The 56,271-nt window shown below is 66.2% G+C and carries 55 protein-coding genes (2 of these 55 cut by a window edge); 14 read left to right on the top strand and 41 right to left on the bottom strand.

Annotated elements, in window-relative coordinates; all coding sequences use genetic code 11:
- The 3 genes from ACH0BU_RS11200 to ACH0BU_RS11190 all read right to left on the bottom strand — a co-directional run.
- On the bottom strand, positions 1-1,141 hold the 5' portion of the coding sequence (locus tag ACH0BU_RS11200; RefSeq protein ID WP_125944065.1) for a cytochrome P450. It extends 140 nt beyond the left edge of the window; the window shows 1,141 of its 1,281 coding nt (coding positions 1-1,141); the start codon lies at positions 1,139-1,141; its stop codon lies off the left edge, out of view.
- Positions 1,142-1,169: 28 nt separating this feature from the next.
- Positions 1,170-1,490, bottom strand: coding sequence for a 2Fe-2S iron-sulfur cluster-binding protein (locus ACH0BU_RS11195; RefSeq protein WP_046411193.1), 321 nt, complete (start codon positions 1,488-1,490; stop codon positions 1,170-1,172).
- Positions 1,491-1,702: 212 nt separating this feature from the next.
- Positions 1,703-2,134 carry a glycoside hydrolase family 15 protein gene (locus ACH0BU_RS11190; protein WP_500264030.1) on the bottom strand — a complete coding sequence of 144 codons (432 nt, stop codon included), beginning with the start codon at positions 2,132-2,134 and terminating at the stop codon, positions 1,703-1,705.
- Positions 2,135-2,353: 219 nt separating this feature from the next.
- On the opposite strand from ACH0BU_RS11190, the gene ACH0BU_RS11185 reads away from it, so the two are divergent.
- A complete protein-coding gene (locus tag ACH0BU_RS11185; protein WP_500264029.1) occupies positions 2,354-2,704 on the top strand; it encodes a hypothetical protein in 351 nt (116 codons plus the stop codon).
- Here the strand turns inward: ACH0BU_RS11185 and ACH0BU_RS11180 are convergent.
- The 7 genes from ACH0BU_RS11180 to ACH0BU_RS11150 all read right to left on the bottom strand — a co-directional run bounded on the left by ACH0BU_RS11180 (position 2,641) and on the right by ACH0BU_RS11150 (position 9,218).
- Positions 2,641-3,270 (bottom strand): TetR/AcrR family transcriptional regulator, encoded by a 630-nt coding sequence (locus ACH0BU_RS11180; RefSeq protein WP_125944064.1) that lies wholly within the window; start codon positions 3,268-3,270, stop codon positions 2,641-2,643. The genes ACH0BU_RS11185 and ACH0BU_RS11180 overlap by 64 nt on opposite strands.
- A 191-nt stretch (positions 3,271-3,461) precedes the next feature.
- Positions 3,462-3,899, bottom strand: coding sequence for an acyl-CoA thioesterase (locus ACH0BU_RS11175; protein WP_296222299.1), 438 nt, complete (start codon positions 3,897-3,899; stop codon positions 3,462-3,464).
- A complete protein-coding gene (locus ACH0BU_RS11170) occupies positions 3,880-5,250 on the bottom strand; it encodes a Dyp-type peroxidase (RefSeq protein ID WP_125944063.1) in 1,371 nt (456 codons plus the stop codon). Before ACH0BU_RS11170 ends, ACH0BU_RS11175 begins: the two co-directional genes overlap by 20 nt.
- Position 5,251: 1 nt before the next feature.
- Positions 5,252-5,950 carry a hypothetical protein gene (locus tag ACH0BU_RS11165; RefSeq protein ID WP_125944062.1) on the bottom strand — a complete coding sequence of 233 codons (699 nt, stop codon included), beginning with the start codon at positions 5,948-5,950 and terminating at the stop codon, positions 5,252-5,254.
- Positions 5,951-5,967: 17 nt separating this feature from the next.
- Positions 5,968-7,056 (bottom strand): catalase family protein, encoded by a 1,089-nt coding sequence (locus tag ACH0BU_RS11160; RefSeq protein WP_239436748.1) that lies wholly within the window; start codon positions 7,054-7,056, stop codon positions 5,968-5,970.
- Between the two features lie 300 nt (positions 7,057-7,356).
- Positions 7,357-8,481, bottom strand: coding sequence for an ABC transporter permease (locus ACH0BU_RS11155; protein ID WP_314472481.1), 1,125 nt, complete (start codon positions 8,479-8,481; stop codon positions 7,357-7,359).
- On the bottom strand, positions 8,478-9,218 hold the full coding sequence (locus ACH0BU_RS11150; protein ID WP_296219602.1) for an ABC transporter permease: 741 nt from the start codon (positions 9,216-9,218) through the stop codon (positions 8,478-8,480). Before ACH0BU_RS11150 ends, ACH0BU_RS11155 begins: the two co-directional genes overlap by 4 nt.
- 39 nt (positions 9,219-9,257) lie before the next feature.
- Here ACH0BU_RS11150 and ACH0BU_RS11145 point away from each other — a divergent pair, with 39 nt between their 5' ends.
- Together ACH0BU_RS11145 and ACH0BU_RS11140 are read left to right on the top strand one after the other, a co-directional pair.
- A complete protein-coding gene (locus ACH0BU_RS11145; protein WP_296219599.1) occupies positions 9,258-9,995 on the top strand; it encodes a hypothetical protein in 738 nt (245 codons plus the stop codon).
- A gap of 95 nt (positions 9,996-10,090) precedes the next feature.
- Entirely contained in the window at positions 10,091-10,852 is a 762-nt protein-coding gene (locus tag ACH0BU_RS11140; RefSeq protein WP_296219597.1) for a hypothetical protein, read from the top strand.
- Positions 10,853-10,891: 39 nt separating this feature from the next.
- Here ACH0BU_RS11140 and ACH0BU_RS11135 read toward each other — a convergent pair whose 3' ends face one another.
- The 3 genes from ACH0BU_RS11135 to ACH0BU_RS11125 all read right to left on the bottom strand — a co-directional run bounded on the left by ACH0BU_RS11135 (position 10,892) and on the right by ACH0BU_RS11125 (position 12,780).
- Complete coding sequence (locus ACH0BU_RS11135) at positions 10,892-11,626, bottom strand: abortive infection family protein (protein WP_296219595.1); 735 nt, start codon at positions 11,624-11,626, stop codon at positions 10,892-10,894.
- A gap of 60 nt (positions 11,627-11,686) precedes the next feature.
- The gene (locus ACH0BU_RS11130) at positions 11,687-12,373 is read right to left on the bottom strand and encodes a hypothetical protein (RefSeq protein ID WP_314471163.1); all 687 of its coding nucleotides are present in this window, start codon (positions 12,371-12,373) and stop codon (positions 11,687-11,689) included.
- 113 nt (positions 12,374-12,486) lie between these two features.
- Positions 12,487-12,780 (bottom strand): ArsR/SmtB family transcription factor, encoded by a 294-nt coding sequence (locus tag ACH0BU_RS11125; protein WP_206430624.1) that lies wholly within the window; start codon positions 12,778-12,780, stop codon positions 12,487-12,489.
- Positions 12,781-12,970: 190 nt separating this feature from the next.
- Between ACH0BU_RS11125 and ACH0BU_RS11120 the strand changes: the two genes are divergently transcribed.
- The 7 genes from ACH0BU_RS11120 (at position 12,971) to ACH0BU_RS11090 (ending at position 22,415) form a co-directional block, all read left to right on the top strand.
- Positions 12,971-13,759: a hypothetical protein gene (locus ACH0BU_RS11120; protein ID WP_125946673.1), complete on the top strand. Its 789-nt coding sequence runs from the start codon at positions 12,971-12,973 to the stop codon at positions 13,757-13,759.
- Between the two features lie 106 nt (positions 13,760-13,865).
- The gene (locus tag ACH0BU_RS11115; RefSeq protein ID WP_296219590.1) at positions 13,866-14,753 is read left to right on the top strand and encodes a 3'-5' exonuclease; all 888 of its coding nucleotides are present in this window, start codon (positions 13,866-13,868) and stop codon (positions 14,751-14,753) included.
- Between the two features lie 42 nt (positions 14,754-14,795).
- Positions 14,796-15,611, top strand: a complete 816-nt coding sequence (locus ACH0BU_RS11110) for a hypothetical protein (RefSeq protein ID WP_241212747.1) — start codon at positions 14,796-14,798, stop codon at positions 15,609-15,611.
- A gap of 2 nt (positions 15,612-15,613) precedes the next feature.
- Positions 15,614-16,417 (top strand): hypothetical protein, encoded by an 804-nt coding sequence (locus tag ACH0BU_RS11105; RefSeq protein ID WP_241212748.1) that lies wholly within the window; start codon positions 15,614-15,616, stop codon positions 16,415-16,417.
- The gene (locus ACH0BU_RS11100; RefSeq protein ID WP_125946675.1) at positions 16,414-17,064 is read left to right on the top strand and encodes a hypothetical protein; all 651 of its coding nucleotides are present in this window, start codon (positions 16,414-16,416) and stop codon (positions 17,062-17,064) included. The genes ACH0BU_RS11105 and ACH0BU_RS11100 overlap by 4 nt, the downstream gene beginning before the upstream one ends.
- 716 nt (positions 17,065-17,780) lie before the next feature.
- Positions 17,781-20,291: a TonB-dependent receptor gene (locus ACH0BU_RS11095; RefSeq protein ID WP_314471170.1), complete on the top strand. Its 2,511-nt coding sequence runs from the start codon at positions 17,781-17,783 to the stop codon at positions 20,289-20,291.
- Positions 20,292-20,477: 186 nt separating this feature from the next.
- Positions 20,478-22,415 carry an FUSC family protein gene (locus ACH0BU_RS11090; RefSeq protein WP_500264028.1) on the top strand — a complete coding sequence of 646 codons (1,938 nt, stop codon included), beginning with the start codon at positions 20,478-20,480 and terminating at the stop codon, positions 22,413-22,415.
- Between the two features lie 42 nt (positions 22,416-22,457).
- Here ACH0BU_RS11090 and ACH0BU_RS11085 read toward each other — a convergent pair whose 3' ends face one another.
- The 12 genes from ACH0BU_RS11085 to ACH0BU_RS11030 all read right to left on the bottom strand — a co-directional run bounded on the left by ACH0BU_RS11085 (position 22,458) and on the right by ACH0BU_RS11030 (position 32,648).
- Positions 22,458-23,729 carry an ArsB/NhaD family transporter gene (locus ACH0BU_RS11085; protein ID WP_296219580.1) on the bottom strand — a complete coding sequence of 424 codons (1,272 nt, stop codon included), beginning with the start codon at positions 23,727-23,729 and terminating at the stop codon, positions 22,458-22,460.
- Between the two features lie 86 nt (positions 23,730-23,815).
- Complete coding sequence (locus tag ACH0BU_RS11080) at positions 23,816-25,051, bottom strand: ammonium transporter (RefSeq protein ID WP_296219578.1); 1,236 nt, start codon at positions 25,049-25,051, stop codon at positions 23,816-23,818.
- 26 nt (positions 25,052-25,077) lie between these two features.
- Positions 25,078-26,118: an urea transporter gene (gene yut, locus ACH0BU_RS11075; RefSeq protein ID WP_296219576.1), complete on the bottom strand. Its 1,041-nt coding sequence runs from the start codon at positions 26,116-26,118 to the stop codon at positions 25,078-25,080.
- An 18-nt stretch (positions 26,119-26,136) separates the two neighbouring features.
- Positions 26,137-27,072: an urease accessory protein UreD gene (locus ACH0BU_RS11070; protein WP_046409885.1), complete on the bottom strand. Its 936-nt coding sequence runs from the start codon at positions 27,070-27,072 to the stop codon at positions 26,137-26,139.
- 3 nt (positions 27,073-27,075) lie between these two features.
- Positions 27,076-27,747 carry an urease accessory protein UreG gene (gene ureG, locus ACH0BU_RS11065; protein WP_296219573.1) on the bottom strand — a complete coding sequence of 224 codons (672 nt, stop codon included), beginning with the start codon at positions 27,745-27,747 and terminating at the stop codon, positions 27,076-27,078.
- Positions 27,748-27,769: 22 nt separating this feature from the next.
- The gene (locus ACH0BU_RS11060; protein WP_296219571.1) at positions 27,770-28,483 is read right to left on the bottom strand and encodes an urease accessory protein UreF; all 714 of its coding nucleotides are present in this window, start codon (positions 28,481-28,483) and stop codon (positions 27,770-27,772) included.
- Positions 28,480-29,067 (bottom strand): urease accessory protein UreE, encoded by a 588-nt coding sequence (locus ACH0BU_RS11055; RefSeq protein ID WP_500264027.1) that lies wholly within the window; start codon positions 29,065-29,067, stop codon positions 28,480-28,482. Before ACH0BU_RS11055 ends, ACH0BU_RS11060 begins: the two co-directional genes overlap by 4 nt.
- Before the next feature lie 37 nt (positions 29,068-29,104).
- Positions 29,105-30,823 carry an urease subunit alpha gene (locus ACH0BU_RS11050; RefSeq protein WP_314471175.1) on the bottom strand — a complete coding sequence of 573 codons (1,719 nt, stop codon included), beginning with the start codon at positions 30,821-30,823 and terminating at the stop codon, positions 29,105-29,107.
- Positions 30,824-30,867: 44 nt separating this feature from the next.
- Positions 30,868-31,290 carry an urease subunit beta gene (locus tag ACH0BU_RS11045; protein ID WP_136450815.1) on the bottom strand — a complete coding sequence of 141 codons (423 nt, stop codon included), beginning with the start codon at positions 31,288-31,290 and terminating at the stop codon, positions 30,868-30,870.
- Between the two features lie 28 nt (positions 31,291-31,318).
- Positions 31,319-31,621 (bottom strand): urease subunit gamma, encoded by a 303-nt coding sequence (locus ACH0BU_RS11040; RefSeq protein WP_046409877.1) that lies wholly within the window; start codon positions 31,619-31,621, stop codon positions 31,319-31,321.
- Positions 31,622-31,806: 185 nt separating this feature from the next.
- Complete coding sequence (locus ACH0BU_RS11035) at positions 31,807-32,199, bottom strand: CrcB family protein (protein ID WP_136450816.1); 393 nt, start codon at positions 32,197-32,199, stop codon at positions 31,807-31,809.
- A gap of 47 nt (positions 32,200-32,246) precedes the next feature.
- Positions 32,247-32,648, bottom strand: coding sequence for a fluoride efflux transporter FluC (locus tag ACH0BU_RS11030; protein ID WP_046409875.1), 402 nt, complete (start codon positions 32,646-32,648; stop codon positions 32,247-32,249).
- A 261-nt stretch (positions 32,649-32,909) separates the two neighbouring features.
- Between ACH0BU_RS11030 and ACH0BU_RS11025 the strand changes: the two genes are divergently transcribed.
- A complete protein-coding gene (locus ACH0BU_RS11025) occupies positions 32,910-33,533 on the top strand; it encodes a HupE/UreJ family protein (protein ID WP_296220633.1) in 624 nt (207 codons plus the stop codon).
- Between the two features lie 34 nt (positions 33,534-33,567).
- On the opposite strand, the gene ACH0BU_RS11020 is transcribed toward ACH0BU_RS11025, so the two are convergent.
- The 7 genes from ACH0BU_RS11020 to ACH0BU_RS10990 form a co-directional block, all read right to left on the bottom strand.
- Positions 33,568-34,266: a hypothetical protein gene (locus tag ACH0BU_RS11020; RefSeq protein ID WP_443024664.1), complete on the bottom strand. Its 699-nt coding sequence runs from the start codon at positions 34,264-34,266 to the stop codon at positions 33,568-33,570.
- Positions 34,267-34,407: 141 nt separating this feature from the next.
- Positions 34,408-34,704 carry a hypothetical protein gene (locus ACH0BU_RS11015; protein ID WP_164518990.1) on the bottom strand — a complete coding sequence of 99 codons (297 nt, stop codon included), beginning with the start codon at positions 34,702-34,704 and terminating at the stop codon, positions 34,408-34,410.
- Between the two features lie 217 nt (positions 34,705-34,921).
- On the bottom strand, positions 34,922-35,749 hold the full coding sequence (locus ACH0BU_RS11010; RefSeq protein ID WP_241212742.1) for a hypothetical protein: 828 nt from the start codon (positions 35,747-35,749) through the stop codon (positions 34,922-34,924).
- Positions 35,750-35,763: 14 nt separating this feature from the next.
- Entirely contained in the window at positions 35,764-36,150 is a 387-nt protein-coding gene (locus ACH0BU_RS11005; RefSeq protein ID WP_367269728.1) for a glycine zipper 2TM domain-containing protein, read from the bottom strand.
- A 342-nt stretch (positions 36,151-36,492) separates the two neighbouring features.
- Positions 36,493-38,460: a S9 family peptidase gene (locus ACH0BU_RS11000; RefSeq protein ID WP_296220629.1), complete on the bottom strand. Its 1,968-nt coding sequence runs from the start codon at positions 38,458-38,460 to the stop codon at positions 36,493-36,495.
- A 32-nt stretch (positions 38,461-38,492) separates the two neighbouring features.
- Entirely contained in the window at positions 38,493-39,662 is a 1,170-nt protein-coding gene (gene nagA / locus ACH0BU_RS10995; protein WP_296220627.1) for an N-acetylglucosamine-6-phosphate deacetylase, read from the bottom strand.
- Positions 39,659-41,443 carry a copper homeostasis protein CutC gene (locus tag ACH0BU_RS10990; protein ID WP_314471188.1) on the bottom strand — a complete coding sequence of 595 codons (1,785 nt, stop codon included), beginning with the start codon at positions 41,441-41,443 and terminating at the stop codon, positions 39,659-39,661. Before ACH0BU_RS10990 ends, nagA begins: the two co-directional genes overlap by 4 nt.
- Before the next feature lie 266 nt (positions 41,444-41,709).
- Between ACH0BU_RS10990 and ACH0BU_RS10985 the strand changes: the two genes are divergently transcribed.
- Positions 41,710-42,255, top strand: a complete 546-nt coding sequence (locus ACH0BU_RS10985) for a TetR/AcrR family transcriptional regulator (RefSeq protein WP_125946632.1) — start codon at positions 41,710-41,712, stop codon at positions 42,253-42,255.
- Positions 42,256-42,398: 143 nt separating this feature from the next.
- On the opposite strand, the gene ACH0BU_RS10980 is transcribed toward ACH0BU_RS10985, so the two are convergent.
- The 3 genes from ACH0BU_RS10980 to ACH0BU_RS10970 are packed head-to-tail and all read right to left on the bottom strand — an operon-like array spanning position 42,399 to position 46,467.
- On the bottom strand, positions 42,399-43,727 hold the full coding sequence (locus tag ACH0BU_RS10980; RefSeq protein ID WP_367269727.1) for an efflux transporter outer membrane subunit: 1,329 nt from the start codon (positions 43,725-43,727) through the stop codon (positions 42,399-42,401).
- Positions 43,727-45,286: a DHA2 family efflux MFS transporter permease subunit gene (locus ACH0BU_RS10975; protein WP_314471193.1), complete on the bottom strand. Its 1,560-nt coding sequence runs from the start codon at positions 45,284-45,286 to the stop codon at positions 43,727-43,729. Before ACH0BU_RS10975 ends, ACH0BU_RS10980 begins: the two co-directional genes overlap by 1 nt.
- 2 nt (positions 45,287-45,288) lie before the next feature.
- Positions 45,289-46,467: an HlyD family secretion protein gene (locus tag ACH0BU_RS10970; protein WP_296218640.1), complete on the bottom strand. Its 1,179-nt coding sequence runs from the start codon at positions 46,465-46,467 to the stop codon at positions 45,289-45,291.
- A 192-nt stretch (positions 46,468-46,659) separates the two neighbouring features.
- Here ACH0BU_RS10970 and ACH0BU_RS10965 point away from each other — a divergent pair, with 192 nt between their 5' ends.
- On the top strand, positions 46,660-48,330 hold the full coding sequence (locus ACH0BU_RS10965) for a mechanosensitive ion channel family protein (protein ID WP_168770670.1): 1,671 nt from the start codon (positions 46,660-46,662) through the stop codon (positions 48,328-48,330).
- Positions 48,330-49,616, top strand: a complete 1,287-nt coding sequence (locus tag ACH0BU_RS10960; protein WP_125946629.1) for a glycoside hydrolase family 130 protein — start codon at positions 48,330-48,332, stop codon at positions 49,614-49,616. Before ACH0BU_RS10965 ends, ACH0BU_RS10960 begins: the two co-directional genes overlap by 1 nt.
- Before the next feature lie 7 nt (positions 49,617-49,623).
- Here the strand turns inward: ACH0BU_RS10960 and ACH0BU_RS10955 are convergent, their stop codons facing one another.
- From ACH0BU_RS10955 to ACH0BU_RS10930, 6 genes are all read right to left on the bottom strand, one after another.
- Positions 49,624-50,673 carry a LacI family DNA-binding transcriptional regulator gene (locus ACH0BU_RS10955; RefSeq protein WP_296218639.1) on the bottom strand — a complete coding sequence of 350 codons (1,050 nt, stop codon included), beginning with the start codon at positions 50,671-50,673 and terminating at the stop codon, positions 49,624-49,626.
- 8 nt (positions 50,674-50,681) lie between these two features.
- Positions 50,682-52,175 carry a tryptophan halogenase family protein gene (locus ACH0BU_RS10950; protein ID WP_296218638.1) on the bottom strand — a complete coding sequence of 498 codons (1,494 nt, stop codon included), beginning with the start codon at positions 52,173-52,175 and terminating at the stop codon, positions 50,682-50,684.
- Positions 52,172-53,209, bottom strand: coding sequence for a cupin-like domain-containing protein (locus ACH0BU_RS10945; protein ID WP_296218637.1), 1,038 nt, complete (start codon positions 53,207-53,209; stop codon positions 52,172-52,174). Before ACH0BU_RS10945 ends, ACH0BU_RS10950 begins: the two co-directional genes overlap by 4 nt.
- Positions 53,202-53,918 carry a SapC family protein gene (locus ACH0BU_RS10940; RefSeq protein WP_314471200.1) on the bottom strand — a complete coding sequence of 239 codons (717 nt, stop codon included), beginning with the start codon at positions 53,916-53,918 and terminating at the stop codon, positions 53,202-53,204. The genes ACH0BU_RS10945 and ACH0BU_RS10940 overlap by 8 nt, the downstream gene beginning before the upstream one ends.
- Complete coding sequence (locus tag ACH0BU_RS10935; protein ID WP_296218635.1) at positions 53,915-55,468, bottom strand: tryptophan halogenase family protein; 1,554 nt, start codon at positions 55,466-55,468, stop codon at positions 53,915-53,917. The genes ACH0BU_RS10940 and ACH0BU_RS10935 overlap by 4 nt, the downstream gene beginning before the upstream one ends.
- A 92-nt stretch (positions 55,469-55,560) precedes the next feature.
- A protein-coding gene (locus ACH0BU_RS10930; protein ID WP_296218634.1) for a TonB-dependent receptor crosses the window boundary here: on the bottom strand, positions 55,561-56,271 show its end. It continues 2,334 nt past the right edge of the window; 711 of the gene's 3,045 nt are visible here — the last part of the coding sequence; the start codon falls outside the window, past its right edge; it ends in the stop codon at positions 55,561-55,563.

Genomic DNA, 56,271 nt, shown 5'->3' with positions numbered 1-56,271 from the left:
CGGCAAGGCGATTGCCAACGCAGCGGTGGACGCCGAAGCCGAACGAGATGTGCTGGCGCGGACGGGGACGATCGATGATATAGTCGTTCGGGCGCTCGATCACTTCATCGTCGCGATTGCCCGAGACGTACCACATGACAACCGTGTCATCTTTCTTGATCTGCTGGCCGCGGAATTCGACATCGCGGGTGGCGCGACGCTTCATGTGCGACAGTGGCGTCTGCCAGCGGATCGTTTCCGACACCATCGACGGCAGCAGTGACGGATCGGCCATCAGCTTGGCGAACTGATCGGGGTTCTTGGACAAGGCATAGACCGAGCCGGTCATCGTGTTGCGTGTGGTATCGTTGCCGCCCACCGTCAGCAGCATGACGTTCCCAAAATATTCCATCGGCGACATACCGCGTGTCGCGGGATCATGCGCGAGCATCGAGATGAGGTCGCCGGTCGGCTCTGCATTGACGCGCTCGTTCCACAGCTGCGTAAAATAGGCATGATAGTCGCGAAAGATGCCCATCTTCTGCTCGCGCGTCTCGACCACGCCATGCCCCGGCTCCGCAGTGACCACATCGGACCAATAGGTCAGCTTGCGGCGATCCTCCTGCGGCATGCCGAACAGCGTCGCAAGCGTCATCGCGGTGAGCTCCATCGACACCTTGTCGACCCAGTCGAACTCTTCGCCGATCGGCAACCCATCGAGGATCGCGGCGGCACGCTCGCGGATCAACGGACCCAGGATCTGAAGGTTGGTGGGCGACACGGCGGGGCTGACCGCCTTGCGCTGCACGTCGTGCTTGGGCGGGTCCATCGCGATGAACATCGCCAGCCCTTCGAGTTGCGGCGTTTCGCCGGGCGCTAGCGGCGGGACCATCATGATCCCCGGCTCCGACGAGAAGGTCTGGTGATCGATGTCGACCGCCATGATGTCGTTATATTTCGTCACCGACCAGAACGGCCCATAAGCGCTTTCGGCGGTGTAATGGACCGGCGCCTCGGCACGCAGCCGCTCGAAATTCCACCACATCTCGTCGGCAGCGAACAGCTCGGGGCGCGACGGATCCAGCTTGTCGAGCGGGGTCGCATAGGCGGCGTCGCGGGCGGGATTGGTGGCGGCGAAGGCGGCAGTGGCGGCGGTGCTCATGCGACGGATCCTTCCGGGATGATGGGGCTCAGTGCTGGCTTTCGGGCATGGTGACGATCAGCCCGTCGAGCGCGGGCGTAACCTCGATCTGGCACGACAGCCTGCTGTTGCTTTCCACGTTTTCAGCGAAGTTCAGCATCTCGGCTTCCTGCTCGGTGCGCTCACCGGTCGCCGTCAGCCAGTCTGGATCGACATAAACGTGGCACGTTGCACAGGCGGCCGCGCCGCCGCAATCGGCATCAATACCGGGCACGCCGTTCTTTACCGCGCCCTCCATCACGCTCCAGCCGTCGGTGACCTGCTGTTCATGACGCGTGCCGTCGTGCTCGACGTAGATGATCGTTGCCATCGGTTCCTCTCGGTGCCGTTCGTCCACGAAGTGGAAGGTCTGTTGATACAGGCGTAATCCTTACTGACAGCCGTGACAATAGGAGAGTGTCGGGTCGTGAGGTCGCATCCGCGCATCGTGAAGATGGCGGCTTACCTGACTCGGCCCATCGAACAGCGCGTCCCAGCGTTGCAAGGTGAGTAACAGTTGCCGGCGCATCGAGCGGGGTTTCCTTACGGTTGCCAGCTTGGCCGGTACGCTGGGTCCAAACGCCGACCCAGGAAGTGCGCGGCGCTGATGAAGGCCAGATGGGTGAGCGCCTGGGGAAAGTTTCCCAACGACAAGCCGCGCACGTCTACCTCCTCGGCGAACAGGCCGAGATGGTTGGCATAAGCCGCACCCTTGGCAAGCTGCATCCGCGCCTCATCCAAGCGGCCGGCGCGCGCCAGGCACTCCGCAAACCAGAATGTGCATGTCGTAAAGGCGACTTCATCGCCTTCGAGCGCGTCGTCGATACGGCAGCGGTAGACCAGCCCGTCATCGGACAATTGCTCGCCGATCGCATCGAGCGTCTGAAGCCACACGGGATCGGTCGATGATACGAAGCGGACGAGGGGCATCATCAGCAACGCCGCGTCCAGCTCGCGCCCGCCCCGCTCCTGCACTGTCCGCCGTCAGCACCAATGGCACAGATTTGAGGTTGTGATTTAAGGAGGATCTAGGCTTTGTCGTAGTGACGAAGGAACGAAGATGAAGCCCAGATCCTCCAATGTAAAATCGCCCGCCATCGGGAAGGCGTCGCAGCGGAAATCACTAATTCGGCATAACGACTGGTGTTTGGCGATCAGAACGTGCCACTGGTCGCGGGGCACAGGGGGCTACAGATGCGCGCACTTATAATGGGATTGGTCTGCCTTTCGCTGGGAAGTGCAGCTATCGCGCGAGACCCGGCATTTGATCCGCGTGCCTGGAAGTCCAAGGTGGCCGGGGAGAAGACGCAGGTTTTGGTGCTGGGTTCGGTTCACCTCAAGAATCTGGGTGCGTTCAAGCCTGATGACCTGCTCCCCGGAAATCATGCCATTGGTAGCTTAGCTCGTCAGATGGAGACGAGCGATGCGGCGAGGCCGTTCTACCCTGCCAAGGCTATTGGCTATGGCAGTCACCACCGCGGTTACGAATCATGCCGTATGAAGAGCTTTGCCAAGGCCTTCATCCAATCCTCGCTCATAGGCTGATCTGACTCAGGAGCACGCAGCATGTTCTCCGCCCGACCGATCAGACATTGCAACAAAGCATGACGGAACGTCGCAAGATCGAGATCCGCTAGCGCGATCGCGGCTCCCGGATGTGCTAGCAAGGCATCAATTGCGCGTAGACCGACAGCATAGGTAGAGGTCCAGGCATCATGCCGCGCGTCCGGTAGTTCCGCCAGCACCGCTGCGATCGCCTGACGCTCCGCGCTGATCAAGAAGGCCAGGATACGCCTCCCGACGCTGCAGAATGCATCGCGAAAGTCTTCCGCATCCACGTCCTCATGAAGTCCGCTTTCTTCCAGTTCCAGCTTGCGCCGCAGGAGGCGCATCAAGAGATCACTGCGGCCATGAAAGCGAGTGTAGATCGTCTTCTTGCTGACAGCAGCCGCACGTGCGATCCGTTCGACCGAGAGTTCGCGGGCACCCTTTGCGAGCAGCAAGTCCCAAGTGGCGGCCAGGATCCGGTCTTCCAGACTGGCCGCCTGTTCGGCACTCGGCCGGCCTATCCGACCGCGTTGGCTTTTCGGCATTCTCTTTTCACCGACCATCGCGGCTCTTCCTTACATCGCTCCGAGCTTTGATCGGTCCCGGTCAGCGTCGGCGACGACCGCTCGAGCCGTTCCGACGCTGCCCAGAGGCTGAGCATGATCGGCCGTGGCGCAGCTTGCTCGCGGGCTGCGCCGCACCATCCGACCCAAGCTGCTCGCCAGGGTTAACCGCCCCTCATAGGCCCGGCGTGTTACAGGCAGAACGGCTGCGCAAGGTCCGGAGTTAGGCGGACGAGTTGACCCGAACTCGCATCGAGACAGCATAGCGTCGAGCGCACCTCGGCGACCGTCTCGCCGTCCCTGCTGATACTCGTCGAGAACCATGCTCGCGACGCTGTGTGCTTGGTAAGCTGCACCGTCGCGACGAGACTATCGCGGAGAAAGGCCGGTTTTCGATAGAAGATCTCGTGACTAGCGACGATCCAGCGAAGCCGGTCGACATCTTCCTTCCTCGCCACCGCGCGCCAGTACGCGGTTATCGCCTGCTGCACCCACTGCAGGTACACAGCATTGTTGACGTGGCCCAGTTCGTCGATCGCGTCCGCCGAAACGGTGATGGCATGCCGATGCGAACGGTATTGCGAGCGCCCCCCGGGCCCGCCGGACGGTTCAGCGCCAGCCTGCTTCACCGATCCACCGGAGCGCCGTCAGCGACGGCATGAAGAGATATTCGCCGCCCATCAGACGGTTGAAGGTGGTCACGCCGTTGACGCGCCTTCGCGCCTGCTCCTGCGGAATGGTGAAGGTCCCGGGCTCCTCGTGCAGCGCGACGATCGGGTCCCTCTCGGTGCCAAGATCGATGAAGTTACCCCGGTTGATCCATTCCTGCTGGAGGAACTCGATCGTATCGTACGCCCGCGCGCTGATGAAGATGAAGAAGATGCCGCGATCGCCATTCGCATCGTCGGCCGCCGTCACGTCCGGAGTCCACTTGGGGCCGAAGGTGGAAGAGCGCCGGATAATGCGGTGGATGTTGACGTCGGTCAGGATCGTCAACTGGCTGTCGCGCGGGTTCAGACGGCGCATGTGCGCTGAATGCGGACAGACCAGTCCCTTGGGATCTTCCGCGAAATTGAAATCGTTGTTGCGTGATCGATCCGCCCCCAGCGCCTCGTCGTCACGATCCGGTGCCAGGATCAGCGGCGCGCCGCTGCGCCAGCGGCCGAACATCTTGGCCGCCAGCTTTTCCTGGTCGGCTTCGCTATCGGCGTTGGCACGGATGAAATCGTTGAAGGCGCCAACCGCGCTCTGATATTTGCGCAGGACCACGAACGATCCGTTGTGGCCGAGCGGGGCCGGTTCGGGCATTGCGACTGGCGCGCCGGTCTCGCTGTTTTCGCCCAGGATGAACTCGCCCGCCGCGATCGCGCGCTCGTCGCCCCGCGGGTCCACCCCGCCGCCCGCCACTGTCGGCTGCGAGATGGAGTCGCGAAATCCGAAAGGATTCTTGGCATCGGCATCCGCCCCGAAGCTGTGCGTGCCGACGAGCGTGACACCATGCGAGGCTTCCAACTCGGTCATGGCAACTTCGATCGCCTTTTCAAGCGCGGCTTCGTCGCGGGCATAAATCGTCAGCGCGATATGGCAGGTGCCGGGCCGAAAGGCATCTTCCCACCGGTCGGGTGCGTTCTCGCCGAAGTCGCGCAATTGCTCGGCTCGGGCGGCCATGCCCTGTTGAAACGGCAGGGGAAAGCTCTTCAGCGATGCCTCTGGCACGCCCAGCGCCTTCAGGCCGGCATGGCTGATCGCGACGCCGGTCCAAGCGTCCATGTCGTCCGTCCAATCGTGGGCCGAGGGGATGTGCGGCGCGAGCCGGCGGACGAGATCGCGACCGCCTTCCGCCTCATCGACGTGCAGCATCGCGTGCAGGCCGACATAGGGCTCGGGCCGGGATCGCAGGATCAGGGCCTGGATGTCGTCGAGCTGCAGCTTGACCCGCTCCCGGCTGAAGCGCGCCTTCAGGTTCGCCAGAACGCTCATGTCAGTAATCCACCCCTTCCGGCTTGGAGATGGCGTCTGTAAGTTGGTCGAGCGCCGCCTTGGTCGTCGGGTCGATGCCCATGTTGGCGGCCTCTGCATCGAGGAACACGTTGAGCGCCTTCTCCATTCGCTGGAAGCGGCGTACGTCGACCACCGTCACCTGCGGATTGGCAACGAACCAGCCGGCAGCGTCGATCTGGTGGTCGGCGATGAAATCCTTCACCTTGGGGCTGTCGATCCCCGGCCAGCCTTCGACGTTGGCGAACAGAAGGTCCATGAGCTCGGGGATCTTGGTCGCAAAGTCATTGATGTAGGCGTCCCAGTCGCCGTCGTAAGCGGTCGCGAACAGGATGCGCGTATCATCGTCGAAAAAGACGAAGCGCATGTCGTGCAGGGTGGAGACGCGCTGGGCGCCGTCCATGTTGCCGGCGGTGAGATCGAAGATCCGTCGCAGGCGCTCCGCGCCGCCCGGCTTGAGCGTCGCGATGGCGGTGAGTTCGGACACGTTGCCGGATTGCTTGCCGGCGCGGCCGGCCGACCGGGCGCTGCCCTTCAGGTCCGGATTATGTTTGCGGATCATCGCCTCGAGCGCGATCTTGGCGAGGTGGGGTGCATCGGCGGCGACTTCCTCCACCCGGCGACGGATTTCCTGAAGCTTGCTCTCATCCGCGAGGCGCGGGTCCTTGTTGTCTGTGGTCATCACGACCTCCTGCTTGTTCAATCGGGAATGTCATCGAGCCGGTCAGGCTCGATCCGGGGGCGCGCGTTCATCCGATGGCGGTAGCTGGTGGAGCGTTCGTAAGCCGCCCGGCGGATGCGCATGATCTGGCCGAGTGGGCGGTGCGCCTCTACGCCGTTCCATGGATTGAAAGACAGGACGTCGTCGCCATACACCTGGCGTGCCGGGGCGTAAGCGTCCTGCGCTGCGAACCGCAGCGTCGCGATTGGGCGATGCGGCGACACCTTCTCGTCCCAGCGTACCGCCGCATCCTCGACCGGCATCTCCGCCAGATCGGTGCAGAGCTGCGCCGACAGGGCATATTCCGCGCCCTGGCCGGCGAAATGCTCCACCATAACATCCCGCATCGTGGAGAAATCCGTCTTGCCCACCGGCTGTCCCGTCAAGGCCCGGACGTTATCGGAAGCTGGGGACAGCGCCAGCTTGGCGACATGGTCACCGAAGCGGATAGCACCTTGCGTATGGTAGCTCTCGCCGAGCGGATGATGGTTGTCGCGCGCCAAACCTTCGAGTGTCGCCCCCGGCGTCATCCTGAACGCCTCCACTGTCTTCTTGGCACCCCGCGCAGTGCCCGCGATCAGCCGCTGGAAGGTGTCGGGCGCATGCGCATTCGCCTCGAGAAGGCTCAGCATCAGCTTGTATTTGGCGATGGTGCCAAAGGCGAGGACGGGAAAGTTCACCATCAGGAAATCCTGGTTGGCGCCCCCGATATCGGGCGACAACCGCTCTCCTTCGACGCCGATCACCTTGATCGCGAAGCCTCGCGGCGCAGGGATCGCGTCCGAATGAATGTCGCTGGGTGCCGAGGACAGCCGTGCGACCACACCATACGTGGCTGGGCGCACGAAGATACCCTGCCGCAGTTCCGGCGCCAGATCGTCGTGAACCGTCAATGTGCCCTTCAGGACGGCATGTGACTTGGCATGCGCGTCGCGGATCGCGTGACGGTGATGCTCGAAAGCGCAGCGGTTGCCGGCCGCCATCTGCTCGACGATCTCGGCCGTCAGGCGCTCTTCATCCTCGGCGATCGTCTCGATGTCGGACGAATAGAGAAGCGGTGCTTTCAAAGCCTGACCTCGTCTGTTGCCCATGTCCCGACGCCGGTCGCGGCGCCGCTTGGCCCAGCCATTTCCCGGCAATTACCCACCAACAACACTAGGGGAACCGAATGGTTCCCTTTCTTGCTGACTCGACCAGGTCTCTACGTGAGGCAACTATCGATGTAGGTGGCAGCGATCAGCGACACGAAGTCTCGTGGCCATGCGAAGCGAGGTCGCAGCCACTACGAGCGGCTAGAAGGAGTGCGCGATACACTACAGCCGCGGAAACGGTGGAGCTTGCGCTCCTTGGCGAGGATTGCCCTCCATTCAGGCCTCGGTGGCGGACGTCCCGACCATCGCGCCGAAGCCGACGAGGCGCGAATACGCCAGCATGGCATAGCCGATGGCAAGGCTTGCAAGGGTCAGGGCCGGGATCGTGACCTCGCCCAGGCTCGCATGCATCTGGTTCAACGGGACGAACGTGTGGACGCCGGCGGTGGCCGGGATCAAGTGAGAGAGAGCGGCGATGAAACGCGGCATCTGATCGAGCGGATAGGCGGTCCCGGTGAGGAAGAAGAACGGCACCGAGGTCGGTGCCAGGATGTAGGTTGCCCGCTCGGCGCAATCGAACACGCTGCCGATGAGCAGCCCTAGGGCAGCAACCGCCGTGGCGAAGACAGGGACCATCACCATCATGCCGGTAATGTCGCCATCGACGGGCACAGCCTGGAGCCAGAAGATGAACCCGAAGAGGAAATAACACCCCAGGATGCCCACCGACGCGAACGCCGCCAGCGTACCCCAGAACTCCGCGACACCCATCCGCCATGCGCCGGAGCGGCGTCGTCCGCCCATGAAGGTAGCGGCGCCGAAGAGCAGCGTCTGCTGAACGATGATCACCGCTACGGCCGGAAAGACATAGCCCTTGTAACCACCCGTCCGATTGAACAACGGTTCGGTGGTGACCGCGACGGGCAGCCCGCCGCGACTGAGTTGGGTTCCGGGGATCAGCCGTGACGTGGCGATGTTCTGGATGACAGCCGTCACAGCTTCGCCGATGGTGCTGGCGCGCAGGAGGTAGGTTGCATTGACCCACACGGCGACGCCGGCGCCGGGCGTTCCGGTGCGAAGCTGACGCTCCAGATTATCGGAAATGAGGATGATCCCGTCAGCCTTGCCGATTCGCATGATCTGCCTGGCCGTGGCCACGTTCGGGACGACCTCGGCAACCCGGCTGGCGCGCGTCGCGTCCAGGTCGACGATCATCGCTCTACTGAGGGCGCTGCCATCCTGGTCAACCACGACGACGGGCAGCTTCTGGGCAGCTTCGTGCGCGTAGGGCGCAGGATAGTAGAATGCGTAGAGGACGACGGCGAGCAGCGTCGTGCTGAGCAGCGTGCGCGATGTCAGGATGGTGCGCCACGTCGTGAGGAAGGCGGAATCGAAGCTCATGCTCGGCGCGACCTCGCCATGATCAGAGCTACGGATCCGCCCCAGGCGATGACGACGTAGGCTGCCAATGTCATGGCCGGAGCGACCATTGCCGCAACTGACTGGCCACTGACCTCACCCATCTGGAGAGCGATGTAGTGGGTCAGCGGCAGCACGTTGCTCCAGATGTGGGCAAAGGCGTTGGCGCCGTTCAGCGGTAACGTCGCGCCTGAATAGGCAAGCGCCGAACCGGCATAGACGGCGCTCGCCGACAGAGCGGTCGCGGTTTCGCGTGTCACCGCGACGAGCAGGGCCGCAATTGCTGCGGTCGCCGCGTAGAACAGCGTCTGCCCTAATGCGATCAGCGGCAGGCTCCCCTCGATGCGCCATCCGCGCGCCAGAGTGAGATAAAGAAGCCAGACGATGCCCCACAGGCTGATGGCGGCGACATAGGGCAGCATCTTGCCCGCCAGAGCCGGCGCAACCCTGCCGCTGGCCGATGCCCAGTCGGACAGTGACCCTTCCCGCAACTCGCGGCCGATTGCCATCGCACAGACGCAGGCGGCCACGAGGTGAAGAACCGCCGGAAAGATCAGCAGGCCCAGGAACCATTCGAAGCTGGCCGGCGTGTTGCCGAGCGGCGTCGCCTCAACGGCGAGCCGACGGACACGGCTGGCCGGCACGGCATGGTTCATGAGCTGGTTCGCGGCAATCTCAGGGATGGCTTCGCGGATTGCTTCGGCGGCTGCACGGGACACCTGTAGGACCACTCGTGATCAGTTGATGAGGGAGACGAGATGGCGACGGTAATTCCGGAAGAGATCCTCGCGTCCATGCGCGCTGCCGCGAAGCTGGAGTGGCCAGGCGATCGGGACATGCAGGAGTGGATGCTGGAGAACGAGCTCTCCGCCTATCGCGCGATCCACGACCTTGACTTCGGCGCCGCGAACTCCGTCCGTGAAGCGATCATGCGCGAGGCGGACGAGTTCAGCGAGACGTGGGAGGACCGCAGCACGATCGTCCTAGCGGAGGTCGAGGCGTTCAACGCGCTGCAGGCGCTCCAGCCCGAGGACGTGCCGGCCGAACTCGTCGCGGACCTGAAGAGGCGCGCCGCGGCTGAGGAAGACCGTTACGAGCATCAGCTCGAAGAGGTGAACGGCGGCATCGAGCACTATCGATACGTTCAGCGGACCCGAGCGGCCGTGGCCCCCCGGCGCGACCTCATGGTGCGGATGGAGCGGATCCTCGGCTCGGAGTGCTACAACGACAACATCCAGAACTACAGCTCATGGGGCGCTTGGGAGGGCGAGGGAAGATCGTTCCGCTACCCCGTGACGTTCGTGCGCGACGGAAGGACCGAGAAGCGCAGGCAGAGGACCGACGACCTGGCGGCCGAGGAGCTGATCACGGGGCACTACAAGTTCGGCGCCAACGACCTGAGCGTCTATCGAGCCCTCATGAAGATCATCGACATGCTAGAGACGGACTATCGACTGGATCTCGCCGCCGGCGCGCCACGAGGTTCGGACCGTTGACCGGCGCGCTGTCGGAGGTCAGTGCGCAGCGGTCAGGCGTTCCGCACCTGCTTGCGAGATACGCCGCCAGCATACGAGGCGCTTCCGGACCTTCGTTGGACGACCCGCGCACGCTCGACGACCTGCTGATGGAGCGCGTGGTGGTGGGCGGGAAGTCGGTGGAGATGTTCTACGCGCCCTTCGACCATGTGAACCCGCATGCGCGGCTGGTGATCGTCGGAATGACGCCCGGTCGCTTCCAGGCTGCGGCGGCGCTGAAGGTCGCGCGCCTGGAGCTGGATGCCGGCCGGTCCATCGCCGGGGCCGCCGAGGCAGCTAAGGTGTCGGCCAGCTTCTCGGGCGAACCGATGCGGGGCAACCTGGTGCGGATGCTGGATCTCATCGGGATCCCGCGACTGCTCGACATTCCCACCGCGGCGCTGCTCTGGGCAGGACGGAGCGAACTGGTCCACTTCACCTCGGCCCTGCGCTATCCCGTCTTCGTCGACGGCGGGAATTGGTCCGGTCAGCCGGACATGGTCCGGACCCCGAGACTGCGGGCGTTGCTGGAGATGTACACCGGCGTCGAACTCGACGCTCTCCGCGGGGCCGTGGTCGTGCCGCTCGGACCGAAGGTCTCGGCGGCGATGCGTCATCTGGCCGGAATCGGCATGCTCGACCTGGGCTATGTCCTCGATGGACTGCCACATCCAAGTGGTGCGAACGCCGAGCGCATCGCCTGCTTCCTCGGCACCAAGCCAGCGCACCTCTGCTCGGCGAAGACCAACGCCGCGGCCATCTCGAAGACCCGCGATGACCTCACGCGCCAGGTCGACCGCCTCTCTAACGATGACGGACAGTACCGTCTGGACCGCTGAGGACGGGTGGATCGATCGGACCAGCGTCGGCTCGGAACACTAGCCGTTGCTTTCGGTCCGTGCTTCCCAGGTCGCGATCAGGAACGTGGCCATCGTGCCGGCCAGGTTGACCGCGAGTTCGGCGTGCCGGCCGTGCGGCTTCGCTCGCAACGGGCCAGAGCTGTGCGCGTCGCTGAGCTTGTTGCGCAAGGTGCCCAGGGACTCGACGACGGACTGGCAGCTGCCGAGGATCCGCCTAAACACATCCTCGGTGTAGGCGTCCGGCGCGAGCTTCAGATCGGCCGCGATCAGTCGGTAGAGCGCAGGCAGGTCGGCCTTGTCGTCGTAGGCGGTGCCCTGCCTCGTCAGGAGCCACTTGATGACGTCCTCCAGCAGCGTGCGCGCGAGCGTGATCGCGCCCTCGGCGTCCGTGCTCCGCCGCTCGAGCGCGTCAGTCCAGCGACGATGGACGACCTCACGATCGAAGCGGTCAAGCGTCCTTGAGATAGCCGCATCCGCCGGGCTGCTCTCCGAGACGAGCCTGTCCAGCTCCTCGTTCTCGATGTCGCGCGAGAGTTCGCGCGCGATGCGTCGGACCTCCTGATCTGGCAGCGCCTGCAGGCGCTTGCTCATGTAGAGCCGCTTGCTGCTCATCGCCTCGGCGTCGGTGCCGGGTGCCAGTCCCAGCCGTTCGCCGAGCATCGGGAGGTCGTAGGCCTTGTAGTTGTCCGCAACCACCTGGGTCAGGAGCAGCCGCAGGCGGGCCGTCCCGCGGGAGTTCGAGATCGTGCTCATGGGCTATCTGGTCCTCATATCCGAATCCGGCCGGTCAGGAGAACCGTGTAGGCGACCCGCTTACGTGATGGCGAAGGGCAGCGTCACACCGGAGAGGTGCGCACGGCACCGCTCCAGCACGCCAGCGCGCACGCCTCGGCTCGGATGCGAGACGGTCATCGTCCTGAACCGGCCGAGTCCCTCGATCGCAATCTCGACGGCGCTGAACAGGCGTGCCTGATGCCTGCCCCAGTTGCCCCTCAGCACATCTACGTCCCCGACCACGCCTGCCTGATGCACGTCGATGAACAAGTCGAAGGCGCGTGCGCCACCGAAGACGAGGTGGCTGGGGCCGACATGTCGGATGTAGCGCGCGAGGAAGGGCGCAGCTCGAGCGGCTGACGCCCTCAGGTCGATGTCGCCGCCCTTGCGGCTTCTCTCCCAAGCGACGTTCGTGCCTTGCACTGATCGCAACCTGTCTAGCGGTGCTTCGAAGATCCGCTGCAGGAAGGCTCCGGTGGCCTGCGACGTCCGCCCGTGGCCATGCCAGAACTCGTGCCTGCCGGTGGCGAGCTGATCATCGGACAGCACCTTGTGATCGTCCGGGGTCCCGCCGGGATTCAGGTTGATCCAAACAACCGGCGAACGCTGCGGGATCGAGTAGATGGCGGAGTAGTGCGCGCGCCCGGCTAGCCCGGTGGCCGCCTCGAATTCCTGCTCCAGTTCGTGCTTGAACTGCAAGCCACTCAGAACCTGCTGCTCGGGCATGCCGTTGGTTCACTCCTCAAGGTGCACATTTCGATCCCGCTGTCGCTGGATGACGCCGTCGAGCGCGGTGCGCTGCCCCTTCAGCATTTGAACTACCGTGCGCTACGACCTAATCAGCTCACACGCGCCTTCCTGCCGCGCTGGCACGCGTGTGCGAGAAAGTCGCTCAGCCCCTCAACTGGATCCGTTTCCGCTCGGTAGATCACGCTGCGACCGATCTTCTCGGAGCTGACGAGCCCCGCGCGCTCCAGGATCGCCAGGTGCGCGCTCATGGTGTTCGGGGTCGTCCCGATAGCGGCGGCGATGTCGCTCGACGCCATGCCCCCGGGCAGCGCCTCGACGAGGGCGACGAACGCCGAGAACCGGCTCGCCTGCGCCAGGGCGCTCATGATCGTCAGGGCGTGCATCTTTTCCACTCCTACTGTTCTATGCTGGCTCCGCCCCACTGCAAAGCGGGTAGTCCATCATCGTTGATGCGGCATCGACACTACAATAATTCGCGAAGTGTTGTATTATTACGGATACACTCCATGTTGGGGGTGTCGGCGGCCGTCGCCACCTCCGACAGGAACGTCATCGGCGACTATGGAGTGACCCATGGAAGCGATTACCGCCGAGCGCATCGACGCCGGCAGTGAAGCCGGTCTCGACCCGGACATTACCTACGCCGGCACGTCGGCACGCGTCGGCGCGATGTTCCCCGATCCGCTGAGCGAGGACGATGTCACCGACGAGATCGTCATCACGACCCGCCGGGCGATTGGCCGTGTGGCGCTGGTCGCGACGGAAACCGCCAGCCGTTTCCAGCGCGAGGCTGTCGAGCACGACCCGATGGCGTGGATGTTCGCGCCGCGTGCCATGTTCGACGGCGCGGCCGCGGTGGACGCGTGCCTCGATCGCGACGCCTGCATGCGCGGCGTCCTGCTGCACGGACTCGCGCTGGGCATGGATGCCGAGCGCGAGGCGATGGACGTGCTGCTGGCCAGCGACGAAGACGAGGAGTTCGAGCGGCACGAATTCCGCTACCTCCATGGCGAACGCCTTTTTGGAAGGGGCAAGCCGCTGCGCGGCCGGTCGACGCGCGCAACGAGGGTGCGCCTCTACACCGCGACCATCGTCGACACGCGGGACAACCTCATGCGGCAGGTGTTCCACGCGAGCCTGGCGCGTGACGCGACGGAGGTCCGCACGCGCCTCGCCGGCCGGTTCGGCCCGGACGTCGCGGACCTCGCCGACATTCGCCTCGGCATCCACATCGCATCGCCCCCGGTTGTGGCGCTGGTGCCGGAGCCGGTGCTCGAACTCATCAGGCGCATGGAGCGCGACTGCGCGAAGCCGCACGCGAGGTCCTTCGCCGTGGACATCGAGATGGGCATCCAGGCCTGACCGGACGGCGGTGACGGCGTGAGCTGATCGGCGGCACCACCTGCCGTCCAAGGCCTGATCGCACCGTCACCCCCTTCCGACCCGGTTCTGCTCGGAGAACACGAACATGAACATTCATGCCGAGGTCGGTCGCTCGTCCGCGACCGGCGCGGGGGACGTGCGCGTCCTCCATCCGCTCCGCCTGCACGAGGGCTCCACCGGCGATGGTGCCGGCCGCGGTCCGCACGTTGGTGTGGCTATCGACGTCGAGATCACGGGACTCGATGTGAACGCGGGCAAGGTGATCGAGCTCGCCGTCCGCCGGTTCCGCTACGACGCCGAAGGCTTCATCACCGATGTCGACGAGGCTTTCGAGTGGCGCGAGGACCCGGGCGAGCCGCTCCACCCGGACATCACCGCGCTGACGGGCCTGGCCGACGCGGATCTGGCCGGGCGCGAGATCGACGAGGACGACGCATCCCGGCTGCTGAGGTCGGCGAGTTTCGTCGTGGCGCACAACTCGTCCTTCGACCGGGCCTGGGTGGAGCGGCGCCTCCCGGATGCCGCGGGTCTGAACTGGTGCTGCTCGATGCGGCAGGTGGACTGGCGCGCGCGGGGGTTCGACGGACGCGTCCTGGGATACCTTCTGCTCCAGAACGGCTTCTACCATTGCGGTCATCGCGCATCCGCGGATGTCGACGCCCTGATCCAGATGCTCCGCCACAAGGACGCAGACGGCCGGACCGCGCTTTCCGAGATGATCGAGACCGGTGCGAAGCCGAGCTGGATCGTCCGCGCGCGGGGCGCGCACTTCGACCTGAAGGGCAGCTTGCGCGCCCGCGGCTATCGCTGGGACGCTGCGGAGGAGCGGAAGGTCTGGTGGCGCGAGGTCGCCGACGAGGACCTCGTCCAGGAGCAGTTCTGGCTCGCCGCCAACGTCTATGCCGTCGACGCACGTCCGCAGAAGATTTGCCCCGAGATCGTGCGCGTCACGCCGCGCACCCGCTTCCTCTGACCGGCGCGCCGATCGCCACCACGACATGAAGGAGAAGACATCATGCCCAGGAAGAAGGCGGCCGCACCGCGCGGCTCCACCTCGCTCGCCACGATCAAGCCGCAGGCGCTGACCGCGGACAGCGAGGTCGCGCTGGCGACCGCGGTCGGCTCGGATCGCGCCCTGGCGAAGATGCCGGGCGCGGGCGGCGAGGTCGCCCGGCAGGAAGGCGTCACCCGGGTGACCGGCCGCGACTACGCGACCAGCGGTGGCACTGTCCCGGCGTCCGAGATCTACTTCGTCCGTGGCGCGAAGCCAGACGGCGACGGAGTTTGGCTCGGCGAGGCGGACAAGGTCGCCTGGATCGACCCCGCGACCGGTTACGAGTGCATCATGATGCGCGACAATCCGGAGGGCTTCCTCAGCGGCTATGTCGGCGTGCCGGGATCCCACCCCTTGTTCGGCTGGGATCATGACGCGATCCCGCCCGATCTCGGCATCGAGGTCCACGGTGGCCTGACCTATTCTCGCGTCTGCCAGGAGGGGCCGAGTCCGCAGCGCACCATCCTCTACGAGGCGCGCCGGATCTGCCATGTGCTGCCGCTGAAGCATGCGACTGACCACCGCCCGCACCCCGATCAGTGGTGGTTCGGATTCAGCTGCGATCACGTCTACGATGTCGTGCCGGGCAGGCGCCGCGAGCGCCAGCGCTTCATGGGTGCGGAGACCAGCGCCGAGTACCGCGACGACGGCTATGTCGTGCGCGAGGTTCTGAACCTCGCGAGGCAGCTGAGAGCGATTGCCGACGGTCGCTCCGTTCCGGCGCGGGAGGGGCCACCGCTTCCCGCGGTCGGACTGGACCCGCAGAGGGGAGGCTGACGATGGCGCGAGACGGGCACAGGCCGGGGGAGCTGCCCTGGGGATGGTGGCTGCGCGCCCGCTTGGGCGTGCTGGAGGACGAGCACGGCCGAACCTGGCGATCGGTGCGGGACGCCTTCTGGCAGGGCGAGCTCGGCTTCGGGGACGTTCACTTCGCCCCGGAGCAGCACGAGCTGATGCTCCGCACGCTGTCATCCCTTGATCGCCATGGGTCCCATCCGCAGGAGAACCGGCATGACCTGTTCGCCGGGGACTGGTTCTTCTGGCGCTTTTACATGTGCTGGCTCGGATCGATCGGCATGATCGAGACGACGAGTTCCATTGGCTTCAAGGTCAGCCCATTGGAGGGCGGACTGAGCCCGGAGGGACGGTCCGTGCTGATGATGCTCCGTGCGACCCGCGAACCCGAGTGGGAGAGCATGCCGATGGCCGAGATCATGGACATCGTCGTGTCGTCGATGCACACCGCGGCGGACGACGCACGCGAGGAGGCGCTGCAGGCATTCGAGCGCGCCATCGGCCTGCGTCGGCACGTCTTCGCCCGCGAGCGGGTCGGTCGTTCGCACCTCGTGACGCTCACCGGGATGTCGGGTGGAGCCGGCGCGCGCATGCCCGTGAGGCGCGTGAATTGGTCGGCCTCGTTCGCTGACTCGGCTGCCCGCGACGACTTGTTCGCGTGGTTCGCCGCACGTGTCGATCGTTGGGATGATTGGGGTGAGATGGCCTACAGCAAGGGTGCCGATGCGTTCGGCCGGCACCTCCTCGAGCTTCTCGTGGTGTCGCGCACGACGGGTGCGCAGTCGTGACCGCCGCGGATGCAGCGCTGCAGGTCCGCGAGGCGGCCGGGCGGCGCGCGCGGGACGAGGCGCAGATGCTCGACCGGCTTGTCGAGAGCCTGCGGCTTGCGTCCTTTCGGACCTATCTCTCCGCCACCATCGTCTCGATGTCGTCGCTCGTCCCGGACGTTCTGGCGATGGGGGACACCGATGTGCCGTCAGCTCTCCAGCGATTACGTCCCGGCCACATCTGGCCATCGATCACGTCGCGCGAGCATGAGTATGGTCAGACCGGGCCAAAGTCCAATCGAATGGTCAGAGTTGGCCCGGGACGCGCTCGACGCCCGGCTATGTTGGTTGGAGACGCGATCATAGCGGAGGGGGTGCTCGGACCCTGGATCGAAGCGAGGGTCTGCGGCGGTTCGTTCGACGTCGTGCTCCGGGTCGACGGCTTCCAGCTGTCGACGCAGGACGGGTTCGGTTACGTCAGATGCCCTGCCGAACTGCCCAGCATCGTGATCGAGGCCTGCGCGGGTAGACCGCTCGCCGACGTTGTGGATCACCCACTGCTTCGTGCGCACGACTTCGTCATCAAAGACGCGGCCAACCTTGGCGGCGGGTCTTCTTTCTCCTTCGACGTCGGCCGACTGCCTGTGGAGCTGCCATGGCGCGAGTAGTTGAGCGCTCCCGGCGGGACGATACGGATTGAACCTTGGAAGCCGGCGGTCATTCCGCCGGCTCTTTTTTTCGTCCTTCTGATCGCCGCGTGCTGCGGCGCCATGCCACCGTGTGCCGAGTTGCCACGGAAGAGCGAACTTGATAAGTAGCAAGGGTCCGACATGGTCGGTTCGCCAAAGTAGCACAAAATCACGTAAGCGGTTGATTTTGTGCCTGCCACTTGCGAACTTCCTAAGTGACAGTGTCATTCTTTATGGCACTTCTGCGAACGCGCACGGCGACCGGGTGATTGAAGCATAAGTTGCTTTGGCGCCGTCGCCTAAAGCAGTCCTGGGCGCACAAGAGCTTCCTGCCGCTGGTCGCGCCTAGCCGCTATCAGGCCGCGTCCGCCTTCTCGGCAAGAGAACACCGCCACCACGCTGTAATGCAGGTGCTGCCATCATCGATGTCGCCGTCGCAGACCCAGTTTTATCGCCAGCATGATCCAAGTCAACCACCTGACGTCGTAACAAGCATAAGAAAAACCCGCCTTATTTTCACCAACAACGACCGCTCATCATGGCGCGCTTCCAAGACGGAACCGCATTAATGATGACGGGGGTCAGTGAAACAAGATCGTCCCAGCCGCAGGCTCTCCTCCACGGTTACGTGGCATCTTAGAACCGCTTTCCTCACCAATTGTCTGCTTGTTGCGAATGCCGCCCCCGCTCAGGAGGTGGAGATCGGGCACAGCGCCACGCCAGCGGACGCATCGGCGGAACAAGGCACAGAACCGGACCGCGACATCGTTATCCTTGGCCGACGCGTCGCCGGAACTGCGATCGCCGACGTTGCGCCGATTGCGGTACTTGACCAGGACGCCATCCGCTCGATCGGCGCGACCAGCCTGAAGGAACTGATCGAGCGGCTGAAGCCATTGACGTCGTCGGTGGATGGTAGCGAGCCGGTCTATTTGTTGAATGGCCGCCGCATCTCCGGCCTTGCCGAGCTGGACACGCTGCCGCCGGAGGCGATCGAGCGTACCGAGGTGCTTCCGGAAAGCGAGGCGGCAAGGTTCGGTTTCCCGCCGACCGTGCGCGTCTCCAACTTCATCACCAAGAAGCACTTCCGCGGACTGCTGATCCAGCAGCTTGCCGGCTCTACGACGGACGGTGGCGGGGAGACCAATTATGTCGAGGCGAACGCAACGCGGATCGACGGCCCGCGCAGGCTGTCGCTCAGCGCGGCGATGTTCCGTCACAATCCGGTGCTGCAATCGGAGCGGGACATCGTCCCCGATCCCGATGCGCCGTTCGCGATCGGCGGCATCGTCACCGGCCTGGACGGGGGAAGCATCGATCCCGCGCTCGACGCACTCGCGCGGACGCCGGTCATGCGGGCACCGGTCCCATTCGATGCCGACGCCCGACAGCGGTTGAGCGGCTACCTTCCGGGCGCACATACGTTGCCCGGCACCGATATCGGCACATTTCGAACGCTCGCGCAGCGTCAGGACATGGTCAACGCCAGCGCCACCCTCGCATCCCCCATCGGCAAGGCGATCGACGGGTCGCTTAACCTGTCGATGGAGGCGCAGATACATCGCGGGCTCAACGGCCTCGCGCCCGCAATCGTGCCGGTGCCGGGTGACAGCGGCTTCCTGCCCTTCACGCAGGATGTGTTGCTCTATCGCTACCTGCCCGGCATCCCGCTGCGACAGCGCAACAGGAACCTCAACCTGCATGCTGGCGGCACGGTGCAGGGCGGGATCAGCCGGTGGAGCTGGAACGTCACCGGCAGCTATGATCGCTTCCGCAGCAAGGCGCGCTCCGACCAGGGAATTGTCCTTGATCCATTCATTGCTGCCGTGGCCGCCGGCGCAGATCCGCTCGCTCCGATCCCCGTGGACGGCAGCAATCACGTGCTGGTCGATCGCCGCGACACCGTAACGGACACGTTGGTCACCAAGGCCGTCGCGAACGGCCCATTGCTGCGCCTGCCCGCCGGGGATGCTCAACTAACGGTGTCGGCGGACCTCGCCCGCTCCAGCAGCAGCGGCGACCGGTTCGTCACCCCGGGCCAACGCGTCGATTTCGCCAGAACCGTCAAGACCGGCAGCCTGAGCGCCGCCCTGCCGATCGCGTCGCCCGACCGTGACGTGCTGCCATTCCTCGGGCGGTTTGCGCTCAGCGGCATGATCGGCATCACGGACGTCTCGCAATTCGGACAGCTGGTAAATTACAGCTACGGCGCGACCTGGTCGCCGGAGCGGCGGGTCCAGCTTAGCGCGACGATCAGCGATGCGCTGACACCCCCGGCGATCGCGCTGTTGACCAACCCGCTGGTGACCAGCCCGAATACCCCCTTCTTCGATTTCACCAATGGCAGCAGCACGTTCGTGACCACGCTGACCGGTGGGCGCGCCGAGCTGTTGCCAGAACGGCGGCGCAGGTCACAGTTCGGCATCGCGCTGTCGCCGATCAGGAACAAGGAACTGCGGCTCAGCCTCGATTATATCGACACGAGCTTCTCCAACCAGACCGCCAGCCTCGGCAGTGCGACACCGGCGTTCCAGGCCGCCTTCCCGGACGCGTTCATCCGCGATCCCGCCGGCCGCCTGGTCAGCGTCGACCTGCGCCCGGTGAACCTCGCCAGTGAGCGGGACCGTCAGCTGCGGCTCGCGTTCAACCTGTCGACCCCGATCGGCAAGGCGCCGCCACCGCCGCCTGCGGCCAACGATGCTCCTGCCGGGTCGCCGCCACCGCCGCCCCCCAAGCCGCGGCCGACGATCAGCGCCTTCGTGACGACGACGCTGCGGCTGGAGAACCGGCTGGTCCTGCGGCCCGGCGCCACCCCGCTCGATCTGCTCGACGGCGCGACCCGGGACGGCACCGGTGGGCGCCCCAGATGGGAGACCGAGATCGACCTGCGGGGAACGGCCGGGCCGCTGAGCCTTGGCCTCTACGGCCGCCTCAGGGGCGCGACGCGCATCCGCAGCGACCTTGCCTCCGCGGACCTGCTCTTCTCGGGCCGGACGTGGCTTGTCGCCTATGGATCGCTCGACGCAAGCAAGGTCGTCAGCGAGCCCTGGGCCAGGAACGTGTCGCTGATGTTCACGATCGAGAACCTGCTCAACGACCGGATCAACGTCACCGACCGAACCGGCGCCACCCCCAACCGCTTCCAACCCGCCTATATCGATCCGCTCGGCCGCTCGACCCGGCTGGGTGTCAGGAAGAAATTCTAGGCGCCGACGGTCACGCCACCGGGTGTCTCGCGCGGGCCCGCGCCGGCGGGGACGCCGCGGCACATTGTGGGACAAACACGTAACGCTCGCTCCATGTCCTGCGGGTTACACTCGCCCGCAGCACCCTCTTGTTGCCGTCCACCTGGCCCGATCGGCGCCCCAGCGCCCAACATGAAGTCGCCCGTGATGACACGCATTCAACGGCTCCGACTGCGGATCCTGGAAGTCGATCCCTCGTTCCTTGCCCTGCGCATGTCGGGGTGCATCGTCGTGTCGATGATCGTCGTTGCCGGCGTCATGACGCTGATCGGCAAGGCCTATCCCCTGCCCCGCCCCGCCTGTGTGCTGGCGTTGATCGCGACCATGCAGGGGACGCTGCAGGTCAACGACCGGACCGAATCTGCGCGCGCGACGACCCGCATCTATGCCGTCATCGCCTCGTTCGTGGCCATCGCAGCGATCGCGGCGGCGCACGATTCGCTGCGGATCATCAACATCCTGCTGGTGATCATCGTCTTTGCCGCCAGCTATGCTGCACGCTTCGGCACGCGCTGGCGCGCGGTCGGCGTGTTCGCCTTCATGTGCGCGACGGTCGCGGCCTTCCTGCAAGAGGATGAGCGGGACCTGTGGTCGGCGGCAGCGGCCTTGGTGATCTCCGCCGCGGTGGTTCATCTCCTGCGCCATTTCATCATGCCGGATGATCCGGCGCGCGAGTTCAGGCACCTTGTCGCAGCGGTCCTGTCCGTATCGAAGCAGCTGCGCCGGGTCGCCGGCAGCGCCATGCCGCCCAAGGCGGCGAGCCCACGCGCCGGCAAGAGGCAGATGGCGGACCTTCACCTCGTCACGCGCACGCTCGGTGCGGACATCAGGGCGTGCCAGGCGTCGCTCCCGCTGGAGGTCCCCGACCAGCATTCCGCCGTGACCGCGATCACCCTGCGGCTGCTTGACCTGCATTTCGGGGCCGAAACGCTGGTCGAGCGGATCACCCGACAAGAACGACAGGCCGCGCACTACCACGAGGGCAGCATCGCAAAGGCGCTGCAGGACGTGCAGGATGCGGAGGACGAGCTGAACGCTGCCGTCACCACGCTGCCGCCTACATTTCCCGCCGCCAGTGGCGCCAAGGCGCCGCCCGCCCCCACCGGCATCCTGCCGCGACGCGGAGAATGGCTGCGCGACCAGACGCTGCGGCAATCGCTGCAAGTGACGCTCGCCTGCGCGCTCGCCGCGGTGGTTGGGGAGGCGGTTTCCAGCCAGCGCTGGTTCTGGGCCGTGATCGCCGCGTTCATGATCTTCAACAACACAAAATCGGGCACGGCGGTGGCGATCAAAGGGCTGGACCGCGCCTGGGGTACCGCGATCGGCATCGTCATCGGCATCGCGCTCGCGACACTGACCCACAATCACCTGTTCTGGCTCAGCGCCGCGCTGGCGATCTCGATCTTCGCCACCTTCTTCATCGCGCGCGTCTCCTATGTCGCGATGAGCCTGTTCCTCACCATCGCGCTGTCACTAATCTACGGCCTGATCGGCATCTTCACCCCGGAACTGCTGGTCCTGCGGCTGGAGGAAACCGCGGTCGGCGTTGCGTCGGGAATGCTCGCCGCGCTGCTGCTGCTGCCGATCAGCATCCAGCAGCAGGCAACCACGGCGATGAATGCGCTTCTCTCCGCGCTTGGCGACCTGCTGCTCTCCGCTGCCGAGACGCCGGAAGGGAGCGAGGGTCACCCGCTGGCGCTGAAGGCAACCGCGCTCGATCACGCACTGGAGGGCGTGCTGACCGCCTTCGCGCCGCTACGCACCGCATGGTCGTTCGGCACGATGCTCACTTCCGGCCGCGACGTGCTGAGGCAGGCGCAACTCATGACCTACACCGCGCGTCGGCTGGAACGCAGCATCCGCCATCATCCACCAACCCCGGACGAGATCCAGGCAATGCGCGCGCTGGGGGAGCGCCTGAAGGCGGCGGCCGGTGCCCCTGCGAGTGCCGAAGCGCGCGGGACGTCAGCACCCACCGGTGCGGCGGCCAACATGTCGGGACCGGATGACATGACCGCATCGTCGCTCGCCATCCTGACGCGAACCCTCGATAAGATCGAGACCGAGCGCCACGCCGCTCCCTGAGCGCCGCCCCCTTCTCGGTGCCCCCTGCACGGTGCCCCGCGCTCAGATCCACAGCCAGAGGCCGGCGATCACCATCGTCGCCAGCGTCACCAGGCCGCCCGCCTTGGAAAACTCGCCGCCCGATATCCGCACCCCGCGATCCTTCGCCTGCTCGACGATGATGATCCCCGCAAGGCTGCCGAACACGACCAGGTTGCTGGAGAAATGCGTCCCCAGCGACAGCGCCGCGCCCAGAGCATTGGGATCGGCATCGGCATGAAGATACGGCACCAGCATCATCACCGCGGGATTGTTGCCGACCAGGTCGCTGATGACGCTGCTGATCAGGAACAGGACCGGCGGGTCGGCAAGGTTGATGCCCTGCGACGCAAGGTCGGTCACCAGTTTCTGCGGCAGTCCGGTGGCGGAAAGCCCGGCGTTGACCACGAACAGTCCCATCACCAGCAGCAGGAGATCGCCGTCCACCTCATGCAGCAGCGACCGGGACGACACCTTGCGGCTGAGCAGCAGGAAGCCCGCCGCGGTCAGCGCGATGGTCTCGCGCGGCCAGTCACTGAAGATGAAGGCCAGAATAACCGCGACCGCCGTGACCGCCGCCTTCAGCGTCTCGCCAAGCGAGAAGGGCGGCGGCTCGGACGTCTCCACCGTCTTGGCCGACGCTGCTTCCGCCCCGGCGCCCCGACCTGCGCCCGCCTCCTGATTTGCCGCCGGCAGGGCCCAGCGATTGCGGTAGAGCATCGAAATGACGCCCCAGATCACCGGCAGCGACAGCAGGGCGGGCCCGACGGTGATCTCGGACAGGCCGGCGAAGGACAAATGCAGCTTCTGCGCGGCGATGATGTTCTGCGGGCTGCCGATGATCGTGCCCGCCGCGCCGGTGTTGACGGCAAAGCAGAAGCCGAGGAGGAACGGCACCGGGTTCAACCCGCGCGCCATGGTGATCGACAGCAGCAGCGGGCACATCGATACCGCGACGACATCGTTGGTCAGGAATGCCGCCATCACGCCGCCGACCACGATCAGCAGCGCGAGCAGGCCACGTTCCGACATCTTCGAGCCCGCGGCCTTGCGCGCGAGCCAACCGTAGAAACCCGACACGACAAAGGCCGAGGACACCACCATCAGCCCGAACAACATGCCCATCGTCGAATAATCGATCGCGCTCCACGCCTGCCGAGGCGTGATGCTGCCGACCGTCATCATCGCCATGCCGCCGATCAGCGCCGCGCCGGTGCGCCCCACCCGGAAGAACGGCAGCGCACCCAGCCCCATCACCAGATACACGAGGAAGAAGATGACGAGCGTCAGGTCCATGGCATCACCGATTGCACCTCAGGCGGCAGGCGGATCATGGGGCGGCGCGTGCAACCGGCGCCCGGCCGCCAGATGACGAACCGCGATCAGTCAGGCTTGCCGGATTTCATGCCCCACAAGGCGAAGGCGCTCTCCCCGTAGAATGGCTCGTCCAGCCCCTCGCGCTGCACCTCCACCGGCACGCGCAGCTTGCTCAGCTTGTCGAGCAGGAACAGGATGATGGTGGTGATGATGACGGCGTAGATGACGACGATCGCCACCGCGATCGCCTGGACCGACAACTGCCGGCCCCCTGCCGCCACGGCGTTGATCGTGGGGCTTGCCAAGACACCGATCAACAGCGAACCGGTGATTCCGCCGATGCCGTGGGCGCGGAACACCTCCAGCGTATCCTCCGCCTTCAGCCACGACTGGATGTACTTGGCGAAATAGCAGCAGGTCGCACCGATCGCGCCGATCAGCAGGGCCGCCATCGGTTCCACATATCCCGATGCGGGGGTGATCGTGGCCAGACCCGTCACTGATCCGACCAGCACACCCGAGAATGTCGGATGCCCCGCATCGCGCCATTCCCAGAACATCCACACCAGCATCGCCATCGATCCGGCGAGCATGGTGTTGGTGAAGGCATAAGCCGCAAGGCCATCGGCAGCATAAGCGCCGCCTGCGTTGAAGCCGAACCATCCGAACCATAACAGGCCGGCACCAAGAGCAACCAACGGCAGGCTCGCCGGAATCGGCCCGCTATCTCCCGTTGGCCGCCGCCCAAGATAGATGGCGGTCACCAGCGCCGATGCGCCGGCTGAGGCATGGATCACGATCCCACCAGCAAAATCGACGACGCCCAGCTGCGAGAGGAACCCGCCACCCCAGATCCAGTGGGCCACCGGCAGATAGACGAAGATCGTCCACAGCGCGACGAACCAGAGGAACGGGCCGAACCGCATGCGCCCGACGAAGGCGCCGGTCATCAGCGCCGGCGTGATGATCGCGAACATCATCTGATAACCGAACACCAGGATGAACGGCACGTTGGCGGCATAGGTGGGATCGGCCGCAACACCGATGCCATGCATCCCGAAATGAGTACGGACGTCACCGATAAAACCGCCGATCGATGGGCCAAACGCCAGGCTGAAGCCGCCGAACACCCAGATGATGCCGACCACGCCGATACAGACGAAGTTCTGGATCATCACCGACAGAACGTTCCGTTCCCGAACCAGCCCCCCGTAGAACAGCGCCAGCGCCGGCGTCATCATGAGGACGAGCGCCGTACAGGCGAGCAGAAAGGCGGTATCGCCCGGTTCAATTCCTCTCATCAGCGCTTCCTTTCAGGATTTGGCTCTCAGGATGGATTGGTTGCGGCAGTGGCTCTCGTCTCGGGAGTGGGATCGGCAGGCGCGTGAGCGGCCGGGTTCAGCGCATGATCGACGACCGGCTTGTGCGGATGCGGCGGTGCGAATTTGCGCGGCGCGATGAACAGGTACATCGTCAGCACATAGGCCGCGGTGAAGGATGGCAGCCCGATTGGCGCGAGGATCAGGTCGAACGCGGCCTGCAGGAACACCGTCACGATCACGCCCAGCGCGGCATAGCCGATCACGACCGGCGACGGCTGAACGAACACGACGCTCAGCGCCATCGCGGCCAGCACTGGGCTGAACCCGTACAGCCCCTGCGACACCAGGCTCGGATCGGCGCGCATTACGAACGCCGTCCCCATCGCCAGCAGCGATCCGCCCACCGCCGCCAACCCGGCCGCACGCGACGCGATGAAGATGCCAAGCAGGATGATCGCCCCGGAGATCCAGCTGCCCAGCAAATAGACCTGCCCGATGTTGCGGAAGAAAATCTCGACCGCCTCCACCAACCCCGGCAGCGACGCCGCACCCAGCTGGTAATCGGTTGCCAGCTTCTGCGTCTCGCTCAGCACGCGCAGCGATCCGAAGGAGTAAGCGCCCGCGAGCATCAACCAGGCGATCAGCACGAACGGGCCGGTTGATCCCGGCACGCCCCAGCTTTTGGTCAGCGTCGCGGCAAAGGCGGCGGTGACGATCGTGGTGAGCGCCGCACCGACGATGATGTATAGCCACAGCTCGGGCGATGGCGCGACGAAGGTCGGCAGCGCGACGCCGATCAGGATGCCGTTGAACCCGAACAGGCCCGATGCGCGCGAACTGGCAGCGAAATCGAGCATATAGGCAACCGCGGTGGCCACGATCACGCCGACGATCGCGCCGATCGACGTCGCCCACGACTGGCTGACGAACGAGGCATAGAAGATCGCGACCAGGAACAGCGCGCCCGTGATCACATTCTCCATGAAGAAGACCTGTGAGGCCCCCTTCAGGCAGACCGTGATGAAATTGCCGTTCTCGCCACGCATGATCATTCCCTCAGAATGTCATTGCCACAGGAAATCGTCGGGCAGCGTTCGCCCCCGCGCCTCTTCGCGCACCACGGTCCAGAAGCGCTTCACCTCCGCTCGCACGTCATAGCTTTCGACGCCGACCGCCCGGAACATCAGCCCTGCACCATTGGGCAGTCGCGACACGCCCGACATGGCGCGCGGATGGCCCGGCGCGGCGTTGATCGTCATCCGTTCGTCGATCCGCGCCGCCGTCTCGGGCGGCGTCAGGCACAGGACATTGGCAAAGGCGTCATAGCCCCGCGCCACCGCCGGCAGGTCGAGCGTGTCATTGCCCTGTTCGATCAGCAGCTTCTCGGCGAACAGCAATCGCCCATCGGGCCGCCGTGCGCGCACCCGCATCGACAGAAGGTCAAAGCCGAACCGCTCCAGCGCATGGTGATGCTTGCGCCCGGTCATCGCCATCTCGGCATAAAGCACGGTCGCGGTCTCATCGGCGGTGATCTCGGTCTCGCTGACGAAGCGCGAGGTACGATAGGGAATGGTGAAGTTGGGCAGAAACTCCAGATAGGATCCCGCCGCCGCGCGTATCTCCTGATGCTGCGAGGCGTAATTGGCATCCATCTGATGGATACGGTTCGCGCCCTGCGAGGTGACATGCGCTGATGCCCCCTCCGCCACGTCGATCGCGATATGGTAGCGGTCGCCCTGCAGGATGCCGCCGCCGACCGAGATTACCGAGACGATCGGCAACTCCGGCATCGCCTCGTCCCAATAGAGCGCCTGCTGCACGAGCAGCGGCGCCACCCGGTACAAGTCGTGCAGCACGGAACGGCCGTCGCGTAGCGAGAAGCCCAGCCGCAATTCGCCAATCTTTCCCGGCCCGGCCGCGCGCATCTGCGCCGGCTCGGTCTGGAACCCGGCGAGTTCCCGGTAGCGGTCGATCCGCGCCAGTTGCTCGTGGAGCGCCATCGCCTACCCTTGCGCCCCCGCCATCGCCAGCGCCATCATTGGGGTCGTCGCCGGCGGGCTCACGTCGAACAGCGCCATGTCCATGATCATGTCCATCAGCGTCTCGACGCCCTCACCGGTCTTGCAGTTGGTGAACACGAACGGCTTGGTGCCGCGCATCAGGCGTGAATCGCGGTCCATCACCTCAAGGCTGGCGTCGACGTAGGGCGCCAGGTCGATCTTGTTGATCACCAGGATGTCGGACTGGCAGACGCCGGCGCCGTTCTTGCGCGGGATCTTGTCGCCCGCCGCGACATCAATGACGTAGATGTAGAAATCGGCGAGCGCGGGGCTGAACGTCAGCGTCAGATTGTCGCCGCCGGATTCGATCAGCACGACGTCGCTGTCGGGATAGCGCCCTTCCAGTTCCTCGACCGCGGCGATGTTCATCGACGGATCCTCGCGCACTGCGGTGTGCGGGCAGGCGCCGGTTTCGACGCCGACGATCTTTTCCTCGACCAGGATGCCGTTCAGCGTGCGCCGGACCTGCTTGGCGTCCTCCGTGGTCACCACGTCATTGGTGATGATCAGCGGCCGGACACCGCGCGCGATGAGCCGCGGGGTGATCGTCTCGATCACCGCGGTCTTGCCGGAACCGACCGGTCCCCCGATGCCAATGCGCGTGATCTTCTTCATCGAATGCTCCTGATTGGACAGGTCAGTTCATGAACAGGCGCAGGTGCGTCCTGGTGTGATGGGCAACGACGACTTCGAACACGGGGGCGAAGCTCGCCATTTCCTCAAGCTCCAGCGCCCGCGCGCCGCGGTACTGGTCGTGGGTGGCGGCTTGCGCCTCGAACAACAGCCGCTGCGTCGCGACATGATCGATCCGCATCAGCCGAAGCGCGGCGTTCAGGATCATCGACGCCAGCCCATATTGGTGGACGGCGAACGCCTCCGCCTCATGCGCGCCAAGGCCCGTAAGCACGATCCCCTGCGCGACCGGCAGGCATCCGGGCGTCGCATTGCTGCGTATATCGTCCAGCCAGCGCGTCAGCAGCGGCGACGGCGCGATGGCGGACGCGAGCTCGGCGAACTTCTTGCCCATGCGCGCCAGCATCATCTGCTGCTCCTCGCCGACACGGCGGATCCACAGCGCGCTGTCGGCGGCCAGCAGCGCCGCGTAGTCGCCGCGCGCCGCCGCGCGGCAGGCATGGAGCAGCGCGACGCCATCCATATGGGCCGCCTGCCGGAGGATGAGCGTCAGGTAATCCCGCAGGCTGTCGGCGTCGGTGACGATGTGCAGCTGGACCGCGGATTCCAGCCCCTGGGAAAAGGAGAAGGCACCGACCGGCAGCGTGGAATCGGCAAATTGCAACAAGCGCGCGAGGCGACCCACATCGGGGCCGATCGCCTGCGCCGCGAGCTTCATAGGGCCCTGCCCTGCCCCTGCCCCTGCGCCTGCACCTGGCCGTTGCCATGATGATGGTGCGGGGTGGCGTCCGCGCCGCCGAACAGCAGCCGGATCTCGCTCGGCTCCAGGCGCTGCGCCACCGTCTCGCCCGGCTCGAAGCGGATCGACGCATGCTGGAACGCATGGGTCTTCATCACCGACAGCATGACCTTCCGGTCGACCGACAGCGGCACGTAGATCGTCTGCCCCTTGATGACGGCGGGCCAATGCTGGTTGCCGAGCGCGTGGCCCAGCTCGAACACCAGCCGCAGCATCTCCGCCTGCGGCATCAGCGCCGGCAGGTCGAGGTCGATGACCATCACTTCCTTCAGCGGGATGCGGGCAACCACGATCCGGCGATTGTCGGGATCATGGTAGAGGACGTCGCCGTCATGCAGATGCTCGGACCGCGGCAGCGAGATGGCGAGCTCGATCCCGCTCGGCGTATTCTTGCGCAGCCGGCTCTTCGGCGCTTCCCATTGTTCGAGAACGAGATCCTCGACACTCGCACCCTCCCACCCCTGATCCCTGACATTGCCGAGCGTCTTTTCCACCAGGATCATCATTCTCTCCGATTGGCGTCGATCTCTGTTCTCGCGGTCAGCTGAAGAAGTGCAGTTGCGTCAAAGGCAGCGATTGCGCCGGCTCGATCGTCGCGTGGGTGCCATCCACCGTCACGGCGAACGTCTCCGGGTTCACCTCGATCACGGGAAGCGCATTGTTGCGTACCATGCTCGACTTGCCGATCGTGCGGGTCGCGTACACCGGCATCACCTGTGACTGCAGGTCGTACCGGTCGACGATCCCGTCCTCGAACGCCGCGCGCGAGGTGAAGGTGACGCGCGTCTGCGCCAGCGCCGACCCCATCTGGCCGAACATTGGGCGATAGGTCACCGGCTGGGGCGTCGGCAGCGATGCGTTCGGATCGCCCATCAACGCCCAAGAAATGAACCCGCCCTTGATCACCATCTTGGGCTTGGCGCCGAAGAAGGCGGGCGACCACAGCACCAGATCCGCCATCTTGCCGACCTCGACCGATCCGATGACCTGGCTCACCCCCTGCGCGATCGCGGGGTTGATCGTCACCTTGGCAACGAAACGGAGCACGCGTTGATTGTCGTTGTTCGACGTGTCGCCCGCATAGGCCCCGCGCCGCGCTTTCATCAGATGCGCCATCTGGACGGCGCGCAGCCAGGATTCTCCGACCCGCCCCATCGCCTGGCTGTCGCTGGAGATGATCGAGATCGCGCCCAGATCATGCAGCACGTTCTCCGCCGCGATCGTCTCCGGCCGCACGCGGCTTTCGGCGAAGGACACGTCGGTCGGGATCTTGGGGCTCAGATTGTGGCAGATCATCGTCATGTCGAAGAGTTCGGCCTGCGAATTGACGCCATAAGGCAGCGTCGGGTTGGTCGAACTCGGCAGCACATTGGGCTGTCCCGCCACGCGGATGATGTCGGGCGCGTGCCCGCCGCCGGCACCCTCGGTGTGATAGGTGTGGATGGTGCGCCCTTCGAAAGCGGCGATCGTATTCTCGACGAAGCCCGCCTCGTTGAGCGTGTCGGTGTGGATGCAGACCTGCACGTCGAACCGGTCGGCAACCCCCAGTGCGGAGCGGATCGCCGCGGGGGTGGATCCCCAATCCTCGTGGATCTTCAGCCCCATCGCGCCCGCGATCAGTTGCTCCTCGATCGGTCCTGCGGTCGAACAATTGCCCTTGCCCAGCACGCCGGCATTGACCGGCCAGCCATCGAACGATCGCAGCATCGCCTCGATGTTCCAGGTGCCCGGCGTGATCGTCGTGCCGTTGGTACCATCGGTCGGGCCGATGCCGCCGCCGAACAACGTGGTAATGCCGTTGCTGAGCGCCGCCTGCGCCTGCTGCGGCGAGATGAAGTGGACGTGCGCGTCGATGCCGCCCGCGGTCAGGATCAGATGCTCGCCCGAGATCGCGTCCGTCCCCGGCCCCAGTGCCAGCGAGGGCGTCACATTCGGCATGATCGACGGATTGCCGGCCTTGCCGATGCCGCAGATCAGGCCGTTCTTGATCCCGACATCGGCCTTGATGATCCCCTGGATCGCATCGACGATGGTGACGTTCGTGATGACAAGGTCGGGCGCACCGCCGACGCTGGTCAGTTCATTGTCGAACCCCATGCCGTCGCGCAGCGTCTTGCCGCCGCCATAGATGACCTCTTCGCCATAAACCCGCAGGTCCTGCTCGATCTCGATATACAGGTTCGTATCGCCCAGCCGGATCTTGTCGCCGGTGGTGGGGCCATACAGGTCGGCATATTGCCGCCGGGAGATGTTCGCCATGGTTCAGCTGCCTGTTCTGGAGGGGGCGAAAGGATCGGCGATGCTCACGCCTTGTCCTTGAACCCATAGCGCGCGACCCGCTCCTTCGCGTCGGCAAGCCGCGGGCGGAAGGCATCGTAGCTCTCGTTCCCGACCCAGCCGTTGACGAGGCCGTTGAACCCCACCGCGCGCTGACGGCCCTGCAACGGGATCAGCACCACTTCCTTCTCGTCGCCCGGTTCGAACCGGACGGCGGTGGTCGCCGGGATGTTCATCCGCTGCCCGAACGCCTGCTCGCGCGGAAACTCCAGCGCCGCGTTCACCTCGAAGAAGTGGAAATGCGATCCCACCTGGATCGGCCGGTCACCGGTGTTGCGCACCTTGATCGTGGTGGTCGGGCAGCCGGCGTTGATCTCGATTTCGCCCGCGGCGAGGATAAGCCCGCCGACGGGCGCGGTCTGCGTCTTGGGGTCTGTCTTCGCCGCCATCGCGCATGTCCTTCGTGCTGGAGGGGGCCTATTGGATCGGATTGTGGACGGTCACGAGCCGGCTGCCATCGGTGAACACCGCCTCGACCTGGACATAGGGGATCATGTCGACGACCCCCTCCATCACGTCGCTGGTGGTGATGGTCTTGCGGGCAAGCTCCATCACCTCCTCCACCGTCTTGCCCGCGCGTGCATTGTCGAGCGCAGCTGCGGCGATCAGCGAGACCGCCTCGGGATGATTGAGCTTGAGCCCGGCGTCCTTGCGGCGCTGCGCTACCATCGACATCATGTAGATGAGCAGCTTGTCGTTTTCTCGTGGCGTCAGATGCATGTCCAACCTCAAGAGCCTGGGCGCGCCTCTTCGTCGCTTTGTTTGGCGACGAATGGAGCAACCTTCGGAACAGCTGATGTTCCCTGCTCCAATACTGTATGCCCCCGCCAACGCCGTCTGTGTTTACTACGTACCCCCTGTCACAAGTCCGTGAGCGGCGGCAGAAAACCGGCTGCGAGTCAGCGCTACGCCTTCCGCGCGCCAATCACGTCGCCCACCCTCAGGCCAGCGAGCACCAGCACGAATCCGACCACCAGATTGGCCCCGACATAGGCAAGGCCCACCCCTGCACTCAGCGCCGATCCGGCGAGCAGGACGTAGGTGGCATAGACCAGGCTGGAAAAGGTCGACATGCCGCCGCACAGCCCGGTGCCTAGCAGCAGGTTCGCCTTCGCGCCCAGCGCCTGGCGCGCGTGCAGGCCGGTTATCAGCCCGAGGATTAACGAGGCGACCACGTTGGCGACGAAGATCGACCAGACGAAGCCGTCCCGCGCCGTCGGCACGCCCAGCATCAGCAATTCGCGGATCACCGCCCCGGCCGCGCCGCCGACGAAGACCAATATGATCGCCTGCGCCATGTCAGCGTCCTCCCGTCCGGCGCGCGCCCGAGCGAGTCGCTCCCGCCTCAGCCCGCCGCATGTGCCAGCCCCGCGCCAAGCCCGGCGACCGCAATCCCCAGCACCGTCTGGCCCAGGATATAGCCGGTTGCCGTGCCGGCACCCGCACCAGCCCCGGTGGCCCCGGCCATCTTCGCGGTATCGAGCTCCATCGTGCTGAACGTCGTGAACCCACCCAGCACGCCGGTCAGGATCGCAGCCTTCAGGAAGCTGCCGTACCGGTCGTGCCATTCGATCGAGAACAGCACCGACAGATAGCCGATCACGAACGCTCCGATCAGGTTGACCGCTACGGTCGACCACGGAATGCCGCCCCTGGCCGGGCTCGTGAGCAATTTGCCGACCAGCCAGCGCAGCAACGAACCGGTGCCACCGCCCAGCGCGACCAGCGCGATATCGCTCAGCACCATAAGGCGTCTGCCGTGGAAACTGCGATGACCATCAGCGACGGCTCCCTGTCCCGTGTCGTTGACGCACTCCCCCGTCCACGACGGCGCGCCGCGCAGCGCGTCCGGCTACGCATCAGCGTGACGGCTGGCTGCGGCCCGGCGGCGTGCGGGGCAGATTAGCGGCGCGCGCGCTCCCCCACAGCATCGGTTTTCCCTGATCCCGTTCGCCGAGGCGGTGCGTCATATCTTTGCGCGGAATCTGCATATCGATGGAGCGATAGGATGACTCGTAATTCCTCCCGGGCGCTGAACAATGCGATCCGTCTTGTCGGCTCCGGCCTGCTCGTGCTGCCCGGCGCGGCTTTCGCCCATCCAGGGCATGAGGCGGCCGGCGGGGGCGGCGTCCAGGGCCTCATGCATCCGTTCACCGGGCTCGACCACGCGCTGGCAATGATCCTCGTGGGCCTGTTCGCCTATCGGCTCGGCGGCCGGGCGCTGTGGATGCTGCCGCTCGCCTTCCTGGCGGCGATGGCGGCGGGCGGCATCCTCGGTTTTGCCGCTCCGGCGACTACCCTGGTGGAGGTCGCGATCGCCCTGTCCGTCATCCTGCTCGGCATTGCCGTGGCGTTCAACATCAAGGCGCCGGTCGCGGTCGCCGCGGGGATCGTCGGGCTGTTCGCCATCTTCCACGGGTTCGCGCATGGCGCGGAGATGCCGGCCAGTGCCGGCGCGCTGCCCTATGCCGGCGGCTTCCTGCTCGGGACGGCGACGCTGCTTGCGATCGGCCTTGGTGCGGGCGCTGCGCTGACCAACACGGTCGTCGCGCGTGGCGGCCATGCGATGCGTTCTGCCGGAACGATCGCCGCCGTGGTGGGAGTCGGGCTGCTGAGCGGCATCAGCGGCTGATCAAGAAGACGTGCCGGGCGCCGCGCCGCCAGCGTTATGGCGTGGCGGCGTCCCCGGTAACGCCGTGGGTCAGCGCATGGACGCGCAGCCGCGGGAATACCTCTTCCAGCGGCTTGCTGTCGGGCAGCACATAGACATAGCCGCCACCCTTCTGGAACAACGGGCGCAGCTTGCTGCCGTAAAAGGCACGCGGCACGTTGATGCAGCCAAAGGTGATGCGGTTGTCATCCGGCGTCTCGGACAGCATGCGCTCGCGCCGCTTCTCCTTCTTCGCCGCGTCGGCCGGGATCGGGTGAATGGCGACGCTGTTGGTGTAATCCACCCACAACACCTGCTGCTTGCCAAAGGCATAGCCGAACTTGGCGAGAAAACGCCCTGCCGGCGTGGTCTTTTCCGCCGGGCCCAGATCGCCCAGCTTCTTGCTGCCGACGCCCGGGCTGGCCTCGTCACCGAGCGCGATACCGATCAGCGTCGGCTCCTGGGCAAGCGGCTTACCCTTGGCATCATACAGGATGAGCGATGCCGCCTTCTTGTCGAGGACGACATAGGGGAGCTTGCGATTGTCGCCGGAGGCGAGAACCCAGGACGCGACCAGCCGCGCCTCGGCGGACGGATTGATCTCGACCGGCGCGGCAGAGGCAGCCGCCGGCTTCGCCGCGGCGCGCGCCTTCTTGGCCTTGCCGGCGGACGCCTTCTTCGGTGCGGCGTGCGCCCCCGTCGTCGTCCCGATCATTGTGCCAGTAATCGTCAGCGCCGCAGCGGCACCCATCAAAAACGTCTTGATCATCCGTTCCCAGGTGAAGGGTGGCCGCCCGCCATCGGGCAGCCACCATGTCAGTCATTGCGCAAGATGCGGCGGCTGACGCCCACGGCCTCAGTGGCGCGGACGCTTGCCCCGACTTTCCTGCTGCATCATCCGCTGCTCGACACCGTCGACCCGGCCGTTCAGCTGGTCGAGCCGCTGCCCGTTCTGCTGCGCCATGCCCGATGCGGCCTGCGCTTCGGCCAGCGCCTGCTTGGCGGTGCTGTCGGTCGCCTGGAGCTGGGTCTCGATCGCGTCGACGCGCTGCGCCACTGGGGCCACCTGTTCGCGCACATAGGATTTGGTCGCACATCCGCCGAGCACGGTGGCTGCCGCCATAATCGCAATTGCGGGGGCTACTTTGGTCATCGCTGGGAGCATTGCTCTTCTTCCATCATTATTAGCCAAGTGACGGAGCCCAAGCTGACACATTCCTGCAATAGAGCAGGCGGCGAATTGGGGCGATCACACGATGAAATGATCTCTTCCCGATCCTACCACTCCTCGTTAACTTAGTCATCGTTAGTATTATTGCTTAGGTTAACTGCACGCCTGAACCAAGGCTGAACCATCTAGGGGCGCAATACTACCTTTTCGAATCGCGCCGCTGCTTCGCGGCAAACGGATCCAAGGGGATCCGCCCGTCGTCCTTGGCCGCCTTCGTCGCCTTGGCCGGCGTCGCGCGATACACGTCGACGCACTTGCGCAGTTCCGCGATCGCCGCACCGCTGCCGTCCAGCGTCAGCTCCTCCACCGGCACGTCGCCGCGCCGCACATGAAGAAAGGCGGAGGTGGCCAGCGTGCGTGGAAAGGCGTCGCCGAAACTGGTCACGAACCCCTTGCGGCCGCTGGCGGCAATCCCGATCGCCGCGCGGTTCGGAAAGGCGGCGCCCGAAAAGCGATAGGTCAGCCGCAGTTCCTCCTTCTCGCGGATCGACGACCAGTTCGGGTTCAGCAGCGTCAGCCGGTTGCTCCCGTCGGTGTCGAGCCCGAACAGCAAGGTCGTCTGCCGCGGTCCGCGATAGGTGCGCGTCAGGAAGCACCCGCTGCGGTCGCTGCTCGGTGCCACCGTCCAGTCGCCGACATCGCGCGTCGCATATTCCTGCGCCGATGCCGCGCTGCCGGCTGACAGGCCGATCGCCATCGCCGGCAGCAACAGCCACGCCCGCTGGCGCCGGCCGCCGGTCGCGGGGCGCCTTGATACGGGGGCCGGGCGGGCAACATCGCGGCGGGCGTGCGGGATGATCGGGACGGCAGGCAACGGGAACTCCTTCGGCTGCAGATGATGCACGGGCATGTTGATGCACACCAACGCACCGGCCGCCATATCATTCCCGTTGATGAACCGCGGCTGGGCGACGCCCCGTGCGCACGGCTCGACCGCCAGCCCCGGCGGGGACCAGCGGTCGTACATCCTTCCTCATCCGGTCAGCGGCAGATCACCTGGTCCTGGTCGATCGCCGTGCCCAGCGCCGCACCAGCCCCGGCGCCGATCAGCGCGCCGAGCGGGCTGGAATCGCCATTGCTGAGCAACCCGCCCAGGATCCCGCCGCTGATGCCGCCGATGATCAGCCCCGTCGTGCCGTCGCTGCGGCGGCAATAATAGCGGCCGTTGTATCCGCGATAGATGCGGTCATACGGCCCCAGCCGGCGGGGCCGGTAATAGCGGCCGTCGCGATAGAAATGGTCGGCATAATACCATGGCTGTCCGGGCGGCGGGCGATTGAAGTCATAGCGCCGCCACTGGTTCCGGTTGCGCCCCCAACCGGGCGGCAACGGCGCGGGCGGGCGCGGACGGGCACCGGGCGGCTGCATTCCTGGCGGACGGGCACCCGGCGGCTGCATTCCCGGCGGACGGGCGCCGGGCCCGCCATCTGGTCGCCACGGATTGCCCGGCGGCGGTCCTGGTGGCGGGCCGCCCTGCGGCGGACGGATGCCCGGTCCGCCCGGGCGTCCGGGCGGGGGTCCTGGGGGCCCCTGCGCCTGGGATGGCAGCGCAAGGACGGTGGTCGCGATCAGGGCTCCGGCGACGATCAGACGCATCTTACTCTCCCAGCGTAATGGCCGGGAGCATCGACCCGACGGGCCGGCTTGCCGATGCGATAATCTACGTACCGGCACACCGGGCAACCACCGCCGCCCGGCGCAGCGCCGGCATCAGCGCGCGGGCTGCTGCTCGAACAGGCGGCGCAGGAACACCGTTTCCACCTCGCGGCGAAGATCGTTGTTCGGCTTCTTCAGGAAACCATGGCCTTCGTCGGCGAACAGCACGTACCAGGTCTCGTTGCCGTTCGCGCGCAGCTTCTCGACCACCTGGTCGGACTCAAGCTGCGGCACGCGCGGGTCGTTGGCGCCCTGCATCACCAGCATCGGCTTCTTGATGCGATCGACGTTGGTGATCGGCGACACGCGCTGCAGCACGGCGCGCATCTTGGGATCACGCTCGTCGCCATATTCGGCGCGGCGATTGTCGCGGCGATAGGCCTCGGTATTCTCGAGGAAGGTGATCCAGTTGCTGATGCCATAGCGCTCGACGCCGCCGACCAGCCGGTCGGAATAATGCGTCATCACGGCAAGGCTCATGTAGCCGCCATAGGACTGGCCATAAACGGCGACGCGATTGGCATCGAGGTTCGGCTGCTGCCCGATCCAGTCCAGCAGCGCGCCGATGTCCTTCACCGAATCCTCGCGCTTCTCGGCGTTGTCGAGATTGAGGTAGCGCTTGCCATAGCCGTCGCTGCCGCGGACGTTGGGGAGGATCACCGTCGCCCTCAGCACGTCGGCGAAATATTGCGCGCCATAATTCCAGATTGGCCGCGTCTGCGCCTCCGGCCCACCGTGGATATCGATGATCACCGGGGTGCGCGTCCCCGCCGGCACGCCCTTCGGACGATAGACGAACGCCGGCACCGACAGGCCGTCGAACGACTTGAAGCGGATCAGCTCCGGCTCGGCGAGCTGCGCGGGATCGAGATCGCCCAGTTCCGACGTCGTCCAGCGCGTCAGCTCCCCGCCATCGACGTCCCAGCTCCACACGTCCCCGGCCGAGGTGGCGGAGGTCAGGCCGATCGCCAGCTGCTTGCCATCGGGCGAGAATTTCAGCGCCGTCAGCACGCCCTTGGGCAGCGTCGGCTGCGGCAGCGCGCGCCGCGTGATCCGATCCTGCACGACGACGCGCGAGAAACCGTCCTCGTTCACCGCATAGGCCAGCACGCGGCCATCGTCGGTCAGGTCATAGCTTTCGACGTCCCACGTCAGCCCCGGCGTCAGCACCACCTGCGCGCCGGTGGCGAGGTCGATCTCGACCAGCTGGCGCGTGTCGTTGCCGCGGTCGGAGACGGCGATGATCTTCTTGCCGCCCGGCAGATAGCGCGGCGATTCATACACCGCCGCTTCCGCCTTGGGCGCGATACGCCGCGCCTTGCCGGTGGCGAGATCGAGCTCGAACAGCTGGTCCTCGCGGTTGGACAGGCTGCGCACGAAGATCAGCCGCGACTTGTCCGGTGCAATATCCGCCGGGGCCACTGCGCCATCCGCCTGATACAGCGTGCGCGGCGTGCCGCCCGCCTTGGGGTCGACGCCCAGGATCGTATAGGCCGCGCTACCCTTGGTGGCGCGCGCCCAGGCGAGCAGGCTGCCGTCCTTGCTGAACACCGGCGATCCGTTGCGCGTGCCCGCCTGCGTCAGCTGCTGCGCCGTGCCGGTCAGGCCGCGGGTGTACAGCTGGAACCATTCGTCGCCGCCGGTATCACGCGTCATCACGAAGCGGTCGGTGCCCGGGACGACGGTGGCGCTGGCGATCGGCTCCGCGCCAAAGGTGACCTGGGTGCGCGTCGCGCCCGGCTTCGCCACATGATGCAGCTGCTGCGTCGCGCCAAAGCGGGTGGCGATCAGCATCGAGCCATCCGGCAGCCAATCCTCGAACTGCGCCGCGCGGCTGTTCTGATAGCGCTGCACCGCCTCGCGCACATCGGCCGGGATTTCCGGCACACCCGACAGCGTGGCGCTGCCCACCTGCCGCTGGGCGACTGGCTGAGCGCCGGCGGTCTGCTGGCCGATGGTCTGGGCGGACGCGCCGGCGGCGAGCGCGGCGAGCGTGAGCGAGGCAGCGAAGTGCTTGAACATGCGACCCTGATCGAACAGCAAGTGTCCCAGCGTCAAGCCATCGTGGCGGTCCGCGATGCAGCGGCACTGCCCCCTGCCGCCACCCGCTCCCCACCGATCCAGGTGCCGCGCGGCCGGAAGTCCGCGCCCAGCCACGCAAGGTCGGCGCGCATCCCCGGCCGCAACGCGCCGCGATCGCCCAGCCCCAGGAAGGCGGCCGGCGCGCCCGACGCCATCATTGACGCATCCGCCACATCCAGCCCCAGCAGCCGCACCGCATTGCCGACCGCCGTCGCCATGTCGAGCGCCGATCCCGCCAGCGTGCCATCCTCCTCGACGCACACGCCCTGCTCGATGCGGATCGTCTTGCCCTGCAGCACGAAATGATCGGCATCGGTGCCGACCGGCGGCATGGCATCGGTGACCAGCATGAACCGGTCATGCGGCCGTGCGGCAAGCGCGATGCGAAGCGCGGCCGGCGCGACATGCCGCCCGTCGACGATCAGCCCGGCATAGGCCGTCTGGTTCTCGATCGCGGCACCCACCACGCCGGGCTTGCGATGGTGCAGCGGCGACATGGCGTTGAACAGATGCGTGACGGCCGTCACCCCGGCATCGAACGCGCCGCGCATCGTCGCATAATCGGCGTCGCTATGCCCCGCCGCGACGATCACCCCCGCCGCCACCAGTTCGCGAATATGCGCCGTCGTGGTCATTTCCGGTGCCAGCGTCACCAGCGAGCGCCCATGCGTCAGGCTGGACAGAAGCGCGATCTTCTCCGCGTCCAGCCGGGTGAAATGCGCCGCATCATGCGTGCCGCGCCGGCGCGGGTTCAGGAACGGCCCCTCGATATGGATGCCCAGCACGCCGGGCACGCCCGCCGCGATCGCCTGCTCCGTCGCGCGCATCGCGCGGTCGATCTTGTCGATCGTGTCGGAAATCAGCGTCGGCAGGAAACCGGTCGTACCGAACCGCGCATGCGCCGCGCCGATGGTGGCGATCGTCGCCACGCTGGGATCGTCGTTGAACAGGACGCCGCCGCCGCCATTCACCTGCGTGTCGATGAACCCGGGCAGCAGCCACCCGCCCCCCAGGTCGACCCGCTCCGCGCCTGCGGCATCGGTGCCGGCATCCGCGACGCGGCCGCCCTCGATCAGCAGCTGGTCGGCGACACGGCCCTCGCCGAGCACGACCGTGCCGTTCTCGAACAGGATCTTGCTCATCGCGTCTCGGTCACTTTCCTCAAATGCGGCGGCGCGTCGGGATCGTTCCCGCGCGCGATCGCCAGCGCATTCACCATCCGGTAAAAGCTCTGGATCTGCAGGATCGGCTCCAGCACCGGGTCGCAGGCAAGGGCCGGCAACACGCCCTTCCCCCCGGCATCCGCCAGCAATGTGACCGCGCCGCGCTCGGCGAACAAGGCCGCCGCGTCGCGCACGTCGTCGCCGCTCGCATCCGAACTGGCAAAGCCCAGTACCGGGAAGCCGCGCCCGACGATTGCCATCGGCCCGTGCCGCACCTCGGCTGCGGAAAACGCCTCGGCATGCAGCCCGCAGGTTTCCTTGAACTTGAGCGCCGCCTCCAGCGCCACGGCATAGCCATAGCCGCGCCCCAGCACGAACAGGTCGCGCGCGCCGACCAGCGGCGGGATCGCCGCGCCCCAGCGCAGCGCAAAGGCGCGCGACAGCGCATCGGGCAGCGCCGTCAGCCGCTCCTGCAACGCTGCGTCGCCTGCCCATGCTGCTGCCAGCGCGGCCTGCGCGACCAGCGTCGTGATATAGGATTTGGTCGCCGCGACCGATCGCTCCGGCCCGACGCACAGCGGCAGCACCTCGTCGGCGCACGCCGCCAGCGGCGATTCCTCGTCATTGACCATCGCGACGACCAGGGCGCCACCGGCCTTGTAGGCCGCCGCCGTCGCCAGCAGGTCGGGGCTGCGGCCCGATTGCGAAATCGCCAGGCACAAGGCGCCCTTGGCCTCCAGCGGCGCGCGATACAGCGACGCGATCGACGGGGCGGCGGAGGCGACGGTGATCCCCGTCTTGGTCTCGAACAGATATTTGCCGTACGTCGCCGCATGGTCGGATGATCCGCGCGCGCAGGTGACGATGAACGGCGGCGGGTCGCGCTGCAATCGCGCCGCCAGCCGCGCGATCGTTGCGCTGTTGCGCGCCAGGAAGCGGGCGGCGGCTTCGGGCGCCTCACCCGCCTCGTTGTGCATCAACGTGCCCGCCGGATCGGGCTTGGCCGGCGGGGCGGCGATCGGCACCGGGCGCATGGTGGCAGGTCGGCGCAGCGCGGCGCGCAGCCGCGCCACTTCCTCCCAGTCGGTGGTGCGGGCAAGCTCGCTTTCAAACCCCAGCCGCAGCGCCGGTGCCCAGGCAACACGCGGGCGGGATGCGGCGGCATGAACCGCGCGAACGCCGGTCTCCTCGACCAGCGCGGCGACGTCTGTCGCCCGGATCGTACCGCCCGCCATGATCTCCACCCGGTCGCCCGCCTGCGCGCGCATCCGGCCAATGGTGGCCGCCCCTGCCGCCGCGGTGCGGGCGCCACCGGACGTCAGGATGGTGGCGATGCCAAGCTCGGCGGCGATCTCCACCGCAGCCACCGGGTCGGGCAGCAGGTCGACCGCGCGATGCAGCGTCACGTCCATGCCGACCGCCCGGGCGACCATCTCCTCCAGCAACGCCACGTCCAGCTCGCCGTCGGGGGTCAGCGCGCCGATTACCACGCCGCTCAGGCCCTCGGCACGCGCGACATCGATATCGTGCAGCATCGCGGCACGCTCCGCCGCATCATAGGAAAAATTGCCCTCGCGCGGCCGGATCATCGCGCGCACCGGGACCGGCGATTGTGCGGCTTGCCGCAGCAGGCCGGGCGTCGGCGTCAGCCCGCCCAGCGCCAGCGACGAACATAGCGCGATGCGGTCGGCGCCGCCGGCGATGGCCGCGGCCAGCCCTGACGCATCGTCGACGCGGATTTCGATCAGGACGTTACTCATGCCCTCAGCCTTCCGTCCGCTGCGCCGGAACGCCGCGCAGCGTATGGCGGCGCCACCTGCCCGATAAGCGTCCCCGCCGTAATAGCGGATATGCGCATCCGCAGCGCTGCTTAGGCTTCGGGCGTTCATGCCGCCGAGTTATGACTCCAGGCACCCTCCTCCTGCGCCGCTCCTGCGCTGCTCCTGTGCCGCCTGCGGGTTGCCTTCCGCGCGAACGCCCGCCTAATCAGTGGCCATGATCGCGCGCGACACCGGACCATGCCGCCATGCGCCGTGATGCACGCGCCCGGCGCGAAGCGCTGCTGGAGGCCGCCGCGGCGTGTTTCGACGCCGACGGCTTCGGTGTCCCGCTGGAGGATATCGCTGCGCGCGCCGGCGTCGGGCGCGGCACCCTGTATCGCAATTTCAAGGATCGGCTCGACCTCGCCTTCGCCATCTTCGAACGGCAGGTGTCCGCGTTCGAGGAACGGTTCGATCCCACCATGCCGATCGCGCAGCTGTTGCCGCTGCTGGTGCGCGACGGGCTGTTCTCCTGGCAGCTGTTCACCCGCCTCCGGCTCGACATGCAGCTGTCGCGCGACAATCTCGCCGCCTTCGCGGCGCTCGGCGACCGGCTGGAACGGCTGTTCGCCACGGCGGTGGAGCGCGCCATCGCGGCGGGGGAGCTCAGGCCCGACGTCACCGCGCGCCACCTCGTCACCGCGATGCGGATGATGTCGGGCTTCATCGTCGACAAGCAGGTGAATGACGCGGTGGAGGCGGAAATTGCCGAGGCGCTCGATCTCCTGCTGCGCGGGCTCGCCCCGCGCTAGCGGGGGATCAGCTACCCGCCGGGCTGCTCCCCGCCTGCCACCGGCGCCCATCCCAGCCCCAGCGCCTTGTTCACCGCGACGAAGCTGTTGGTCAGCTGTGCCTTGGCCTGCGCCACCGCCATCGCTGCGGACAGTCGCTGCCGCTAGACATCGAGCTGGTCGATCAGCGTGCTGGTGCCCGCCTCCACCCGCTGCCGGTTCAGCGCGGCGGCGCGCGATGCCGATTGCTCGGCGCTCGCCAGCCGGGCGAGCTGCCGCCGGGTGGCGGCGAAACGCGACAGGCTCGTCTCCGCATCCTGCAAGGCGGCCAGAACGGTCTGGCGGTAATTGGCCTCTGCCTCGTCGCGCTGTGCTTCGGACTGGCGGACGGCGGCGGCGGTGCGCCCGAGATCGAGGAACGACCAGCTGATCTGCGGCGCCAGCAGCGTCGTCAGATTGCCCGGGTCCAGCACATCGCCGGGCGACGTACCACCCATGCCCAGGATCCCCATGAACCGGATCGCGGGATACCGTTTCGCCTCGTTCACCCCGATCGCGGCGGTGCTGGCGGCAAGTGCTCGTTCGGCGGCACGGATGTCGGGCCGGCTGGCGATCAGCGCGGCGGGATCGCCCACCGCCACCTTGGCCGGGGGCAGCGGCACCGGCACCGGCGCGGCGAGCGTTGCATCCAGCGCGCCGGGCGTACGGCCGGTCAGCAACGCCAGCACGTCGCGATATTCGTCCGCCTGCGCGGTGAGCGGGATCGCCTGCGCCTCCGTGCTTTCCAGGTCGGTCTTCAGCCGTTCGACCTGCAGCGCCGACACCGTGCCCGCCGCCAGCCTTTGCTCCATCAGCGCCAGCGACTGGCGCTGGAGTTCGGACGAGCGGGCGTTCAGCGCGATACGCTCCTGCGCATCGCGATAATTGACGTACGCCTGCGCCACCTGCGCGGTCAGGCTCACCTGTGCATCCGCCAGATCGGCGTAACGCTGCCCGACCGCGGCGCGCGATTGTTCGATCCCCCGGCGCACCCCGCCGACCAGATCGGGCTCCCACGAGGCATTCAGGCCAAGGTTGTAGAAATCGAGGCCATTTGACTCCGATCCTGACCCGCCACCGCCCGATCCCCCGCTGTCGTCGGCCAGATCGATGCCGGGCAATTGGGCGCGCAGATAGGTGCCATTGGCGCTGATGCTCGGCGCCTGATTGGCGCGTTGCTGCCGCGCCTGCGCCTGCGCCTGCCGGATCCGCGCCTCTGCCGCAGCGATGCTCGGGCTGTTCGCCAGCGCGTCATCGACCAGCCGGTCGAGCGTCGCATCGCCTAGCGTCTCCCACCACCGCGCGACCCCCGGCGCCGGCACCGCCGCCTCGTTTCCACGGACGAACTGCCCCCGCGCCGCGGCATCGGTGCCGACCGCCGGCGGCCCCTTATAATCCGGCCCGACCGTGCAGGCGCCGAGCAGCAGGAGGCAGAGCAAAGCAGATGTACGCATCAGTGCATCGCCGCTGGCGCGGCGTCCTTGGGCAGTGGACGAAGGAACAGGACCAGCGGCAGCACGATCAACGTACCCACCGCCATGATCCAGAAGATATCGTTATAGGCGATGACCAGCGCCTGCGCCTGAACCTGCTGCGCGATCATGCCGAGTGCTGCGGGGGTGCTGCCGAGCGACTGGCTGAGCCCGCCGACATAATCCTGCACCATCGGCGAATTGGCGTTCAGCGTTTCTTCCATCCGGCGCGAGTGCAGCCACAGCCGCTGCTCCTGCAGGATCGAGATGCCGGCCAGCGCGAAACTGCCGCCCAGGTTGCGCACCGCGTTGAACAATCCCGATGCATCGCCGGCGTCGGCCGCGGGCACGGATCGCACCACTGCCTGGCTCAGGAACAACATGCCCAGTATCTGCCCCACGCCGCGCATCAGCTGCGACACGGTGAAGTCGCCGCCGCTCGTCTCGGTGGTGAGGCCGGAGTCGAGAAAGGCAGATCCCGCCATGATCAGCAGTCCCGCGCCCACCGCCAGCCGGATATCGACGCTGCGCAGCAGGAACGGCACGATCGCCATCATGACCAGGCTGGGCAGGCCCGACAGCAGCACGACCTTCCCCGATTGCAGGGCATTGTAATCTGCCAGTGCAGCGAGGAACTGCGGGATGACGTAGGATGTGCCGTACAGCACCATGCCGAGCACCAGTCCCATCAACGCGACCGAGCCGAACTGACGGTCGAGCAGCAGGCTGAGCTTGATGATCGGCCGGGTTGCCGTGCGCTGCCCGATGAACAGCAGCACGAAGCCGACCAATGATATCAAAGCCATCAGCCGGATCAGGCCGGAATCGAACCATTGTTCGCGCTGCCCGTCTTCCAGGAAGACGGTGAGGCCGCCCAGCCCGAGGGTGAGGCCCGCAATGCCCAGCCAGTCGGCATTGCCCAGCTCGGTCATGTCTGCCTTTTCATGCTTCAGCCCGACGAGCAGCATGGTCACCAGCACGGCGCAGATCGGCACGTTGATGAAGAAGGCATAATGCCAGCTGATATTCTCGGTCAGCCACCCGCCGACCAGCGGGCCCACCACCGGGCCGAGGATCGCGGTCACCCCGAACAAGGCGATGCCGATCGGTTGCTGGCGCGGCGGCAGGCGTTGCGCGATGATCGTCTGCGCCGTCGGGATCATCGCGCCGCCAGTGAAGCCCTGCCCCACCCGCCCGATGATCATCATCGTCAGCGTCGTCGCAGTCCCGCATACGACTGAAAACAGCGTGAACAGCCCCGCCGCGGTCAACAGGAACGTGCGAAGCCCCAGCAGCCGCTGCAGCCATGCCGCCATCGGGATGACGACGATCTCCGCCACCAGATAGGCGGTCGCGACCCATGTCCCTTCGGTGCCGCTGGCGCCGATCTCGCCCTGGATGACGGGCAGCGCGGAATTGACGATGGAGATATCGAGCGTCGCCATCAGCGCGCCCAACGTGCCGGCCGCCACCGCCACCCACGCCGACATATCGGCGCGTTCAGGTGGCGCCGCCGCTGGCGAGATCGCCGCGCTCGCCATGCTCAGCGGCTCCGTTCCGACAGCCGCTTCTGCTCCGACCGGATCTGATCCAACTGTCCCTTGGCGCTGCGCGTGTCGACCGTCACCGTCACCGACAGGCCCGGCACCAGCAGGCGACGCGCGGCGGGGCTCGCCTCAAGCGCGATCCGCACCGGCACCCGCTGCACGATCTTGGTGAAATTGCCGGTCGCATTTTGCGGCGGCAGCAAGGAGAATTGCGCGCCCGTTCCTGGCGACAGGCTGGCGACGCGTCCGGGCAGCTCAGTACCGTCAAGGGCGTCAACCTTGATCGTCGCCGGCTGGCCCGGACGCATCAGGGCGAGCTGCGTTTCCTTGAAATTGGCGGTCACATAAATCTGGCGCAGCGGCACCACCGACATCAATCGCGTCCCGGCCGTGGCGAACTGGCCGACCGTCGCGGTCCTGTCGCCGATGCGACCTGCCACGGGCGACCGGATTACCGTCGACGACACGTCCACGTTCGCCGCCGCCAATTGTGCCGCGGCACCCTGCCGCTGGGCGCGGGACTGGCCGATCTGCGCCTCCAGTGTCGCGACCTGGCGCTGCTGCGCGGCAAGCGCCGCGGCCTGCGCGCGTGCATTCGCCGCCGACTGATCGGCCGCAGCGCGCAGCTGGGCGAGTTGCTGCCGGCTCTCGGCGCCGGACTCGGCGAGCGGCGTATAGCGGCGCACCTCGTCCGCATCGTAACGTGCCTTGGCCTGCGCCGCGGCGAACTGGGCCTGCGCCTGCTCAATCGCCGCGCGCTGCTGCGCAATCTGGGCACGGCTGGCGTTGGCACTCGCCTCCGCCTGCGCGATCTGCGCTTCGGCTTGCGCCGCCTGCGCGCGGTAGGATCGCGGATCGATCCGGACGAGCGGCTGCCCCGCAGTCACGTCCTGGTTGTCGGCAACGAGCACCTCGGCGACATAGCCGCTCACCTTGGGCGCGATGGTGACCAGATCGGCCCGGATGTAGGCGTCGTTGGTCTCCTGCATGAATTTGCCGCTGGTCTGATAACGCACCAGCCACAGCACGCCGCCGAGTATCGCTGCCAACAGCATTAGAAGAAGAATCAGGCGGGCGCGTCCGCTCAGGCGACGGCGCGGCTTTTTCTCGCCCGGTGCCTCCGGCGTCTCGATGAACGACGTGTCGCCGGCGGTCTGATGTGGTTGGTCGCTCATGAGGCCTTTTCATGCTGCCGATGCCGCGGCGCTATAAGCGGACATTCTGTCCGCTATCAACCCGCCACGCGGCAACATGACCCAACATGGTTTGCTCGCCACGGTCAGTTGTTCCCCAGTTGCCATGACCCGTGCGACCGTAAGCGCGATAGACGCGTTCTTTGGGCAGCTCCCTCGATCAAGCAGGTTTTCGTGGTTCGTACCTTCCGGCAAATTCTTCTGCTGCTGCTGATTGTCGCGGGGGCCCCGGCCGTCGCACCCGCGCAGGAAACCGCCCCATCGAACAGCACCGCGCCTGCAGTACCGGCCGATCCTTTCGGTCGTGAAACACCGCGCGCCGCGGTCACTGGCCTGATCGAGGCGCTGGCCAAACGCGATTACGCGCGGGCGGCCAATTATTTCGACCTGCCGGTGCAGCAGGATCCGCGCGTTCTGGACGGCGCGTCGGAGCTTGCGCGTCGTCTGCAGCGGCTGCTCGATAGCGGCGGGTCGCTGACGCCCTTTGCCGGCCTGTCCAACGAACCCGGCGGCAGGATCGACGACAATCTGCCGGTCGACCGTGAACTGGTCGGCGACCTGCGGATCGGTGAGGGCGAGGCGCCGATCTTCCTGGTCCAGCGCGAGGCCGACGGGCGGCGCGTCTGGCAAATTTCACACGACACGATCCGCCGGTTGATGACGGTCCCAGCCGCGCAGGTCGTGCCGCTTCAGCCGACCGCCGTGCCAAGCGTCACCGTGGCGGGTGCGCCGGCGGAGGATTGGGGGCTGCTCGTTGGCATCGCGGCGCTCAGCTTTGTTGTTCTTCGGTTGCTCGCCACGCTGGCGCTGACGCTGATGCGGCGCGGCATCACCGATCCTGATTCCAGCGGCGTGTACCGTTTCTTCCACGCCGCGCTGCCGCCCTTGAGCCTGTTCATCGCGGTCATCGCCTTTTACGGCTGGGCGGAGCGGCTGGAGGTGGCGATCGTCGCCCGGCAGACGCTGCTTCGTTACGCCGGCGGTGTCGCGGCGATTGCCTTGGTATGGTTCGGGCTGCGACTGGTCGACGCAATCGCCGACGTCACGATCGCGCGCATGACACGGCGCGCACGACGCCAGGCGGTGTCGGTCGTCACCCTGCTGCGTCGCGCGGCCAAGATCCTGCTGCTGGTGTTCAGCATCGTCGCGGTGCTCGACACGTTCGGGATCGATGTGACCACCGGCATTGCTGCTTTGGGTATCGGCGGTATCGCGCTTGCGCTCGGCGCGCAGAAGACGGTCGAAAATCTTGTGGGCAGCGTCACGGTCATTGCGGATCGTCCGGTGCAGGTCGGTGATTTCTGCCGCGTCGGCGATGTCGTCGGGACCGTTGAAGACGTGGGGATCCGTTCCACCCGCATCCGCACCAACGATCGCACGATCGTCACCATCCCCAACGGCGATTTCTCGTCCCGCCAGATCGAGAACTTTGCCAAGCGCGACCGCTTCCTGTTCAATCCGGTGATCCGGCTCGATTACGACACCCCGCCCGACAAGATTCGCGCAGCCGTCGACCTGATCGAGGGGGCGCTGAAAGGCCACGACAAGGTGCTGCAGGACGGCCCGCGCGCCAGGTTCACCAATTTCGGCGAGAACGCGCTGGAGGTGGAGATCTTCGCCTATATCGCGGTCAGCGACTTTGGCGAAAGCACCGTCATCCGGCAGGACCTTTTGCTGTCGATCTATGAGGGGCTGAACGATGCCTCCATCCGGCTGGCGGTACCCGCGCGGCGGCTGTTTTTCGCCAATGATGATCGCGCAGAGGCCAGCGATGATGCCGGCGAGGCACCATCAGGCGATCTCGACCGTTCTTCATCATCTTCTACTCGGAATGGGGTGACATGATGAAAGCAGCGGACGTCTTCACCACGCTGGATATCGAGCTGAAACCCGATCCCTCCCGCACCGTGATCCGCCCGTTCAGCTTCGACTATCCCGACGACATGGCGGACGGGCGCCCCGCGCGCATGAAACAGGTTGCGCAGCGGCTGCTGTCGCTGCCGCCAGCACTGCGCGCCCGGATGCGCATGCTGCTGGCCGTGCCGATGCACGAACGCCATCGCAACGCCGACGAAACCTTCCTGCGCCGCTATGACGAGGTTGCCGCCTCCCTTGACCTCAACGGTACCATCGACAGCACGGACCGACTTCTGATCGGAGCATATTTCAGCCAGGAATATGCCTTCGAATCCGCCGCATTGTTCAATCCCAGCATCATCCGAGTCCCCGACGCCAGCCCCGATGATGAGGCGATGCCCTTCCTCCTGTCGCTGCGCGGGATCGGCGAAGGTCATATCTCCTCCGTGACGTTCCGAACCGGCACCTGGGACGGCAGCGACCGCATCGAGGTCAATCCGGCCAGCCAACACGGCATCCCGCCCCGCATCGATCATGAGCATGATGGCTGGACGCGTCTGTTGTGCAGCGACAGCGACGACGTGTCCGAGACCGTGCTGTTCCCGGTGCTGCCGAGCCAGCGTTCCGGGATCGAGGATCTCCGAATGGTGAACTTCACCGATGATGATGGTGCCCGAAGCGTCATCGGCACCTATACCGCTTATGACGGCATGCACGCCCGCGCCGAGTTGCTGCGCGGGGTTGACCTGCGCACGGTGGAGATGCGCGCGCTGACCGGCCGCTTGGCCCCATACAAGGGAATGGCGCTGTTCCCGCGGCGGATCGATGGCAAGTTCGTCATGCTGGGTCGCCAGGACAATGAGAATATCTGGTTGCTGCGCTCTGACCGGCTCGACCATTGGGACGAGGGGCAGCAGATCATGGGACCGAAATACCCGTGGGAGTTCGTTCAGATGGGGAATTGCGGCTCCCCGATCGAGATTGACGAGGGCTGGCTGGTATTCACCCATGGCGTCGGGCTGGTGCGCGGCTACAGCATCGGCGCGTGCCTGCTGGACAAGGCGGATCCATCGCGGGTGCTGCTGCGCACGGCATCGCCGCTGCTGTTCCCGAGCGCGGAGCAGCGCGGTGGCTATGTGCCCAACATCACCTATAGCTGCGGCGCGCTGCTCCACAAGCGGCGCATCCTGCTGCCCTACGCGATCGGTGACGAATATAGCGCCTTCGCCATCGGCAACGTCGACGACCTGCTTTCGGTTATGGTCAAGGCCTGACGCGCGATCAGCGGTTGGACGGCACCGCTGCGGTGGACTCGCGCACCACAAGCCGCGCCGGCACCTCCACCGGCGCACGGTCGCGGGCGTCCGCGGCGGTGGTGATCAGCAATTCGGCGGCACGCGCCGTCACCTCGGCGATCGGCTGCGCGATGGCGGTGAGCGGCGGATGATGGAAGCGGACGACGGGCGTGTCGTCGAAGCTGACCACGGACAGGTCGCGCGGTACGTCCATGCCGCAATCACGCGCCTCGGCAATCGCGGCGAGCGCCATCTGATCGTTACTCGCGACGATGGCCGTGGCACCGGCCTCAATCAGTTGCTTCGCCGCCGCAATGCCCGAGGCATAGCTGAAATCGCCGTTCGCCAGCAGGCCATCGGCGGAAAGCCCCGCCGTCTCCATCGTCCAGCGCCAGCCCTCGACCCGCCAATGGCTTAGCTCATAGTCGGTGGGTCCCGCGATGAAGCCGATACGCCGATGCCCCAGCCCGACGAGGTGCATCGTCGCATCGCGCGCCGCCACCTCGTCACCCATCGTCAGCCGGAACCCGCCCCCGTCACGCAGCGACCCGATACGCGCAAAGGCGATCCCCGCCTTTTCCAGCAGGTCGGTGATCATCGGGTTGTGCGAATGGGGCGGTGTCAGGATCACGCCATCGGGTTGCAGCGCGGCGAGCGCGGCCGACAACTCCCGCTCGATATGGTCGCTGTGCGTGTCGACCAGCTCAAAGATCATGCGATAGCCATGCTGCGCGCAGGTCAGCATTCCGCCGAGCAGCATCTGGTCGATCCAGTCCGACCCCTCGCGCTTGCGCCAGTCCGCAATCGTGCGATCGCGATCGTTCAGCGCCAGCAGAAGATAGGATCGCGAACCGCCCATCCGCTGCGCCGCGATTGACGGCACATAACCAAGCGCCGCGATCGATTCCTGCACGCGTTGCATCATCTCGGGCCGGACATTGGGCTCCTTGTTGATGACACGGCTGACCGTCTGCAACGACACCCCCGCATGGGCGGCGACATGCTTGATGGTGACCGACTGCCGGCGACGCCCCATGACGATCCTCAGGCAGCGGTCTGGCGCGCGCCGGCGCAATAGCGGGCGACATAATCGGCATGGGCCGGCAACCCATTGACCGTGCGCGTCACCTGGGCACGCAGCGTCTGAAGCAGCCGCGCCAGTTCCTCGTCGGTCAGCTTGTCGGTGATCGGATGCCAGGCATGCGGCTCGATCCCCTGCCCCAGCAGCACCTGCAGCCAGCTATGCTCCGCGAACAATTCCTCGTTGCGGCGGAACACACGCGCCGTGTCGCGGAACAGCTCGATCTTCTGTTCGAGACTGTCGGGGATCGGCATTGCGGCGCATTGCCGCCAGAACGCGCTGTCGCGCCGGTCGGTGGCCTTGTAATGCAGGATCAGGAAGTCGCGGACCTGCACCATGTCGGCGTGCTGCTGATCATTGAACTCGGCAATGTCGCGCGGGCTGATCGGTCCGGCTGCCGGCATCATCCGGATCAACCGCAGGACGGCGCGCTGGATCAGGTGGATGCTGGTGGACTCCAGTGGCTCCATGAACCCGCCCGACAGGCCGACGGCAACGCAATTGCGATGCCATTGGCGACGCCGCACCCCTGTGGTGAAGCGCAGGTGATTGGGCTGCGTCAGCACCTCACCCTCGACGTTGCCGAGCAGCCGTTCCAGCGCGTCTTCGCGTGACAGATAGCGACTGCACCACACGATGCCGTTTCCGACCCGGTGCTGCAGGGGGATGCGCCACTGCCATCCGGCATCATGGGCCATGGCGCGGGTGTAGGGCACCGCCGGCCCCACGCTCGCCGTTTGCACCGCGATCGCGGAATCGCACGGCAGCCAATGGGTCCAGTCATCGAAGCCGGCGTGCAGCGCGCCCTCGATCAGCAGGGCGCGGAATCCTGTGCAGTCGAGGAACAGGTCGCCGGCGATCGCGGTGCCATCTTCCAGCACCAGCGCCGCGATGTCTCCGCTGTCGCCATTCAGCTGTACCGTGCCGATCTTGCCCTCGATCCGCGCCGCCCCGTCGCGCTCCGCCATCCCCCGCAGGAACTTCGCATAGAGGCCAGAATCGAGCTGGTAGGCATAGTTCAGGCGATCGTCAGGCAGATGCGCGAACTTCCCCGCAAGCGCCGCCTGGAGCTCAACCGAATAATCGCCAAATGGCGCCTGATGCCCCTTGGCGCGCCCAGCGAGCCAGAAATGCTGAAATCCCGCTGCCCAATGATCCTTGCCGGTCAGGCCAAAGGCGTGAACGTAGCGATCGGTGCCATTGCGCCAGCCATCGAACACGATACCAAGTTTGAAGGTGGCATCGGTCGCCGCCATGAACTCGGCTTCGTTGATGCCGAGCAAGCGATTGAAGCCGACGATCGGCGGGATCGTGCTTTCGCCGACGCCGATCGTTCCGATCGCCTCAGATTCGACCAGCGTCACTTGTGCCGCGCGGCCCATGGTGCGCGCAATCGCCGCCGCGGCCATCCAGCCGGCGGTGCCTCCGCCCGCAATGACGATCCGGCGCGGCGTCACTTGCTGAGCTGCCGCAACAGGAAGCCGCGGATCCGCCCGGCCGTTTCAGGATCAAGCGGGCCGAGCACGCTTTGTGCCTGCGTCGGGATGTGCGCACGCGGAAGATCGGGGTCACCGAACACGTAATAATCGAACATGTCGCGCCAATACGCCCGTTCGTCCGCCGGCAACTCGCGAATGGACATGATCGCGTGGTTCAGCGCGTCCTGCGGTTGCCCCAACCAGCGCGGCGTTTCCCGCCACCAATAATTTACCAGCACATTGAAGGGGTCGAGGCCCTCCACGTGATGCCACCAGAGCGACGGTATGTAGAGCGCGTCGCCCGGCTCCAGCACCACGGTCTGCGCCGCTTCCGCCGCCTGCGCGAAACGCGGATGCGCGGCGAGGTCGGGATTGTGGAAATCGACCATGCTGACCGCGCGGCCGGCCGGCGTGTTGTCGATCGGTCCCAGATACAAATTGCGGAACTGCTCACGCGAAAACAGCGTGAAGCGCCGCCGTCCCACTGCCACGCAGGCCAAATTGTGCGGAAAATCGTTGTGCGCGGCGATGCGCGTTCTGGTGCCGATCCAGATGCTCTTCAGCAGATCGCGATCACCGAGCGCGAGCGGATTGTCGCTGGTCAGGCCAGAGAAGAAAGCCTCCATGTCGATCGACGCAAGGTAGATCGGCGGGGCGTCCGGCTGGTCCTCGACGCTGGCGATGTGGCGGAAGATGTCGTGCAGCTTGCCCCGCCCGACGCGAAAGTTCATCGCCATCGTGTCGTCGTAGAACAGCCGCCCTCCGCTGCCCGGCTGGCCCACGGAGACGGTGAACGCGACGTCCTTGGCGCGTGCCGCGATATAGTCGCGCGCGGCCTGTGCGGATTGCTGCCCCGCCTGCACCAGCGGCCAGCAACGCACCAGGCCGCGCACGACGAAGGGGGCGGTGGCATCGCACAATGCCGCGTCTAGCGCGGTCGGATCAGCAACCGAGCGTTCGGGCACCGCCGCCATTTGCGCGAAGATGCCGGGCGATGCGGGCGGATCAGCCATGACCGTCGCGCTTGTTCTTGCGCGCGACGAGCGCCCGCAGGTTGCCGAGCGAGGCGAGTGCCATGAAGATTGGCATCAGATGGCCCTCTCCATGAAGCTCGCCCAGCGCCACGCCGTCTAGCGCGCGCAATCGGCCCTCGTCGATCACGTGAAAGCCGACCAGGCGATGCGTCGAACCATCGTTCAGCGTCACTTCAAGGGTCAGCGGCTCGAGAAGATCATGCCGGCGAAGCGCCGCGAAAAATGCCGTCGACTCCTCAAAACCGGCATGCAGCGCGCCGAGCCGGTCGGCGATCGCTTCGAGAAATGGCGTTGGCGTACCTTCCGGCTCGAACACGCGCACGCCCTCTTCGCCAGCAATGCGCGGGCTGCCGAAGTCGATATGGACCTGTCGCGCGCCGGACGCGTCGGGGCCACCGATCAGGAATGGCTGCACATCCAGCGCGAGCGGCACGTAATCGGCGTCCCAGCGCGTGCCCTCCAGGAACAGATTCTCTCCGGTCTCGAAGCCGAAGATTGCGTGCGCGGTGAAATCGTCACGCTCCGCATTCAGCCGGAAGAGAATTGGGTAATGCTGCTGCGCATCGCGGAACTCCGCCGGCATGACGACGCTCGTCATCACGCCATCACCCAGTGCTACGCCGCGATCGATACGGACGCGCAGGTCGCGATGGGCCTCGGGGGTCAGAATGGCGTGATGGGGGTTCATGCGATGATCTCGTTCTGCCGATCTGCGCGCAGGGCGTCGAGATAGGCACGATTGGTGGGAAGGCTGGCCGCAAGCGCGCGCGCGCGCTGCGCCGCCTGCCGGAGTGCGGCGCTCGCGGCGGGCACGCCCTCGATCCGCATGGGACCGGGCGGGGGCGGCGCCATGCCCATCCCGTACAGCACATATTGATAGCTGGCCGCGGGAAACACCTCGTCCACCATGCCAAGGTCGTGCCCGCTGGGTGGTTGCTCACGCCAGATCGCCAGCAGCCCGGCAAGGCTATGCGGGATCGACGCGCAATCGCGATTGTCACGCCAATAGGGCTGGCCGCGGTCGCTGAGCACGTAGTGAAGTTTCAGGAAGTCGACGATGCGGTCCCAGCGATAGCGGAACAGTGCGTTGAACCGGTCGGCATGCGCATCCATGCTCGCGCGGGTTGCGGGAAAGTTCGCCACAAGCGCATCCAGCGCCAGTTCGATCGTCACGATCGCCGACGCCTCCAGCGGTTCCAGAAAGCCGCTCGACAGGCCGATGGCGAGGCAATTGCGCTCCCAGAAGCGCGTGCGATGTCCCGAACGGAACGTCAGCTTTCGCGGGGCAAGTGCGTCCAGATTGGCAGCGGGCGTGGTCCGCCCGAGATACGCGCGCAAGATTCCCTCTGCCGCGTCATCGGTGAGGTGCGCCGACGAATAGACGCATCCGACGCCACGCCGCGTCGGCAGGCCGATGTCCCAGATCCAGCCTGCCTCATGCGCGGTGGCATTGGTGGTTGACGCAATGGCACTTCCCGCCGCCACCGGCACCTGCACGGCCAAGGCGCGGTCGTTGAATAGTTCGTGGCCACGGTCGATGAAGGGCACGCCGAGCGCGCCGCCAATCAACAGCGCAGCATGACCGGTGCAATCGATAAACAGATCGCCCTCCATCGCGCCATGATCGCGGCAGCGAACGGCGGCGATGTCCCCGTCGTGGCGGCGGTCGACCGACAGTACATGATCGCGGACATGGCGCACGCCAAGCCGCTGGGTCGCATGGCGACGAAGCAGCGCAGCCAGCTTCACCGCGTCGAGATGATAGGCGTAGTTCAGCGCACCGGCATAGTCCGGCATTGCCCGCTGCCTTGGTGCGAGATCCAGTGCGCAGGCCCGCGCCTGCGGCGTGACGGCCGCCGCAAAGCCTGGCTCTCCGCCAGCCTGCCACGCGGCAACGAGCGCGCGCGGATCGGCCTCGACCGGGGCTGAAAAGGGGTGAAGGTAGGAATCATCCGGCGCCCCATTGCGCCAGCTGTCAAAGCGCGAGCCTTGCTTGAACGAAGCGTCGCAGGCGAGCAGAAATTCCGCCTCGCTGATCCCGATGCGGGCGAGCGTACGGCGGATTGTCGGCCAGGTCCCCTCCCCGACACCGATCGTCGGCACGTCAGGGGATTCGATCAGCGTGACCTGCACGGGAGGTTGCGCAGTAGGATCGGCGCACGCCGCGATCGTGGCGGCCGCGAGCCATCCGGCGGTGCCCCCGCCGACGATCACGATGTTGGCGACCTGCCGTTTCACGCCCACGCTCACCTCTGTCGGCGCACCAACGCGCCGTTTCACCCATAAGAGCCGCCCGTCCATCGCGGAAGGGCGGCTCTCCGGGCGTCCGATCAGAAGTTGAAGCGGACGCCTGCGCTGTAGCGGGCAAAGCCCGGCTGCGAGAAGGTGACCATCCGGTCCGATCGACGATGCCCACGGCGCGCTTCGCCGGTCAGGTTGATCGCCTCCCCGAACACGGTGAGTCCAGGGATGAACTCATAGGCGACGCTCGCGTCCAGCTGGCCGTAGGATTCGACATAGGTCGGATCGAAGCCGTTGCTGCTGTTCAGGAACGACGCGCGCCAATTGTACGCAGCACGTGCCTGCAGCCCGAATTTGTCAAAGAACAGCACGGCGTTCGCACTGTCGCTCAGACCCACGAGCGCGAACTGGCTGGTGTTCGGGTTCAGCGCGTTGTTGAACTTCGCGTCGCCGTTCACGATCGTGTAGTTCAGGATCGTGCCGAAGCCAGTGTCCCAGAACCGGTGCTGTATCGCGAATTCCCAGCCGTTGATATTGGCGGTCTGGTCGCTGTTGAACGGCTGGTTGATCTGGAAGTTGAACAGATTGTCCTCGGGCAGGCCGAAGATGTTGCCGTTCAGATAGGTCACCCCGCCTGCTTCAACCTGGCCGGTGACCTGCGAGGATCCCGGGAAGTTGCGCAGAATGTAGTCGCGGATCTGGATCGCATCCGTCGTGCCGCCCAGAGCCGCCTGTGCGGCGCGATACCGCGGGCCGTCAGCAGGGTTGCGCAGGCCGAACGCCGACTGGTCGATCTGCGT

Origin of the sequence: Sphingomonas olei (assembly GCF_045369765.1) — a bacterium.
Taxonomy (GTDB): Bacteria; Pseudomonadota; Alphaproteobacteria; order Sphingomonadales; family Sphingomonadaceae; genus Sphingomonas; species Sphingomonas panaciterrae.
The sequence above is the reverse complement of the archived record's forward strand: the minus strand, read 5'-3'. Positions and strand labels throughout refer to the sequence as shown.

Excerpts from the sequence above, each read along its gene's own strand:
- ACH0BU_RS11195 (WP_046411193.1), bottom strand. The coding sequence starts at position 1,490 with ATGGCAACGATCATCTACGTCGAGCACGACGGCACGCGTCATGAACAG.
- ACH0BU_RS11185 (WP_500264029.1), top strand. The coding sequence starts at position 2,354 with ATGCGCGCACTTATAATGGGATTGGTCTGCCTTTCGCTGGGAAGTGCA.
- ACH0BU_RS11180 (WP_125944064.1), bottom strand. The coding sequence starts at position 3,270 with ATGGTCGGTGAAAAGAGAATGCCGAAAAGCCAACGCGGTCGGATAGGC.
- ACH0BU_RS11170 (WP_125944063.1), bottom strand. The coding sequence starts at position 5,250 with ATGAGCGTTCTGGCGAACCTGAAGGCGCGCTTCAGCCGGGAGCGGGTC.
- ACH0BU_RS11165 (WP_125944062.1), bottom strand. The coding sequence starts at position 5,950 with ATGACCACAGACAACAAGGACCCGCGCCTCGCGGATGAGAGCAAGCTT.
- ACH0BU_RS11155 (WP_314472481.1), bottom strand. The coding sequence starts at position 8,481 with ATGAGCTTCGATTCCGCCTTCCTCACGACGTGGCGCACCATCCTGACA.
- ACH0BU_RS11145 (WP_296219599.1), top strand. The coding sequence starts at position 9,258 with ATGGCGACGGTAATTCCGGAAGAGATCCTCGCGTCCATGCGCGCTGCC.
- ACH0BU_RS11135 (WP_296219595.1), bottom strand. The coding sequence starts at position 11,626 with ATGAGCACGATCTCGAACTCCCGCGGGACGGCCCGCCTGCGGCTGCTC.
- ACH0BU_RS11130 (WP_314471163.1), bottom strand. The coding sequence starts at position 12,373 with ATGCCCGAGCAGCAGGTTCTGAGTGGCTTGCAGTTCAAGCACGAACTG.
- ACH0BU_RS11125 (WP_206430624.1), bottom strand. The coding sequence starts at position 12,780 with ATGCACGCCCTGACGATCATGAGCGCCCTGGCGCAGGCGAGCCGGTTC.
- ACH0BU_RS11120 (WP_125946673.1), top strand. The coding sequence starts at position 12,971 with ATGGAAGCGATTACCGCCGAGCGCATCGACGCCGGCAGTGAAGCCGGT.
- ACH0BU_RS11115 (WP_296219590.1), top strand. The coding sequence starts at position 13,866 with ATGAACATTCATGCCGAGGTCGGTCGCTCGTCCGCGACCGGCGCGGGG.
- ACH0BU_RS11110 (WP_241212747.1), top strand. The coding sequence starts at position 14,796 with ATGCCCAGGAAGAAGGCGGCCGCACCGCGCGGCTCCACCTCGCTCGCC.
- ACH0BU_RS11105 (WP_241212748.1), top strand. The coding sequence starts at position 15,614 with ATGGCGCGAGACGGGCACAGGCCGGGGGAGCTGCCCTGGGGATGGTGG.
- ACH0BU_RS11090 (WP_500264028.1), top strand. The coding sequence starts at position 20,478 with ATGACACGCATTCAACGGCTCCGACTGCGGATCCTGGAAGTCGATCCC.
- ACH0BU_RS11085 (WP_296219580.1), bottom strand. The coding sequence starts at position 23,729 with ATGGACCTGACGCTCGTCATCTTCTTCCTCGTGTATCTGGTGATGGGG.
- ACH0BU_RS11080 (WP_296219578.1), bottom strand. The coding sequence starts at position 25,051 with ATGAGAGGAATTGAACCGGGCGATACCGCCTTTCTGCTCGCCTGTACG.
- yut (WP_296219576.1), bottom strand. The coding sequence starts at position 26,118 with ATGCGTGGCGAGAACGGCAATTTCATCACGGTCTGCCTGAAGGGGGCC.
- ACH0BU_RS11070 (WP_046409885.1), bottom strand. The coding sequence starts at position 27,072 with ATGGCGCTCCACGAGCAACTGGCGCGGATCGACCGCTACCGGGAACTC.
- ureG (WP_296219573.1), bottom strand. The coding sequence starts at position 27,747 with ATGAAGAAGATCACGCGCATTGGCATCGGGGGACCGGTCGGTTCCGGC.
- ACH0BU_RS11060 (WP_296219571.1), bottom strand. The coding sequence starts at position 28,483 with ATGAAGCTCGCGGCGCAGGCGATCGGCCCCGATGTGGGTCGCCTCGCG.
- ACH0BU_RS11055 (WP_500264027.1), bottom strand. The coding sequence starts at position 29,067 with ATGATCCTGGTGGAAAAGACGCTCGGCAATGTCAGGGATCAGGGGTGG.
- ACH0BU_RS11050 (WP_314471175.1), bottom strand. The coding sequence starts at position 30,823 with ATGGCGAACATCTCCCGGCGGCAATATGCCGACCTGTATGGCCCCACC.
- ACH0BU_RS11045 (WP_136450815.1), bottom strand. The coding sequence starts at position 31,290 with ATGGCGGCGAAGACAGACCCCAAGACGCAGACCGCGCCCGTCGGCGGG.
- ACH0BU_RS11040 (WP_046409877.1), bottom strand. The coding sequence starts at position 31,621 with ATGCATCTGACGCCACGAGAAAACGACAAGCTGCTCATCTACATGATG.
- ACH0BU_RS11035 (WP_136450816.1), bottom strand. The coding sequence starts at position 32,199 with ATGGCGCAGGCGATCATATTGGTCTTCGTCGGCGGCGCGGCCGGGGCG.
- ACH0BU_RS11030 (WP_046409875.1), bottom strand. The coding sequence starts at position 32,648 with ATGGTGCTGAGCGATATCGCGCTGGTCGCGCTGGGCGGTGGCACCGGT.
- ACH0BU_RS11025 (WP_296220633.1), top strand. The coding sequence starts at position 32,910 with ATGACTCGTAATTCCTCCCGGGCGCTGAACAATGCGATCCGTCTTGTC.
- ACH0BU_RS11020 (WP_443024664.1), bottom strand. The coding sequence starts at position 34,266 with ATGATCGGGACGACGACGGGGGCGCACGCCGCACCGAAGAAGGCGTCC.
- ACH0BU_RS11015 (WP_164518990.1), bottom strand. The coding sequence starts at position 34,704 with ATGACCAAAGTAGCCCCCGCAATTGCGATTATGGCGGCAGCCACCGTG.
- ACH0BU_RS11010 (WP_241212742.1), bottom strand. The coding sequence starts at position 35,749 with ATGTACGACCGCTGGTCCCCGCCGGGGCTGGCGGTCGAGCCGTGCGCA.
- ACH0BU_RS11005 (WP_367269728.1), bottom strand. The coding sequence starts at position 36,150 with ATGCAGCCGCCCGGTGCCCGTCCGCGCCCGCCCGCGCCGTTGCCGCCC.
- ACH0BU_RS11000 (WP_296220629.1), bottom strand. The coding sequence starts at position 38,460 with ATGTTCAAGCACTTCGCTGCCTCGCTCACGCTCGCCGCGCTCGCCGCC.
- nagA (WP_296220627.1), bottom strand. The coding sequence starts at position 39,662 with ATGAGCAAGATCCTGTTCGAGAACGGCACGGTCGTGCTCGGCGAGGGC.
- ACH0BU_RS10990 (WP_314471188.1), bottom strand. The coding sequence starts at position 41,443 with ATGAGTAACGTCCTGATCGAAATCCGCGTCGACGATGCGTCAGGGCTG.
- ACH0BU_RS10985 (WP_125946632.1), top strand. The coding sequence starts at position 41,710 with ATGCGCCGTGATGCACGCGCCCGGCGCGAAGCGCTGCTGGAGGCCGCC.
- ACH0BU_RS10980 (WP_367269727.1), bottom strand. The coding sequence starts at position 43,727 with ATGCGTACATCTGCTTTGCTCTGCCTCCTGCTGCTCGGCGCCTGCACG.
- ACH0BU_RS10975 (WP_314471193.1), bottom strand. The coding sequence starts at position 45,286 with ATGGCGAGCGCGGCGATCTCGCCAGCGGCGGCGCCACCTGAACGCGCC.
- ACH0BU_RS10970 (WP_296218640.1), bottom strand. The coding sequence starts at position 46,467 with ATGAGCGACCAACCACATCAGACCGCCGGCGACACGTCGTTCATCGAG.
- ACH0BU_RS10960 (WP_125946629.1), top strand. The coding sequence starts at position 48,330 with ATGAAAGCAGCGGACGTCTTCACCACGCTGGATATCGAGCTGAAACCC.
- ACH0BU_RS10955 (WP_296218639.1), bottom strand. The coding sequence starts at position 50,673 with ATGGGGCGTCGCCGGCAGTCGGTCACCATCAAGCATGTCGCCGCCCAT.
- ACH0BU_RS10945 (WP_296218637.1), bottom strand. The coding sequence starts at position 53,209 with ATGGCTGATCCGCCCGCATCGCCCGGCATCTTCGCGCAAATGGCGGCG.
- ACH0BU_RS10940 (WP_314471200.1), bottom strand. The coding sequence starts at position 53,918 with ATGAACCCCCATCACGCCATTCTGACCCCCGAGGCCCATCGCGACCTG.